This is a genomic window from Streptomyces sp. NPDC005805, from assembly GCF_040630445.1.
GTDB lineage: Bacteria > Actinomycetota > Actinomycetes > Streptomycetales > Streptomycetaceae > Streptomyces.
This window is the reverse complement of the sequence record NZ_JBEXXN010000003.1, coordinates 1-57,291: the sequence shown is the minus strand read 5'-3', so window position 1 is coordinate 57,291 and position 57,291 is coordinate 1. Positions and strand designations below refer to the sequence as shown.

The following is a 57,291-nucleotide window of genomic DNA, read 5'->3' as shown; positions in this document are numbered from 1 at the left end:
GTAGAAGCCGGGGTCCGCGCCGATGGAGGCGAGGAGTTCGCGCAGCAGCCGTCCGGCGACCGAGGAGAGCCGGTCGATCCAGGCGAGGGCGGCGGTGCGCAGCTCGGGCAGGGCGGCGGGCCACTGGTTGGGGCCCAGGAGCCACCAGTACCCGGGCTCGCCCGGCCCGGGGACGCGGGCCGGGCGCTCGGCGCCGATGTCGAGCTGGTCGCGCCAGTCCTGGCTGCCGCCGGTGCGTTCGTCGCCGACGCGGGTGTAGCCGCGGAAGTGGGGCGAGTGGACGTTGTCGAGGGCGAGCCGGTCGGCCCCGGGCAGGGCGAAGAAGGCGCGCATCGCCCGGTCCAGGGCGGCGGTCTCGGCCTCGGTGACGCCGTGGCCGACGAGCTGGAAGAAGCCGACGTCGTGGGCGGCGGCGTGGAGCTGCGCCCGCAGCAGGTCCCGCTCGCGTCCGCCGCGGTCGGCGGCCGAGAGGTCGATCACGGGCAGCTGCCGGTGGTCCGGGTGCGACACGGGGTAGGACGCGGCGGAACGGGCGGGCGTCTCGGGGTACGACGGGGTGCTGTGCGACATGGTGGGCATCCGCTGGGTGTACAGGGCCCCGGGGCCGCCTGTGGGTGGGGCGGGGCCGGGGGTCGCCGGGACGGCGGGGACCGCCCGGAGAGCGGGCGGAGGAGAAGGGACCGCGGAGGGTCAGGCCGAACGGCGACAGCCCATGCTCGTGACGCGGACGAAGTCCACGTGGCGACGGCGTACGAGCAGAACCATGTGCACAGGATACTGCGCACGCCCCGTTTCCCAGGTGAAACGGGTCACACACCCTGGAATCACAGGACGGGCGCGCCCCGGCGGCCCCGGCGGGCGGGGTCAGCCCAGCCCGTGTTCCACCAGGGCCGCCCACTGGGCGACCACCCGGCGCCGGCGGGCCGCGTCGTCGGTGAGGACGTTGGCGAGGCCGAGGCCGCGCGCCATGTCGAGGAGGCCCTGCACGGTCTCCCGGACCCCCGGCGCCGACTCGTCCGCGCCGAGCAGCCCGACCGCGATGCGATGGGTCTCCCGGCCCACCCGTGCCTCCAGCTCGGTCACCCGGGGCCGGAGCTGCTCCTCGTTGGAGGCGGCCACCCACAGCTGGAGGGCGGCCCGGAACAGCGGGCCGGTGTAGAGGTCGACGAGGGCGGCGACCACCTCGGGACGGCTGCGGGGCGCGAGTTCCCGCAGGGCCTGGCTCCGTTCCTCGGCGACGTACTCCACGGCGGCGGTGAACAGGTCCTCGCGGGTCGGGAAGTGGTGCTGGGCCGCGCCCCGGGAGACGCCCGCCCGTTCGGCGACCACCGAGACCGTGGAGCCCGCCCAGCCGACCTCGGCCAGACAGGCCACGGCCGCCTCCAGCAGCCGCTGCCGGGTCGCGCGGCTGCGGTCCTGCTTGGGGCCGGTGGCGCCCGGCGCGCCTCCCGGGCCGGACGAGGGGGCCGGGGAGGAGGTCACAGCACCCATGCGGGATCCCGTCGTTCGAGGAAGGCCGTCATCCCTTCGCGGGCCTCCGCCGAGGCGAACAGCTTCGCCGACCGCTGCACCAGGTCCTCGGCGTCCCGTTCGAAGGTTTCCAGCACCCTAGCCGCGACCAGCCGCTTCGATGCCGCCAGCCCCTGCGGGGAGCCCTTGCGCAGCCCGTCGAGGACCGGCGCGAGGGCCGCGTCCACGTCCTCGGCGGCGAGGGTGAGCAGCCCGCAGCGCGCCGCCTCGGCCGCGTCGAAGCGCTCCCCGGTGAGGTAGTAGCGCTCGGCGGCCCGGGGGTCCATCCGGGGCAGCAGGGGCAGCGAGATGACCGCCGGGGCGACGCCGATCCGCACCTCGGTGAAGGCGAAGTCGGAGGCGCTGGTCGCCGCCGCGACGTCGCACGCGCCCACCAGCCCCAGCCCCCCGGCCCGTACGTGCCCGGCGACCCGGGCGACCACCGGCTTCGGCAGGGTGACGATCTGCCGCAGCAGGGCGACGAAGGCGTACGGGCTGGGCGGCGCCTTGAGGTCCGCGCCCGCGCTGAACGTCCCCCCGGTGTGTGTGAGGACGACCGCCCGCACCGAGGGGTCCCCGGCGCACTCGGTCAGCGCCCCGGCGAGGTCGCCCACCAGGGCGGCGGAGAGCGCGTTGCGGTTGGCCGGGTTGTCGAGCACGAGGGTGGCGACACCCCGGTCGGTGGTGGCGCGGACGGTCATCTGCGGTTCCTCCTCCTTGTCGGCCTGCGGTGGCCGGGACGCGTCCTACTCCTTGGCGGCCTGTGGCGGCACGGCCGCGCGCTCGCTCGCGCGCAGCTCCCGCCGGAGGATCTTCCCCGAGGCGGCCCGGGGGATGCCCGCGGTGAACTCGACCCGGCGGACCTTCTTGTAGGGGGCGACCCGCTCGGCGACGTACGCGGTGACGGACTCGGCGGTCAGGCCCTCGGCCCCGGGCTGCTTGACCACATACGCCTTGGGGACCTCGTTGCCGTCGTCGTCCGTGACCCCGATGACGGCCGCGTCGGCGATCGCGTCATGGGTGAGCAGCAGGGCCTCCAGTTCGGCCGGGGCGACCTGGTAACCCTTGTACTTGATCAGCTCCTTGACCCGGTCGACGACGAAGAGCCAGCCGTCCGCGTCCACCCGGCCGATGTCGCCGGTGTGCACCCAGCCGTCCGCGTCGATCATCGCGGCGGTGGCGTCGGGGCGGCCGAGGTAGCCCTTCATCACCTGCGGCCCGCGAATGGCGATCTCGCCCTCCTCGCCCTCGGGAACGTCCTCCCCGGAGCCGTCGAGCGCGAGGATGCGCATCTCGGTGCCGGGCAGCAACTGGCCGACCGCGCCGGGCGGCGGGTTCTCGGCGGAGAGCGGCACCACATGGGTGCCGGGCGAGAGTTCGGTCATCCCGTACGCCTGCCGGACCGGCGGCAGGCCGAGCCGCCGGGAGCACGCCTCGCCGAGCCGGGCGTCCAGCGGGGCGGCGGCGGAGACGATGTACTCCAGCGAGGAGAGGTCGTAGCCGTCGACCGCCGGGTGCTTGGCGAGGGCGAGCACGATCGGCGGGGCGACGTACAGGCCGTTGATGCGGTGCTCCTGGATCGCGCCGAGGAAGGTGTCCAGGTCGAAGCGGGGCAGCACCACGACGGTGGCGCCCTGCCGCAGCGGCGCGTTCATCAGCGCCGTGAGGCCGTAGATGTGGAAGAACGGCAGCACGGCGAGAATCCGGTCGCCGGGGCCCATCGGGATGAAGGGCTCCAACTGGCCCAGGTTGGTGGCGATGGAGCGGTGGGTGAGCATCACGCCCTTGGGCACACCGGTGGTCCCGGAGGAGTACGGCAGGGCCGCCACGTCCTCGGTCGGGTCGATCGCCACCTCCGCGTCGGGCGCGGTGGAGGTGAACATGTCCGTGACGCTGACATGCCCCTCCGCCCGGTCGCAGACGAAGATCTCCTCGATGCCGCCCACCAGTTCGGCGGCGCGGCGCGCGGTCTCCAGCAGCGGGGAGACGGTCACGATCCAGCGGGCGGAGGAGTCCCGGAGCTGCTTGGCGAACTCGTCCGGGGTGGCCAGCGGGTGCACGGTGGTGACCGAGGCGCCGGCCCGGGTGGCGCCGTAGAAGACGGGCGGATAGGCGACGGTGTTGGGGCTGTGCAGGGCCAGCACATCGCCCTTGCGCAGCCCGGCGGCGACCAGGGCGGCGGCGATCCGGCGGTGGAACAGGTCGAGCTGGCGGTAGGTGACGGTGGTGCCGGCCACGCCGTCGATCAGGGCGACCGTGTCGCCGTGGTCGGCGGCGCGGCCCAGCACGGCCTCGTGGATGGGTTCGACGACGGCCGGGACGTCGGCGTATGCGCTGCGGAACACCATGACAGCCCTCCCTGCGGTGGTGGACTGCCCGCGGTCGCGGGCGGCCGGGGAGGCGCCGCGCCCCGGGCGGGCCGGGAGCGGCGCCTGTGGTAGACCATGCCGTCTGTCAGTAGGACTTGGGGAGACCCAGGGACTGGTGGGACACGTAGTTCAGGATCATTTCCCGGCTGACGGGCGCGATCCGGGCCACCCGGGAGGCGGTCACCAGCCGGGCGAGGCCGTACTCGCGGGTGAGGCCGTTGCCGCCGAGGGTGTGCACGGCCTGGTCGACGGCCCGGACGCATGCCTCCCCGGCCGCGTACTTGGCCATGTTGGCGGCCTCCCCGGCGCCGAGGTCGTCGCCCGCGTCGTAGAGGGCAGCGGCCTTCTGCATCATCAGGCGGGCGAGTTCGAGTTCGATGTGGGCCTGGGCGAGCGGGTGGGCGATGGCCTGGTGCGCGCCGATCGGGTCCTTCCACACCTGCCGGGTCTTCGCGTACTCGACGGCCTTGGCCAGGGCGTGGCGGCCCATGCCGATCGCGAAGGCGGCCGTCATGATGCGTTCCGGGTTGAGCCCGGCGAACAGCTGGAGCAGGCCCGCGTCCTCGTCCCCGACCAGTGCCCCGGCGGGCAGCCGCACCTCGTCGAGGACCAGCTCGAACTGGCGCTCCTGGGCCTGGAGTTCCATGTCGATCGGGGTCCGGCCGAAGCCCTCGGCGTCGCGCGGGACGATGAACAGACAGGGCTTGAGCTTCCCGGTGCGGGCGTCCTCGGTGCGGCCGACGATCAGGGTGGCGTCGGCGATGTCCACACCGGAGACGAAGACCTTGCGGCCGGTGAGCACCCAGCCGTCGCCGTCCCGGCGGGCGGTGGTGGTGATCCGGTGGGAGTTGGAGCCCGCGTCGGGCTCGGTGATGCCGAAGGCCATGGTCAGGCTGCCGTCGGCGAGGCCGGGCAGCCAGGTGGTCTTCTGCTCGTCGGTGCCGAAGCGGGCGATCACGGTGGCGCAGATCGCGGGCGAGACGATCATCATCAGCAGCGGGCAGCCGGCCGCGCCGGACTCCTCCAGGACGAGGGAGAGTTCGCTGATGCCGCCGCCCCCGCCGCCGTACTCCTCGGGCAGGTTCACCCCGAGGTAGCCGAGCTTCCCGGCCTCCTCCCAGAGGGTGGCCCGGTCGTAGCCGGGGCCGTGGCGGCGGGCGAGGGCGGCGACGGCGGCGCGCAGGTCCTTGCGCTCCTGGCTCTCGACGGCGCTCATGGCCGGGCCGGCGGGGGCGGTCGCGGGGCCGGCGGGAGTGGCGGGGGCGTGGGTGCTGGTGCTCGTGGCGGGGCTCATGGTGCGGGTGCCTCCTGTGCTTCGTGGGAGTCGTGCACGACGGCGAGCAGGGCGCCGACCTCGACCTGGCGGCCGGGGGCGGCGTGCAGGGCGGTGAGGGTGCCCGAGGCCGGGGAGACGATCCGGTGCTCCATCTTCATGGCCTCCAGCCAGATCAGCGGCTGGCCCTCGGTGACGGCCGCGCCCGTCTCGACGCCCTCGCCGAGGCGGACCACCGTCCCGGGCATGGGCGCGAGCAGCGAGCCGGGGACGGCCCGGTCGGCGGGATCGGTGAAACGGGGGCGACGGGTCAGGGTGTGGTGCCCGAGGGGGCTCTCGACATGGACCGGGCCGTCCTCGCCGCCGTACGCGCGGACCGTGAAGTCCCGGGCCACGCCGTCGACTTCGAGGACCACCCGGCCCGGGGCGGCGGACAGCACGCGCAGGCCGGGGGCGTCCTCGACGGTGAAACCACCGTCGCGGGCGGGCCGGTAGCGCACCTCGTGCTCGCCGTAGACCGCGGTCTGCGGCTGGGAGGGGAGGTTGCGCCAGGCGCCGCCGAAGCGGCCGGTCCGGCCGGCGGCCCCGGCGAGGGCGGCGGCGACAGCCGCGTACGCCTCACCCGCCACGGGGGTGGTCAGCGCGGCGAGATGCCGGTGGTAGAAGCCGGTGCCGAGGCGGGCCCCGGCGAAGTCCGGGTGCCGCAGGGAGCGCACCAGCAGGTCCCGGTTGGTGGCCGGGCCGTGCAGCCGGGCCCGTTCCAGGGCGCGGGCGAGGAGCCGGACGGCCGCCGCGCGGGTGGGGGCGTACGCGACAACCTTGGCGAGCATCGCGTCGTAGTGCACTCCGACGGTGTCCCCGGCCGCGTACCCCGCGTCGACCCGGATGCCGGAAGCCGTGCGGTCCCGCCAGGGCCCGCCCGGGACGTCGAAGGCGTGCAGCACACCGGTCTGGGGCGCCCATCCGGCCGCCGGGTCCTCCGCGTAGAGCCGGGCCTCCACCGCGTGGCCGTGCGGGGCGGGCGGCTCGGGCGGCAGGGCCTCCCCCTCCGCGACCGCGAACTGGAGGGCGACCAGGTCCACCCCGAACACGGCCTCGGTGACGGGGTGTTCGACCTGGAGGCGGGTGTTCATCTCCAGGAAGTGGGCCCGCCCGTCCGGCCCGACCAGGAACTCGACCGTCCCCGCGCCCCGGTACTCCACCGCGCGCGCGGCGGCGACCGCCGACTCGTGCAGATGCGCGGCGAGTTCGGACGGCAGACCGGGCGCGGGGCACTCCTCGATCACCTTCTGGTGGCGGCGCTGGAGGGAGCAGTCCCGGGTGCCCAGCGCCCACACCGTGCCGTGCGCGTCGGCGAGGATCTGCACCTCCACATGGCGGCCGTCCTCCACATACGGCTCGGTGAACACCTCCCCGTCGCCGAACGCGCCGGCCGCCTCGGCGCTCGCGGCGGCCAGCGCGCCGGGCAGTTCGGCCAGGGTGCGCACCACCCGCATCCCGCGCCCGCCGCCACCCGCCGCGGCCTTCACCAGGACCGGCAGATCGGCCTCGGTGACGGCGGCCGGGTCCCTGAGCGGGGTGACGCCCATCAGTTCCTTGGCCCGGGTCTTGGACGCCATGGCCTCGATCGCGGCGGGCGGCGGCCCGATCCACACCAGCCCGGCGTCCGCGACGGCCCGGGCGAACTCCGCGTTCTCGGAGAGGAATCCATACCCGGGGTGGACGGCGTCGGCCCCGGCGGCGAGGGCCGCCTTCACGATCAGGTCGCCGCGCAGATAGGTCTCGGCGGGGGTGGCGCCGGGCAGCCGGACCGCCGCGTCCGCCTCCCGGACGTGCAGCGCGCCGGCGTCCGGGTCGGAGTGCACGGCGACGGTCGCGATGCCCAGCTCCCGGCAGGTGCGGAAGACCCGGCAGGCGATCTCGCCCCGGTTGGCGACCAGGACGGTGGAGATCGGCGCGACGGACGGTGCGGGGGCCTGCGTGGTGGACGGCGTGGCGCTGGGCGTGGAGTTGGGTGCGGTGGTCATGAGGGGCCTCACATCCGGAAGACGCCGAAGCCGCCGCGGGCGCCCTCGACCGGTGCGGTGTGGATCGCGGACAGGCAGAGCCCGAGGACGGTCCGGGTGTCCCGGGGGTCGATGACCCCGTCGTCGTACAGCCGCCCGGAGAGGAAGGCGGGCAGGGACTCGGACTCGATCTGGGCCTCCACCATGGCGCGCAGCCCGGCGTCCGCCTCGTCGTCGTAGGGCTGCCCCTTGGCGGCGGCCGAGGCGCGGGCGACGATCGACAGGACGCCCGCGAGCTGCTGCGGGCCCATCACGGCGGACTTGGCGCTGGGCCAGGCGAACAGGAAGCGCGGGTCGTAGGCCCGGCCGCACATGCCGTAGTGCCCGGCGCCGTAGGAGGCGCCCATCAGGACGGAGAGATGCGGCACGGTCGAGTTGGAGACCGCGTTGATCATCATGGCGCCGTGCTTGATGATGCCGCCCTGCTCGTACTCCCTGCCGACCATGTAGCCGGTGGTGTTGTGCAGGAAGAGCAGGGGGATGTCCCGCTGGTTGGCGAGCTGGATGAACTGGGCCGCCTTCTGCGACTCGGCGGAGAACAGCACTCCCTGCGCGTTCGCCAGCACCCCCACCGGGTAGCCGTGCAGCCGCGCCCAGCCGGTGACCAGGCTCGTCCCGTACAGCGGCTTGAACTCGTCGAAGTCCGAGCCGTCCACCAGCCGGGCGATCACCTCGCGCGGGTCGAACGGCGTCTTCAGGTCCTCCGGGACGATCCCGAGCAGTTCCTCGGCCGGGTACTTCGGGGGCTCGGCGAGCGGCGGATCGGCGTGCGCCTTGCGGTGGTTGAGCCGGGCGACGATCCGGCGGGCCTGGCGCAGGGCGTCCGGCTCGTCGACGGCGAAGTGGTCGGCGAGCCCGGAGACGCGGGCGTGCATCTCGGCGCCGCCCAGGGACTCGTCGTCGCTCTCCTCGCCGGTGGCCATCTTCACCAGCGGCGGCCCGCCGAGGAACACCTTGGAGCGCTCCGCGATCATCACGGTGTGGTCGGACATGCCGGGGACGTACGCCCCGCCGGCCGTGGAGTTGCCGAACACCACGGCGACGGTGGGGATTCCGGCGGCGGAGAGCCGGGTGAGATCGCGGAAGAGGGCCCCGCCCGGGATGAAGATCTCCTTCTGGGAGGGCAGGTCCGCGCCGCCGGACTCCACGAGGGAGATCACCGGGAGGCGGTTGGCGAAGGCGATCTCGTTGGCGCGCAGCGCCTTCTTCAGGGTCCAGGGGTTGGACGCGCCGCCGCGCACGGTCGGGTCGTTGGCGGTGATCAGGCACTCGACGCCCTCGACCGTGCCGATCCCGGTGACCAGGGACGCGCCCACGGGGTAGTCGCTGCCCCAGCCGGCCAGCGGGGACAGCTCCAGGAAGGGGCTGTCGGGGTCGATCAGCAGCTCGATCCGCTCCCGGGCGAGGAGCTTGCCCCGGCCGTGGTGCCGGGCGGTGTACTTCTCGCCGCCCCCGGCCAGCGCCTTGGCGTGCTCGGCGTCCAGGGCGGTCAGCTTCTCCAGCATCGCGGCCCGGTGGGCGGCGTGTTCGGGGCTCGCCGGGTCGACGGCGGACGCGAGGACGGTCACGGGGTCACCTCCGGTGCGGGGTGGGGGTTGGCCGGGGCGGGGGCGGGGTCGGCCGGTGGACGGCCGGGGTCGGGCCCGGCGGGAACGGGGTCGGAGCCCGGTCCGGGGTCGGAGTCGCCCGGTCCGGGTCCGGCGGGAACGGGGTCTGCCGGGCCGGGCCGGGCGCGTTCGGCCGAGCGGCCCGGTCCGGAACCGGGGTCGGGACCCGGCTGGACGCGTTCGCGGGACGGCGTCACAGCAGCGCCTCCGGGACGTCCACGCGGCGCGCCCGCAGCCACTCCCCCAGCGCCTTCCCCTGCGGGTCGAACCGGGCCTGCGCGGCGACCCCCTCGCCGAGAATCCCGGTGACCGTGAAGTTCAGCGCCCGCAGATTCGGCAGCACATGCCGCACGACCGGCAGCCCCGCCGTCTCCGGCAGCAGCTCCCGCAGCCGCTCCGCGGTCAGTTCGTGCGCGAGCCAGCGCCAGGCGTCCTCGCCCCGCGCCCAGACGCCGATGTTCGCGTCCCCGCCCTTGTCACCGCTGCGCGCGCCCATGACCCGGCCGAGCACGGTCCGCCGGACCGGGAGGCCGGGCGGCAGCGGCTCGGGCAGCGCGGGCGCCGGCACCTCGCCGAGCGCCCGGGTCCGGGCGGCGGGCGGGACGGGCACCCGGGTGCCGTCCGGCAGGACGGCGGTGTGCGGGACCCCGGCCGCGTCGGTGTACTCGGCCTCGAACACCCCGTAGGGCGCGCCCTTTCCGGGCGGGGCCGTGACATGGAAGCCGGGGTAGCTGGCGAGGGCCGCCTCGATCGCGGCGCCGCTCACCGCGCGGCCGACCTTCTCCGGGTCCGGGTCGCGCACCACGAGCCGCAGATAGGCGCTGGCGCGTTCCTCGGTGTCGGCGTCGGCGTGCTCGGTGCGGGCCAGCTCCCAGCGGGTCTCGGCGGGCGGCTGCTTGCCGAGGGCCTCGGTGAGCTGTTCGCGCACCAGCCGGGCCTTGGCCTCGATGTCGAGCCCAGTCAGCACGAACACGACCTCGTTGCGCCAGCCGCCGAGCCGGTTGAGGCCGACCTTGAGCGCGGGCGGCGGGGCCTCGCCGCGCACCCCGGAGACCAGGACGCGGTCCGGGCCGTCCGCCGCCAGGGTGACCGTGTCCAGGCGAGCGGTCACGTCCGGGCCCGCGTACCGGGCCCCGCCCGTCTCGTACAGCAGCTGCGCGGTGACGGTGCCGACGTCCACGAAGCCGCCGGTGCCCGGGTGCTTGGTGATCACGCTGGAGCCGTCGCGGCGGATCTCGGCGACGGGGAAGCCGGGGCGGCGCAGGTCCCGGCCGGACTCGGCGAAGAAGGCGTAGTTGCCGCCGGTGGCCTGGGTGCCGCATTCGAGGACGTGTCCGGCGACGACCGCGCCGGCCAGTTCGTCGTACGCCTCGGGGCCCCAGCCGAACCACCAGGCGGCGGGGCCGGTGACCAGGGCCGCGTCGGTGACCCGGCCGGTGACGACGACCTCCGCGCCGGCCGCCAGACAGGCGGTGATCCCGGCGCTGCCGAGGTAGGCGTTGGCAGTGAGGGCGCCGGGGTGGCGTTCGGTGAGGTCGTCGCCCTCGACATGCGCGACGGCGGTGGGCACGCCGATCCGCTCGGCCAGCTCCCTGATCGCGGCGGCGAGCCCGGCGGGGTTGAGGCCGCCCGCGTTGGTGACGATCCGGACGCCGCGTTCGCGGGCGAGTCCGAGGGTGTCCTCCAGCTGGCGCAGGAAGGTTCTGGCGTAGCCGAGGCGGGGGTCCTTCAGCCGGTCCCGGCCGAGGATGAGCATGGTCAGCTCGGCGAGGTAGTCGCCGGTGAGGACGTCGAGGGGGCCGCCGGTGAGCATCTCGCGCACGGCGTCGAACCGGTCGCCGTAGAAGCCGGAGGCGTTGCCGACGCGGAGGGGGCGGGGGCTGGGGGCGTGTGCGTTCATCGGCGTTCCTCCCCGGCGGGGCCGCCCGGTGGGCGGTCTCCCGGCTCGCGCCCCTTGCCCGGCAGGCCGGCGAACGCCTGGGCGATGCCCAGCCAGCGGTCCGCGTCCGGGCCCTCCGCGCGCAGCGCCAGGTCGTCTCGGTGGGCGCGCTGGGTGACGAGGAGGGCGAAGTCGAGGGCCGGGCCGGTGACGCGCTGGGCCGCGTCCTCGGGGCCGTACGCCCACGACTCGCCCGCCGGGCCGGTGAGTTCGACCCGGAACGGCTCGGCCGGCGGGGTCAGCCCGTGCACGCCGTACGCGAAGTCCCGGGTGCGCACCCCGATCCGGGCGATCTGGGCGAGCCGGGCGGTGGGGGTGCGGGTGACGCCGAGGGCGTCGGCGACGTCCTGGCCGTGCGCCCAGGTCTCCATGAGCCGCGCGGTGGCCATCGAGGCGGCGCTCATCGGCGGCCCGTACCAGGGGAACCGCGCACCGGGCGGGGCCTGGCGCAGAGCCTGGAGGAGGCGTTCACGGCCGAGACGCCAGCGGGCGAGGAGTTCGGCGGGCGGCAGGGCGGCACCCTCGGCGGCCCCCTCGTCCACGAAGGTGTCGGGCGCGGCGAGGGCCTTCGCCACGTCGTCGGCGAAGGCGGCGGAATCGGTGACGGCGAGGTGCGCGGCCCGGTCGGTCCACGCGAGATGCGCGATCTGGTGGGCGACGGTCCACCCCGCGGCGGGCGTCGCGAGCGCCCACCGCCCGGGCGGCAACGGCGCGACCAGTCTGTCGAGTTCGTCGCTCTCGTTGCGCAGGTCGTCGAGTACGGCGGCCGGTTCGGACACGATGCGCTCCCTCGGGGGCACGGCGGCTCTCACGTCGGTGTGCCCAGGAGCATGGCAGCGCGGCGCAAATCAAGCAAGCATGCTTGCTTGATTTTTGGAGCCGAAGTGCGACAGCCCCCGCGGCCGGACCGGCGGAGCCGGCCGCGGGGGCTGTCGCGGACTGTCAGCTGAAGCCGCCGGTGAAGTCGCTGTTGAGCTGCGCGGAGCAGATGTTGTAGCCGCCCTGCGCCTGACCCGTCTTCGTCTTGCCGTCGATCGTGATCGAGCAGTGGATGTCGCCGCCGCCCTGCAGTTGGGCGGTGACCTGGTAGTAGAGCGCGTCGTCCTTGACGGTCAGCGTCTTCTCCATGGGCAGGCGGGTGCCCTGAAGGTTGGTGCCGTCGTTGCCGTAGGTGATGTCGACGCCGGCGGGCGCCGACCCCCAGACCTTGAACACGGCCTTGCCTTCGGGGGCGGACTCCTCCTCGGTCGGCTTCTCCGCCGCCTTCTTCGCCTTGGACGGCGCGGCGGTCACGGTCTTGGTGACCGCGGGGGCGGGCTCCGCCTCGGCTTCGGCGGTCGCGGTGGCGGTGACCGTGACGGTGGGGGCGGGACGCGCGCTGTCCGACGCTGTGGCGACGGACTCCTCGCCGCCGGCCGAGCCGATGCCCACGCCGACGAAGAACAGCAGCGCGACGGCGGGTATCAGGATTCGCTTCCGGGTCCACTTCGGCTGCCCGGCCGCCGGCGGCGGCCCAACCGGAGGGTGGGGCGGCCCGGCGGGCGGTTGCGGCGGAACGTGGCTCATGAGGCCCCCTTGTGACGAGCGCGCTGGCGCTGGGCGTCGAACGTAGCCCTGCGTAAGGGAGTTGAGCCCCTGAGTGAGACAGAGGTGTCCGAACTGTGACCTTGATGTGAAGGAAGAATGTATTCCGCCCGGAACGGGCGACGGCGGCCGTCAGTCCGTGGTCGTCCCGGCCCGGCGGCGGGTGGCCCGGGGTCGGTCCCGCCCCGCACGGCGGGCGGTCTGGGTGCGGACCGCGCCCATGCTCGCCGCGACGACGAGGGCGATGGCCGCCGCGTCCGCCACCGAGAGCGCCTGCTGGAGGACGAGGAAGCCCGCCGCCGCCGCGACCGCCGGCTCCAGGCTCATCAGGACCGCGAAGGTGGCCGACGGCAGCCGGCGCAGGGCCAGCAGTTCCAGGGTGTACGGGAGGACGGACGACATCAGGGCCACCGCCAGGCCGAGCCCGATCGTGGCGGGCTCCAGGAGCCTGGTGCCGGACTCCCAGACGCCCAGCGGCAGGCTGATCAGCGCGGCGACCACCATCGCGAGCGCGAGCCCGTCCGCCTGAGGGAAGCGGCGCCCGGTGCGGGCGCTGAAGACTATATATGCGGCCCACATACCGCCCGCCGCGAGGGCGTAGAGCGCGCCCACGGGATCGAGCCGGTCGAAGCCGCCGCCGCTCAGCAGGAACACACCGCCCAGCGCGAGCCCGGCCCAGACGAGGTTCACCAGCCGGCGGGAGACGATCACGGAGAGGGCCAGCGGGCCGAGGACCTCCAGGGTGACGGCCGGGCCCAGCGGGATCCGGTCGACGGCCTGGTAGAAGAGGATGTTCATGCCGCCCATCGCCGCGCCGAAGGCGAGGACCGTCCCCCAGTCGGCGCGCGAGTGCCCGCGCAGCCGGGGCCGGCAGACGACGAGGAGCACCAGCGCGGCGAGCACCAGCCGCAGGGTGACGACACCGAGGGCGCCGGTCCGGGGCATCACGGAGACGGCGATGGCCGCGCCGAACTGCACGGAGAGGGCGCCGGTGACGACGAGGGCGACGGGACCGAGCAGGACGCCGCCCCGGCGCGCCGGGGCGGAGCCGGTGGCCGCGCCGGTCGCCGGACCGGCGGCCTCGGGCAGCGCGACGGCGGCCGCCGCGGCCTCCGGCACGGCCGCGTCCCGGCGCGGCGCCGCCGTCCTGCCGCCCGTGCCCTGCGACTCCTCCACCACTGCCCCTGCCTCCGATCGCCCCGCGCCGTGCGCGCCCGGCGCGCGCCACGCGCCCCTCCCACGCTACGGACCCGGGCGCCGCTCGTGAAATGCCCGTCTCGCTGCGCTTATGCTCCGGACGTATGAGCATCGAGCTGCGCCACCTCCGCTGCTTCCTGGCCATCGCCGAGGAGTCGAGCGTCACGGGGGCCGCGGCCAGGCTGAACCTCAGCCAGCCGAGCGTGTCCCGGTCCCTGGCCGCTCTGGAGCGCCACCTCGGCACCCGGCTGGTGGACCGCTCCACCCACCATCTGGCGCTCACCCGGGAGGGTCACGCCTTCCGCGAGAAGGCCGCGGCGGCCCTGACCGCGTTCGACGAGGCCCTCGACGCGGGCCGCCTGCTGCGTCCCCCGCTGCGGCTCGGGCACGCCTGGTCGGCCCTCGGCACGTACACCACGCCGCTGCTGCGCCGCTGGGCGCAGGAGCACCCGGACACCCCGATCGAGCTGCTGCGCATCGACGACCGCACGGCCGGGCTCACCCAGGGCCGGGTGGACGCGGCGGTACTGCGGGGCGCCGTGGACACCCCGGGCCTGGCGACCGCGCCGCTGTTCACGGAGGCACGGGTCGCGGCGGTGACGGCGGACGGACCCCTCGCGGAACGCGCCGCGCTCTCCCTCGCGGACCTGAGCGCGGAGCCGGTCGTCCTCAATACCGTCTCCGGCCTGACCACCCTCGACCTCTGGCCCGCCGCCTCACGCCCGACCCGCACCCTGACCGTCCGCAACACCGACGACTGGCTGACGGCCATCGCGACGGGCAACGCGGTCGGCGTCTCGGCGGCCGCCACCGCCGCGATGCACCCCAACCCGGGCGTCGTCTACCGCCCCCTCACCGACGCCCCCGCAACCCCCGTCCACCTCGCCTGGCGCCCCACGGCCCCCCACCCGGCGATCCCGGCCCTGATCACCCTGATCCGCGAGGTGGCCGGGGGCTGACGCATGCCCGCCGCGCAGCGGTTCGGCCGACTCCCGCCCCCGCTGCCCCGGTTGCCCCCTACTATGACGCTCCGTCACACAACTGCCCTCGGGGGGAACCATGTTCGAGAACAGCCGGCCGACCGGAAGCGGAGCCGAAGGGGCGGGTGCCGGGGGCGGCGCGGGGCTGGAGACGCTGCCTTTCCTCGTGTCAATCGAGGAGCCGGACGAGGCGGAGGCGGACGGGCTCGCCGGGGACAAGGGCATCTTCGGGCGGCGAGGGAGCAACGACGGCGAGGGCTCCGGCGCCGCCTCCGTGCGCAACGTCCCGGTCGCGGTACTGCGCGAGAACCTCCAGCGCGCGGTCGACGGCCTCCAGCAGGTGATCGGGACGATCACCGTCCCCGAGGGCGGCATGGCGCTGCGCGAGGCGCAGATCTCCTTCGAGGTCACCGCGAGCGGCGGGATCGCCCTCGTCGGCACCTCGGCCCAGGTGGGCGCGAAGGGCGCGATCACGCTCACCTTCGGCCACTGAGCCGGGGCCGGGCGACCATGGGCGAGGCGTCGTACAAGGCGCTCCTGATCGGGGTGCCGTCGTACAAGGACGACATGATCACGGACCTGCCGTTCATCGTGGACGACATGGCGGAACTCGACGCGGCGCTCACGGGCGTCGGCTACGAGGTCCAACGCCTGGAGGCCGATCAGACCGGCGGCGACGACATCGAGTCCGCCGTCGAGATCTTCTTCCAGGAGGCGGCGCCCGGCGAGACGCTGCTGCTGTTCCTCAGCGGCCACGGCATCCACCACAACGACACCGACTACCTGGTGCCGCGCGGGGCGCTCACCCGGGTGCACGACTTCCCCGGCAAGTGCGTTCCGATCGACTTCGGGCAGTACGCGGAACGCAGCGCGGCGGGCGACATCGTGGTGTTCGTGGACGCCTGCCGGGAGGGCATCGACCTGCGGGAGAAGGGCGTCGGCAACGTCCTGCGCTGGTCGGACGTCCGGGTACGCCGGGTCGGGGAACGGCACTACTGCCATGTCTACGCCTGCTCCAAGGGGGAGTTCGCCCGGTACACCACCGCGGGGCAGAGCACCTTCAGCTTCTTCTCCCGCGCCCTGAGCACACTGATCGCGGACGACGCCGGCCCCGGCACACTCGGCGAACTCCAGGAGCGTCTGCAGACGACCCTGGACCAGCTCACCTCCGAGCACGAGTCCCGGCGCCAGCAGATCAGGGTCCGCTCCGAGTCGGACATCGACGCCTTCGCCCTCTTCCCCCGCCCCGAGCGCGGTGTCCCCCTCGCCCCGGGTGAATCACCCTGGGCCGGCCTCGTCCGGGAGCACCCCGCCTGGCAGCAGGTCGCGAGCGGTGCCGGCGCGGACGTCCTCCAGGAGGCCACCGCCCGGCTGGCCGAGCACCTCCACGCCCGGACGGTGGTGGACAGCACCCACCTCAAGGACGACCCCTGGTCCGCGCCGGGCTTCGCCGAGCGGGTGACCGAGCGCATGGGCTGGCTGCTCTCCAAGGTGCTGAACCCCAAGAAGCTCCAGCTCTCCCCCGCGGAGGCGGCCCTTCTGGTCGTCGTCCCGCTGCTGTACACCGCCTACTGGAAACGCACGGCCGTACGGTCCCTGGACGTCCGGCCGATGCGTCTGGACCGGATGCCGGACCCGTCCGCCGCCCGCACCAGCTACGAACACCATGTCGACGGCCACGCCCGCCTGGTCCGCCGCGCGGCACGCTCCACCGCGACCGGTGTCCCCGGGGCGACGGACATCGCCTGGTGGCTCTTCCACCGCTGGCTGCTCCGCAGGCCGATCGCAGGCAACGACGAGACGCTGTCCGAACTGGTCCCGGTGCTCGCGCCCCTGACCGCCTGCGACACCCCGGCCGACAAGCGACTCGTGACCGAGGTCCTCCACCCCGATCTGCTCCTCTCCCTGCTCCGCCCTCTGCACTCGTCCCCCGACCTGGCGGCCGACCGGCCGGAACGCCAGGTGGCGGGTACGTCGGGGCACGAGCAGCGGGTACGGGAGCAGTTGATCGTCGCCCTGCTGACGGTCGCCCACCGGCTGGCCGTCGACCCCCGCCTGCTCGGCGAGGTGGTGGTGGACCATGTCGGCATCAGCTACGAGGTGGATCTCGCCGGTCTGCACGAGACCCTGGAGAAGGCGCGCTGGGACCCGCGCGGCCGCACCCGTGTCCTCCACGCCGTCTGCGGGCACCCGGCGGTGGGCCTGGCCCTGCAACAGCACGCGGCGGCCCTGGACGGCGTGCTGAGCGCCCTCGACGTGCTCGCCGGCAGCGAGCCCCAGCTCGCCCCGCTGGAGGACCTGCCGGCCCACGCCACCGCCGACCAGGTGACCGCCGCGCTGACCCCGGAGGGAAAGCGGGCCTACGAGTCCACCGACCTGCGCTTCCGGCTGGCGGACGACCGCATCCAGGAACTGCTGATGGGCGAGGAGCTGTACGGCGATCCCGCCCTTGCCGTCCGGGAGTTGTACCAGAACGCGCTCGACGCCTGCCGCTACCGCAGCGCCCGTGCCGCCTACCTGGCCCGCACGACCGGGCACCGCACGGACTGGTCCGGCACCGTCGACTTCGTCCAGGGCCACGAGAACGGGCGCCCGTACATCGAGTGCACGGACAACGGCATCGGCATGGGCGAACGCGAACTGCGCGAGGTGTTCTCCCACGCGGGCAAGCGTTTCGCGGACCTGCCGGAGTACGGCGAGGAGCACGCCCGCTGGCGCGCCGCGGGCATCGAACTGCACCCCAACAGCCGTTTCGGCATCGGGGTACTGAGCTACTTCATGATCGCCGACGACATCCAGGTGACCACCTGCCGCCTCGACCAGGAGGGGCACCCGGGCCAGCGGCTGCGGGTGGACATCGCGGGTCCTGGCGCGCTGTTCCGCATCCGGAGCCTGGGACGCGGCCACGCGGCGGGGACGACCGTTCGCCTCTATCTGCGCGAGTCCCACGGCGAGTTGTCCGCCAAGGACCTGCTGCGCCGGCTGCTGTGGGTCTCCGAGTGCACGGTGACCGCCCGGGACGACACCCGGGGCCCGGACACCGCCCCGCTGCGGTGGGAGCCGGGCCGCCTGTCCGAGGTGGCCCCGCTGGGCACGAAGGACGCGCACGGGGACCCGTCCGCGACACGGAGCCCCGACGCCGAGGTGGTGGAGACGGAGAGCGGCGCGGTCTGGTGGTGCGGCACCGAGGGGGCCGTCCTGGCCGACGGCCTCTGGTGCGGGGCGCCGCTCTTCGGCGGGATCGTCAACCTTACGGGCGAGGGGGCGCCCGCGCTGACGGTGGACCGCAAGCGGTGCATCGAACTCGACCCGCGCTGTGTATGGGATGCGCTGACGCGGCAGGTTCCGGCGCTGCTCGCCGCGGGCGGAACCGTGCTGTCGCCCCAGTGGCTGACAGCCCTCGCCATGCGAGGCAGTCCGGAATTGGCCGACACGGTCCTGGAGGCGATGATCGCGACAGATCATCAGCCTTGGGGCATGGATCAGTTCACCGCGCCTGTGGCATCGATCGGCTGCTTCCCCGCCGACGAGAAGGTCTTCGAGCCCGAAGGGACTCACTCGTGGCCGGTCCCCAGTGAGTCAGCCCCCAGCGATGTGGCGGAGTGGCGTGTCAGGGCCTGGGCCAAGGGCGGCGCCTTTCCCGGTGTGGGCATCTCCGATCCCGGGACAGTGATGTCCGCGCACCCCCTGGACAGCACCCTGCTCTGTTCATTCGCCTCGGAACCGCCTCTGTTCCTCGCACACCTCTGGCAGCCCCTCGATGAGCTGTCGACGATGCGCAGCGCGATATCAGTGGCACTGGACCATGGAATGCCCACGCACCGGGCCGTACGTCGGCTTGAGCGGCTGGGGCGTCGGCTCAGCACTCATATGAGTGTTCCGGACGAGCCCACCGATGAGGACCTCGCCCTCGTCGTCCGCGACATCTTCCGTCCGAGTACACCGGGCGCACCCGTCACCGCGCCCCATCTGGCCGAGGTGGCCGACAATCTGGCGGTGTCACCGCAGGAGGTGGTTCGCCGCTTCTCGGCCCTGGGCTTCCGGCTTCCGGACTGGCTGATCGTTCCCGAGCATCTGAGCACAGGCGACGCCCACCTTCTGATGAACGTCAACGACGAAGGCGTCCTGGGCTGGGGGTACCTCATCGATGTCGCGCTCAGCCGGGGGCTGCTGCCGAGTGAGCTGGCTGACCGCCTCCGGTCTCTGGGCGTTCGCTTCCCGGAAGTCACTGCCGACGTCGACCGCCTGAACCACGACGACCTCCGCCTGCTCAGTCGCGACCTGGACGGCCTGGCACCCTGGCTCCCCGTCCAGGACCCTGTTCCCCGGGGTCACGTCCTCGCGGCGGCGGAGCGTTTCCGCCGCCGCCCTTCGGAGCTGGTCGAGCAACTGTCCGCACTCGGGCATCCCGCCGAGTCGACGAGGGCCGACTCCGATCTCGTTCCCTCGGTGGAAGACCTGGTACTCCTCAGCCACAACAGCAACGGCAAGGACCCCTGGATCACCCGGGACCAGGTGACAGCCACGCAGAGCGCGGTGACCGCTCTGCGCGTCAACCGGACCCCGGCCGAAGTGATCCGCAGATGGCGGGAGCTGGGGCTGCACGTGCCGGACGGCCTTGAGGCTCCACCGGCCCCGGAACCGGACGATGTCCTCATCCTCAGCAGGGACCTCGATCGCCAGGCACCATGGCTCGACGCGCGGCACCCCCTGCTCCTGTCACACGTCCTCGCCGCCGCCGCGATCACGGAACGGCCACCTGCCGAGATCGAGGGCCGGCTGAGGATCTTCGGATTCCATCTGCCGGAGGGGACGGCGCTGCCGGCGGCACTCGACCCCGGCGACGCCGCGCTCGTGGCGATGCCGGGCCACGGCCGGACACGAAGCTGGCTCAGGTCCGACAAGCCCGTGCCGCTGGCGCACATCGTGCGGGTGGCGGCCAGGTCCAAACGCCTGCCCGCCGAGGTCGCCGCCCGGCTCGCCGGGCTGGGTTACACGCTGCCGCCCGGTGTCACGTTCACCCCACCCCCTCCCGTCTCCCGCTGATCCACCCCCTCCCCCAGCGCGTCCGCCAGCACCTCCGCCAGATGCCGCGCCCGAAAGCCCCCCAGTTCCGCCAGCTGGGTCCGGCAGGAGAAGCCGTCCGCCAGGAGGGCCGTGTTCGGGGGTGCGGAGCGGACCGCCGGGAGGAGTTGGTCCTCGGCGCAGGCGACGGAGACCTCCCAGTGGCCCCGTTCGAAGCCGAAGTTGCCCGCGAGGCCGCAGCAGCCGCCGCTCAGTTCGCCGGTCAGGCCGGCGCGCTCGCGCAGGCGGCGTTCGGCCGCGTCGCCGAGGACCGCGTGCTGGTGGCAGTGGGTCTGGCCGGCGGCCGGGCGGTCCACCCGCGGGGGCCGCCAGTCCGGGGCGCACTGCTCCAGCGTCGCCGCGAAGGTCCGCACCCGGTCCGCGAGGAGCGCCGCGCGCGGGTCGTCGCCCAGGAGTTCCGGCAGGTCCGTACGGAGGGTCGCGGCGCAGCTCGGTTCCAGGACGGTGACGGGGACGCCCAGGTCGAGGAGGGGCTCGACGGTGTCCAGGGTGCGGCGCATCACCGCCCGGGCCCGGTCGAGCTGGCCGGTCGAGACATAGGTGAGCCCGCAGCAGACCCGGCCCTGCGGCAGGACGACGCCGATGCCCGCGTCCGCCAGGACGCGCAGCGCGGCCGTGCCGACGGACGGCGTGAGGCGGTCGGTGAAGGTGTCCGGCCACAGGGCGGTGAGCCGGCCGGTGGCGAGCACCTCGGTCCGGCCGCGCAGCCGCTCCCGCGCGAGGGAGGTGAACGTCCGCCGCGCCAGGCGCGGAAGGGCGCGCTCCGGGGCGACGCCCGCCAGGCGCTTGGCGAGGGCGGCGAGCGGGCGCACCCCCGCCAGCGGGTTGAGCAGCGGCGCGAGGGGCGTGGCGAGGCGCAGCCACTGCGGCAGGCGGCCCATCGTGTAGTGGGACGCCGGCCGGCGCCGGCCCGCCCAGTGGTGGTGCAGGAACTCCGCCTTGTACGCGGCCATGTCGACGCCCACCGGGCAGTCGCTGCGGCAGCCCTTGCAGGACAGGCACAGGTCGAGCGCGTCCCGGACCTCCTCGGAGCGCCAGCCGCCGGTGACGATCTCGCCCGCGAGCATCTCGTGCAGCAGCCGGGCCCGGCCGCGCGTGGAGTGCCGTTCCTCGCCCGTCGCCCGGAACGAGGGGCACATCACCCCCGGACCGGAACTCGGGCCCTCGACACGGCACTTGGCGACGCCCACGCACCGCCGGACCGCGCGCGGGAACTCGCCCGCGTCGTGCGGGTAGCCGAAGGCGGTCGGGACGGGCCCGGACGGCAGCACCTCGAAGCGCAGATCGCGGTCGAGCGGGGCCGGGCGGGCGAGGACGCCCGGGTTGAGGCCGCCCGCCGGGTCCCACAGGTCCTTGAACCGCCCGAAGAGCCCCACCAGTTCGTCCCCGTACATCCGGGGCAGCAGCTCCGCGCGGGCCAGCCCGTCGCCGTGCTCGCCGGAGAGGGAGCCGCCGTGCGCGACGACCAGACCGGCCAGGTCCTCGGAGAAGGCCCGGAAGCGGCGGACCCCCGCGACCCCGATCAGGTCGAAGTCGATCCGGACGTGGATGCAGCCGTCGCCGAAGTGCCCGTACGGCGTGCCGCGCAGCCCGTGCTGGGCGAGCAGGGCCCGGAAGTCGCGCAGATAGGCGCCGAGCCGGGCGGGCGGCACCGCGCAGTCCTCCCAGCCGGGCCACGCCTCCGCCCCGTCGAGCATCCGGGTCGCCGTCCCGGCCGCGTCCTCCCGGATACGCCACAGGGCGCGCTGCCCGGCCGGGTCGGACACCACGGCCGCGTCCAGGGCGTCCGAGGCGGCGGCCAGGGCCCCGGCCGCCGCCTCCGCCTCGGCCGGGCTCGCGCCCCCGGCCTCGGCGAACAGCCAGGCCCCACCGCGCGGCAGGCCCGCCCGGGCGGCCGGGTCGCGGACCAGGTCCTCCGCCATGCCCTCCACCGTCAGCGGGCCGAGCGGCAGCAGCCCGGGGGCCGCGTCGGCCGCCGCGCTCTCGTCCGGGTAGCCGAGGACGGCCAGCGCGCGGTGGGCGGGCGCCGGGACCAGGCGGACGGTCGCGGCGGTCAGCACGGCGAGGGTGCCCTCGCTGCCGCAGTGGGCGCGGGCGGTGTCCGCGCCGTTCTCGGGCAGCAGGGCGTCCAGCGCGTAGCCGGAGATCCGGCGGGGCAGACCGGGCGGGTACGCGGTGCGCAGCGCGGCCAGGTGCGCGCCGACCAGCTCGCGCAGCCCGGCCGGGGCGCCCGCCCAGCCGGGGCCGAGGCGCAGCCGGTCGCCGCCGTAGGTGACGACGTCCAGCGCACGGACGTTGTCGGCGGTGGTGCCCCAGGCGACCGAGTGCGAGCCGCAGGCGTTGTTGCCGATCATGCCGCCGAGGGTGCAGCGGCTGTGCGTGGACGGGTCCGGCCCGAAGGTGAGCCCGTGCGGGGCGGCCGCGTCCCGCAGCCGGTCCAGGACGACGCCCGGCTGGACGAGTGCCGTACGCGCCGCCGGGTCCAGGCTCAGGATGCCGCGCATATGGCGTGTGAAGTCGAACACCACCCCGGTCCCGGTGGCCTGCCCGGCGATGGAGGTGCCCGCGCCGCGCGCCACGACGGGGACGCCCGCCTCCCGGCACACCGCCAGCGCCGCGGCCACGTCGTCCGCGTCGCGCGGGGCGACCGTGCCGACGGGGACGCGCCGGTAGTTGGAGGCGTCCATGGTCGTCAACGCGCGGGCGGCGGCGGTGAAGTCGACCTCGCCGCGGACCGCGCGACTGAGCGCGCGGGCCAGTTCGCCCGTATCTCCACGGGACCCGCCGGAACGCTTCGTCTCTCCACGGGACCCGCCGGAACGGTTCGTTCGCTGCGCCATGCCTCCAGCATGGCCCCGCCCGCGCCGGTTCGCCGGGACGAGGGGCGGCGCAAGGCGGGACGGGGGCCGCGCGGGGGCGGAAACCGGGTCGGTTGCGGACGTTGCGCACCGGCGGCGAAGCCGGGACCGCAGGACCCTTGCCCAACTGATCGTCAGCTCTCCTATAGTGACCACGGATTGATCGGACTCGTGATCAGACTCCAGATCAGAATGCAGACGCCGGATCAGAAGCCGGCGGCTCACAACGCGCCCACCGCACCCCCGGAAGGCACCGCTCGATGACCGGCACCCCCGAGAAACACTCCCCCCGGACACCATGACCCGCGCCGGGACGCCCCTCAGTGCGACGAGAGCCGCCGCGACGAAGACCGCCGCGACGAAGATCGCCGTGGTCGGCGGATACGGGACCGGCCGGACGACGATGGTGCGCTCGGTCAGCGAGATCCGGCCGCTCCACACCGAGGAGGCGATCAGCGACGCCGGCGACGTCACCGCCGGCGCGGTGCTCACCCCGGCGAAGACCGCGACCACGGTGGCCCTGGACTTCGGGCGGATCACCCTCGACGACGGGTCCGTCCTCTGCCTCTTCGGCACACCCGGCCAGGAGCGCTTCCGCTTCCTGTGGGACCGGCTGCTGGACGGCACCTACGGGGCGGTGGTGCTGGTGGACACGCGGGCGGTCCAGGCCGCGCGGTTCGCCGTCGACCGGCTGGTGCACCACGGCACGCCGTTCATCGTGGCCGTCAACGACTTCGGCGGGCCGTTCCGTTCGGAGGACGAGATCCGGGGCGAGCTCGGGCTGCCCGCCGGGGTGCCGCTGGTCGAGTTCGACGCCCGGGACCACTCGTCCAGCAAGTTCGTGCTGATCGCCCTCATGGAGCACCTGAGCACCGCGCGGGCGTGACCCACGGGCGCGCGGACGCGGAGCGGGAGCCGGGGGCGTGACCCACGGGCGCGCGGACGCGGAGCGGGAGCCGGGGGCGTGACCCACGGGCGCGCGGCAGGCACCGGGCGCGCGGGCGTGAGCCACGGGCCGGGCACGGGGGGCGCGGACTCCCGTGACACGCGCCCCGCGTCACCCCGCGCACCCTCCCTCCCCCGCGGTCTCATCGTCCGGACCGGGGCCGCGCGGGGCCCGCCGAGCAGATACGCTCCGGCTCGTGGCTGATATCCAGATTCCCGCTGACATCAAGCCCGCCGACGGCCGTTTCGGCGCGGGCCCCTCCAAGGTGCGTACGGAGGCGCTGGACGCCCTGGCCGCCACCGGCACCTCCCTCCTCGGCACCTCCCACCGCCAGGCCCCGGTCAAGAACCTGGTCGGCGAGGTCCGCGAGGGTGTGCGCGCCCTGTTCTCCCTGCCCGAGGGATACGAGGTGATCCTGGGCAACGGCGGCTCCACCGCCTTCTGGGACGTCGCGACCCACGGGCTGATCGAGAACAAGTCGCAGCACCTGTCGTTCGGCGAGTTCTCCTCCAAGTTCGCCAAGGCCGCGAAGCTGGCCCCGTGGCTGGCCGAGCCGACCGTGATCTCCTCCGACCCGGGCACCCACCCCGAGGCGCGCGCCGAGGCCGGCGTCGACGTCTACGGCCTCACCCACAACGAGACCTCCACCGGCGTGGCCGCCCCGATCAAGCGGGTCGCGGGCGCCGACGAGGGCGCGCTCGTCCTGGTGGACGCCACCTCCGGCGCGGGCGGCCTGCCCGTCGACATCGCCGAGACCGACGTCTACTACTTCGCCCCGCAGAAGTCCTTCGCCTCCGACGGCGGCCTGTGGATCGGCGTGTTCTCCCCGGCCGCGATCGAGCGCGCCGAGCGGGTGCACGCCTCCGGCCGCCATGTCCCGGAGTTCTTCAGCCTGCCGACGGCGATCGACAACTCCCGCAAGAACCAGACCTACAACACCCCGGCGCTGGCGACCCTCTTCCTGCTGAACGAGCAGCTGAAGTGGATCAACGGGCAGGGCGGCCTGGACTGGTCGACGGGCCGCACCGCCGCCTCCGCGCGCGCCCTGTACGGCTGGGCCGAGGCGTCCAAGTACGCCTCCCCGTTCGTGGTCGACCCGGCGAAGCGCTCGCAGGTCATCGGCACCATCGACTTCGCGGACGAGATCGACGCGGCCGCCGTCGCCAAGGCGCTGCGCGCCAACGGCATCGTGGACACCGAGCCGTACCGCAAGCTGGGCCGCAACCAGCTCCGGGTGGCGATGTTCCCGGCGATCGACCCGGCGGACGTCGAGGCGCTCACCGCCTGCGTGGACTACGTGATCGAGAAGCTGTAACGGCGAAGAGCCGCAGCGCGGCGCGGTCGGGCCCGGGGCCCGGCCGCGCCGCGGTCGTCAGCGGCTGAGGCGCTGGAACCGCCGCACCGCCAGCGGCAGGAAGACCGCCGTGATGACCAGCGGCCAGACCACCGCCATCAGCAGCGCGTTCTCCTGGATCCAGCTCCCGTCGCTCGCGACCGGGTTGCCGAACAGCTCACGGGTGGCGGCGGCGGTCGAGGAGATCGGGTTCCACGCGGCGATGGCGCCCAGCCAGTCCGGCATCGTGGACGGCGGCACGAAGACGCTGGAGATCATCGTCAGCGGGAACGCGACCGCGTAGAGGCTGCCCCCGGCCTCGGGCGTCGGCACGACCAGGCCGAGCAGGACGCCGACCCAGATCAGGCAGAACCGCAGGAGCAGCAGCAGCCCGAACGCGCCCGCGGTGGCGAGGATTCCGCCGTCCGAGCGCCAGCCCATCGCGAACGCGGTCGCGGCGAGGATGGCGAGTTCGGCGCAGGCCACGATGAGGTCGTTGACGCCCCGGCCGGTGACGACGGCCGAGGGGGCCATCGGCATCGAGCGGAACCGGTCGATCACGCCCTTGGAGGCGTCGGTGACGACCGCGATCGCGGTGTTCATGAAGCCGAAGGCCATGGTCATGGCGAACATGCCGGGCATCAGGAAGTCCCGCACGCTGCCGCCGTCCGGCGACTTCATCGCGCCGCCGAAGACATAGCCGTAGAGCAGCACGGACACGATCGGGAAGCCGAGCTGCCAGGCGATCAGCACGGGCTGGCGCTGGTAGTACGTCAGCCCCCGGCGCACCACGTTCCAGCAGTCGGAGACCGCCCAGTAGGCGCGGGAGTGCGTCTCCCGCACAGTCAGGTCCACGGGTGCGGGGCGGGCCGCGCCCGCGGTCGTGTCCCCGGCGCGGGCCCTGGTGTCGGTGCCGAGCGCGCTCATGCGACGGTCTCCTTCGCCCTCGTGGTGTCCTTCGATCCCCCGGCCGCCGCCGGGCCCAGGCCCGGCACCGCGTCCGCCGCCGCCCCGTGGCCGGTCAGGCGCAGGAAGACGTCGTCCAGGCTGGGCCGGCGCAGGCCGATGTCCTCCACCCGGACGCCCTCGTCCTGGAGGGTGCGGGCCACCTCCGTCAGGGCGGCGACCCGGTCGCTGACCGGTGCGTGGACGCGCCGCTCGACCGCGTCCACGGCCGGTTCGGTGTCCGCGACCCGGGCGACGGTCCGGGCGACCGCGTCCAGGTCCCCCGCCTCGCTCGCCACGACCTCGACCCGGTCGCCGCCGACGCGGTTCTTCAGCCCGTCGGGGGTGTCGTCGGCGATGGACCGGCCCTGGTCGATCACGGTGATCCGGGAGGCGAGCCGGTCGGCCTCCTCCAGGTACTGGGTGGTGAGCAGGACGGTGGTCCCCTCGGCAACCAGCCGCCGCACCGCCTCCCACACCTCGCCCCGGGAGCGCGGGTCGAGCCCGGTGGTGGGCTCGTCCAGGAAGAGCACCCGCGGCGCGAGGATCATGGACGAGGCGAGGTCCAGCCGGCGGCGCATCCCGCCGCTGTACTTGCCGACGCCCTTGCCCGCCGCGTCCACCAGGTCGAACTGCTCCAGCAGTTCGGTGGCGCGCAGCCGGGCCCGGCGGCCGCCGAGGTGGAACAGCCGGCCGAACAGCTCCAGGTTCTGACGCCCGGTCAGGGTCTCGTCCACCGCCGCGTACTGGCCGGCCAGGCCGATCCGGGCACGCACCCCGCGCGGGTCGCGCCGCACATCGATCCCGGCGACCTCGGCCCGGCCGGCGTCGAAGCGCAGCAGGGTCGCGAGGGTGCGGACGGCGGTGGTCTTTCCGGCGCCGTTCGGCCCGAGCAGGCCGTGCACGGTGCCTTGGTGGACGACCAGATCGAGGCCGTCGAGTGCGTGCTTGTCGCCGTAGCGCTTCCTGACGCCCTCGGCGACGACTGCGTGTTCTGCCACTGCTCCTCCACCCGTTGCGCGCGGGATCCGAATGCGCCGGATCCGAACTGGGTACACCGTACCCTATTGAGAGTACGGTGTACCCAGTTTCTGTTCCGGGGCTTAGGGTGAGGCCATGACGACGAGGGACACGACCGGCGCAGGCGATGTCGCGCGCAGCCTGGAACTGCTGTGGGGCACCGGCGAACGCCCCTCGCGCGGCCCCAGGCCCGGCCTGACCCTGGACCGGATCGTGACGACCGCCGTCGGGATCGCCGACGCGGAGGGGCTGGGCGCGGTCTCCATGCGCCGGCTCTCCACCGAGCTGGGCACCGGCACCATGTCCCTCTACCGGTACGTCCCCGGCAAGGCCGAGCTGCTGGACCTGATGCTCGACCGCGTCACCGGCGAGCCCCTGCCGGACGCGCCCCCGGCCGGGACCGCGCCCTGGCAGGACGCCGTCCGCGACATGGCCCGCGCGCATCTGACCCTCTACCGCACGCACCCCTGGCTGCTGAAGGTCAACCTCTCCCGCACGGTCCTCGGCCCCAGCGCCCTGCGCGGCCTGGAGTACGCCCTCCACGCGCTGCGCGCGATGCGGCTGGGCGACACCGAGCTGATCTCGGTGATCATCACCGTGCAGAGCTATGTCTCGGGCATCGCGCGCACCGAACTGGAGGCGGTGGAGGCAGCGCAGCAGACGGGCCAGAGCGAGGAGGACTTCTGGAACAGCCAGGAGCCCTTCCTGAGCAAGGCGATGCTCAGCGGCGAGTACCCGCTGATGGCGGCCCTCGCCGAGGACACCTTCACCTCGGACTTCGACCACTTCTCCTTCGGCCTGGAACGCCTGGTCGCGGGCCTGGAGGCGCTGGTCCGCAGCCGGGAGACGGCGGACACGGACGCGAACACGGCCCCGGACCCGGACAAGGACGCAACCCCGGAGGCGGACACGGAGGCGGACACGGACACTGCCCCGGGCCCGGACGCGGCGGACAGCGCCTCGTAGGAGAGACGCCGCCGTCCCGGGCCCGGCCCGGAGGGTCAGACGGTGGTGGGCGCGGCGGACAACCGGTCCAGGACGCCGCGCAGGGCGGCTGCGCGCCGCGCGGCGCGCAGGACGGCGTAGCCGAGGAGGCCGCCCAGGGTGTTGGCGATCAGGTCGTTGATGTCGACGGCGCGTCCGTTGCCGAGGGCGATGTACTGCAGCAGCTGCGTGAGCTCGATCCCGAGGCTGGCGAGGGCGCAGACCGCGACGGTGCGCCCACGGGTGAAGCGGTCGGAGAACAGGGGCAGGAGGAAGCCGAGCGGGAGGAACATGATGACGTTCGGGAGCATGGAGACATCCGCCGTGAGCAGCGGGATCGGCTGGATCTGGTTGGTCCAGGGCATCGCGTTGCGGTACTCGCCGCCGTACACCCACAGCGGGAAGATCGTGATGGCGACGGCCGCCGCCGCGTAGAGCGCGGTGAGGACCCGGAGCACCAGCGGACCGCCGCGCCACCCGGGGGCGCCGCCCCGCCGGCGTGCGAGGGCGAGGAGAGCGAAGACCGCGAGTGCCGGGCCGAGGACGGCGGCGGTGGGGATCTGGGTCTGGAAGTTCACGTCTTGCTCCTGCGGCGGGCTCGTACGGATCGTTGAAGCGATCGTGTCCGTGCGGGGTGCCGCCGGGGATCTGCCGGAGGACGGAAACCGGGCGGGCGCCCTACGACTTTCGGCAGAGGGCCGGGGAATACAGGGTCCGTAGGCTGCGGGTATGCGTTCCGTGCTCTCCGGCCGCCGCACCTCCTGGGTGCGCGGCACACTGCTCTGCCTCGGCGTCGCCGCCGTGGGGAGCGTCCTGCTCCTGGCGATCGCCGCCGACTACCGGAGCGGCGTCTACGAATCCGCTCTCGCGCCGCAGGCACGCCTCTCGGCCGCGGCGCCGCTCCTGGTGGTGCCTGCCTGGGGGCTGCGCCGGTCGCGACGGGGGCCGTGGGTACTGGCGGTGGCCGGCGGGATCGCGGGCGCCGTGTCCCTGGGGGCCAGCGCGTGGATGCATCTCGCGGCGGGACAGCGGGGGTCGGCGGCGGCGCGTGCCGACGCCTACACCCTGTTCGAGATCAGCGCGCTCATCGTGGTGCTGGTCCTCACGGTCCGGCACGGTGCCGCCCGGCCGGCCTCCGTGGCGGCCGTCCTGCTGTGCACGGCGGTGGTCGTGCGGCCGGTGGCCGTGGAGGTGAGCGAGAACAGCCTCATCGTGGCGCTGTTCTGCACCTTCGCCGTGTGCGTCGCGCTGGTCGGGGCGCTGGTGGCCCGGCTGGTGGCCGTCGAGCGCCGGCGCTACGCCGAGCAGGTGCGTCTTGAGCAGCGGCTCGCCTTCGCCCGGGACCTGCACGACTTCGTGGCCCACCATGTGACGGGCATCGTCGTCCAGGCGCAGGGGGCCCAGGTGGTCGCGGCGTCCAGACCGGAGCTGACCGCGTCGGCGCTGGGGCAGATCGAGGGGGCCGCCGCGGAAGCGCTGCGGGCTCTGCGGCACATGGTCAGCGGGCTGCGTACGGAGACCGGGCCCGTACAGGCCGGAGACGTGGATCAACTGCGTGATCTCGTCGCGGATTTCGCCCTGCCCGGAGGCGAGCGGGCCCGTCTTGTGCAGGAGGGGCCCGTGGGCGGCCTGCCCGCGGCGACCGTGCTGGTCGTGCACCGGGTCGTCATGGAGTCGCTGACCAATGTGCGCAAGCACGCACCGGATTCCCGGAAGGTGTCCGTATCGCTCCGTGCCCTTTCGGGGACCGCCGAGGTCGACGTCGTCAACGACCGGCCCGGTCCGGGCGGGGGCCCGGCGGGGTACGGTCTCGTCGGGCTCGAAGAACGTGTCACGGCCGAGGGCGGCACCTTTGAGGCGGGCCCCGAGGCGGGGCCCGGCAACCAGGGACAGTGGCGGGTGAGCGCCCGGATTCCCTTCGGCAGCGTGTGGAAGGACCTTCCGTGATCCGGGTACTGCTCGCCGACGACCAGGAGATCGTCCGCACCGGCATGGCCATGATCCTCTCCGCCGAGGACGACATCGAGGTCGTCGCCCACGCCCGGGACGGCCTCCACGCCCTGGAGATGACCGCGCTGCACCGCCCGGACGTCGTCCTGATGGACATCCGGATGCCGCGCCTCGACGGCCTGGACGCCCTGCGTCAGCTCACCCGGCCCTACACCGCGCACCGGCCGCAGGTCGTCATGGTGACCACCTTCGACGACGAGGAGTACCTGACCCGTGCGGTGGAGGCGGGCGCCTGCGGCTTCATCCTCAAGGACTCCGGGCCCCGCCTGCTCGCCGAAGCCGTCCGCGCGGCCGCGGCCGGCGACGCCATGGTCAGCCCGTCGATCACCGTGCGGCTGCTGAAAGGGCTCCGTACCTCCTCCGCCCGGCGGGAGCCCGCCACCCGGCTGTCCCCGCGGGAGGAGGAGGTCGTCATGCTGCTGGCCGAAGGAATGACCAACGGCGAGATCGCCGCCGCCCTGTCCATCACCGTCGGCACGGTCAAGACCCACCTCACCAACGTCCAGGCCAAGCTCACCGCCAGGAACCGCGTGGAGATCGCGGCCTGGGCCTGGCGCACCGGACTCGCGGGGCGCGGCGCCTGAATCCGCCGCGCCACCACCACCGGGGTACGACTACGACGACCTGTCGCCCCGCCGGCGCAGCGCGAAGACCAGCAGCGCGCCGCCCGCGAGGAGCAGCACCCCGTACGTCGTCGCGCTGTCCCCCTCGCCCGCCGCGCCACCGCCGTCGTCGGGCTCACCGGCACCGGACCCGCCGGAACCGCCCGTCCCGGAGCCGCCCGTTCCGCCGCCCTCGCGGGACGGCGCCTCCACCCGCTCGACCGGGCTCCGCCCGCCCTCGGTGCCGAACATCAGGGCCGTGCCGTCCAGGGTGTACGTCACCGACTCGGCCTGCCGCTGGATCGGCGCCCGGACCCGCTCGTCCGCCCCGAGCCGGCCGTCCTTCCACACATACCGGCGCGCGCTGAAGTAGGAGCGCAGCACCAGCTCCTTCCCGTCCGGGGAGAACGCGCCGTCGGTCACCCAGGGCACCTCGCCGATGCGCCGGAACACGTTCGTCCCGCCGGTGCTCAGCCGCTCGGGGCCCTCGTACAGGCCGCCGCCGTCCTCGTTCTTGGAGGCGATGTAGACGCGTCCGGTCACCGGATGGACCATCATCGCCTCGGCGTTGCGCGGCCCGTCGGCGTACTTCACGTCGAACTGGGTGGCCGTCACGGTGCGGTCGCCGAGCTGCTTCGGCTCGGGGAAGCGGTAGATCCAGACGTGGTCCCAGCTGCCGTCGAGGTTGTCGCCGATGTCGCCGACGTAGACGTTGCCGTCCGCGCCGACGGAGATCGCCTCCATGTCCCGGGGGGTGCCGACCCCGCGCAGGGTGACGGTCGCGACCGTCTTCCCGGTCGCGGAGTCCACGGCGAAGACCCGGGGCTCGTCCTGGTCGTTGTGCGTCCAGTAGACGCCCGGGTGGGCGCGGCTCGCGGCCAGTCCGCTGGACTCGGTGATCCTCGGGTCCTCGATGGTGAACCCGGGGTCCCCGTCGGCGGCGGCGGGAGCGGCGGCGGCCGTCACGAGCAGGGCGGCAGCGGCGAGAAGGGCAGGCGGGCGCATCCCCCCAGCCTGCCACCTCGCCCGCGGCCGCACGCCGCCGACCGGAGCCCCCGCCCCGCTCACGCGCGGAGCCGCTCCCCGCCGTGGCCGGTCCCACACAGGCGCCGTGGCCGGTCTCACACCGGCGATCACTGCCCGGTTACCGGCCGGTTCCGCGATGATGACCGCCATGCGCTTCATGTTCGTCGGCGATTCCATGACCATCGGGCGCGCCGGGGACTTCAGCTGGCGCTACCGGATGTGGCAGCACCTGTCCGCCCTCGGCGAGCCGTTCGCCATCGTCGGCCCGCGCCACGAGCTGTACGACACCGAGGCCGACGCCCCCGTCTCCACCCGCTACGCCGACCCGGACTTCCCGCCCGAGGCCCGTCGCCACCTGGCCGGCTGGGGCGAGGGCTGGCTCCATATGGCCCCGGTCGTCGAGGACGCCGTACGCGCGCACCGGCCGGACGTGCTGCTGGTCTCCCTCGGCCTGATAGACCTCGGTTTCTACACCGACGCCGAGCAGACGGCCCTGAACGTAAGGGAGTTCGTGGCCCGGGCCCGCGCGGCGAACCCGTCCGTCCGGATGGTCCTGCTGCCCGTCATCCCCAACGTCCGCGCCGAGACCGACGCGCCCTTCGCGGCCGAGTGCGCGCGCTTCAACGTCCTGCTCGCCAAGGCCGTCGCCGACCTGGACGCCCCCGGCTCCCCCCTCCTGATGGCCTCCCGCCCGGCCGGCTACGACCTGCGCACCGACACCTACGACGGCACCCACCCCGGCCCCACGGGCGAGACCAAGCTCGCGGGGGCGTTCGCCGACGCGATGCACCAGGCGTGGGGGGTGGGCCGGGCGTACGGCGTCGCGGCCTGACACCCCGGCAGCCGTCCGGCACCGGCACCCTCCCGTCGCGCCCGCACCCGCCGTACCCGCAGTCGCCCCCGCGCCCGAAAGGACCGCCCGATGAACGCCGCCCTGCGCCGCGTCGCGCTCTACGTGGCCCTGCCCCTCGCCGTACTGACCGCCGTGGGCTACGGCTGGTACCGCTGGAGCGACACCGGGAAGGGCTGGCGCTTCGAGGACCGTCTCGCGGCGTACTGCGGCGGGCTGCTGCCCTACGAGGAGGCGGCCCAGGCGACCGGCCTGGACGCCGGCAACGGCCTGCCGCTCGACCGGTTCTCGCCGGCGGAGGAACCGCCGTACCACTTCTGCAAGGTCGCGGAGACCTACCTCGTGATCGCGGAGGTGCCGGGCGGCGCCACCGGGCACGACCGCGCGGGCGATCTCTTCGACCACCTGGACGAGAGCGCCGGGGACGCGCTGCCCAGGGAACTCGGCGGCGGCTGGACCGGCTACGCGGACGCCTCGGCCACCGCCGTCGTGCTGCCGTGCGCCGGCAAGGACACCTCGGTCCTCGTCTCGGCGGGCGCCTCCGGCGGGAACCGCCCCTTCGCCCGGCTGGTGACCGCCACCGCCGCCCGCGCCGCCGCCCACCACGACTGCGACACCCGCCTCGGCGGCACCCTCCCCGGCCTCCCGGACCCCGAGGAGGACGAGACGTACGGCCTCCTGGAGGAGGACCCGTCCCTCGCCGACGGCACCTGCGCCGGTATCCCACTCGACGGCGACGAGGAGGTCCGCGCGGTCCGGGAGACGAAGACGACCGGCGCCTCCCCGCTGGAACGCTGCGTCCTCGGCGCGACCCCGGGCGACGGCCGGGACCTCTACCGCCTCACCGCCTCCTTCGGCCCGTTCGCCCAGCGCCTGCGCACCGATCCCCCGCGGCCCGGCTCCCTGAACGCGGACAGCGGCCGCACCGGCGACGTCGCCTGGGCCACCGCCGCCTGCCCGGGCACCTCCGTCCGCGCGGTCTTCAGCATCGACCCCCAGCAGTCCGCCGCCCCCGCCCCCGGCTTCCTCCGCTCCGCCCTGAAGGGCTTCGCGGAACGCGCGGCGAAGGCCCGCGGCTGCACGGACCTGAGGCTGCCGCGCTGACCGTTCGCGGGGGGGTTCTCCTCGGTCCCGATTGGAACGGCGCCCACCGGGCACCCGGCGTACCGTCGAAACAACGGGGCCGATACGCGAGAGGGGTTGACCCATGGCCCACGAGTTGCGAGCCAAGGACATCATGACGAGCGGTGCGACCTGTGTGGGAGCGCACCAGTCACTGCGGGACGCGGCGATGATGATGCGGGATCTCGGCGTCGGCGCGCTGCCCATCTGCGGGGACAACAACCGCCTGACGGGCATGATCACCGACCGGGACATCGTGGTCAGCTGCTGCGCCGAGGGAGTCGACCCGGCGACCGTCCAGGCCGGGACCCTCGCCGGCGAACTCCACTGGGTGGACGCCGAGGCGAGCGCCGCCGAGGTCCTGGAGGCGATGGAGAACCACCACGTCAAACGCCTCCCGGTGATCGACGTGAACGGCGGCCACCGCCTGGTCGGCATGATCACCGAGGCGAACGTGGCCAAGAACCTCAGCGACGAACAGATCGCGGCCTTCGCGACGGCGGTCTACGCGCAGTCCTGACCCACCCGCGACCACTCCCCGGAGCCGGGCCCTTCCCCGAGGGCCCGGCCTCGCGCGCTGCCCACCCGTCCCGAACCGGCCCCCGCCGCGCGCCCGTACGGCCGGACGTGACCCGGTCACCGTGCGTATCGTTGTACCGCACGGCCGGGCACCGTACGGGTGGCGGCCGGGGGCCGCTGGAGCCACCAGGACGTCGCCTTCGTCGCCGAGGTGATCTCCCGGGGCACGGGCCACAACGACTACGGGCCCAAGAAGCGCGCGTACGCCGAGGCGGAGGTCGCGGTGCTGCTCATCGCCGACCCCTACCAGGGCAAGGTCCATGTCTAAACCGACGCCAAGGACGGGGACTACGCGACGGAGACGACCGTCGCCTTCGGCACCGACGTGGACGTGACGAAGACCGCCGTCGGACTGGTCCTCAGCACCGCCGAGTTCCCGCGCGAGTAGCGCACCGCGCCCCGGGCCGGTCCGGGCGAGAGCCGAACCGCCCCGGGGCGCGGGTGTGTTCACGCGGGTGTGTTCACGCGGGTGCGTTCAGGTGGGTGTGTTCACCAGGCGAAGGCTTCGGGGGACGGGCCCGGGCCCGGGAAGATCTCGTCGAGGGAGGCGAGAACGTCGTCGGTGAGGTCCAGCTCGACCGCGCGCAGGGCGGAGGCGAGCTGGTCCGGGGTGCGGGGGCCGACGATGGGGCCGGTGACACCGGGGCGGGTCAGCAGCCAGGCGAGGGCGGTCTCGCCGGGCGCCAGGCCGTGCTTGTCGAGCAGGTCCTCGTACGCCTGCACCTGCTCGCGGACCGAGGTGTTCGCCAGCGCGTCGGCGCTGCGCCCGCTCGCGCGGCGGCCGCCCTCGGACTCCTTCTTGAGGACCCCGCCGAGCAGTCCGCCGTGCAGCGGCGACCAGGGGATGACCCCGAGGCCGTACTCCCGAGCGGCCGGAATGACCTCCATCTCGGCCCGGCGCTCGGCCAGGTTGTAGAGGCACTGCTCGCTGACCAGTCCGTACGAACCGAGGCGGGTGGCCGTCTCGTTGGCCTGGGCGATCTTCCAGCCGGGGAAGTTGGAGGAGCCCACGTAGAGGATCTTGCCCTGCTGGACGAGGACGTCGACCGCCTGCCAGATCTCCTCGACCGGGGTGCGCCGGTCGATGTGGTGGAACTGGTAGAGGTCGATGTGGTCCGTCCGCAGGCGCTTCAGTGAAGCGTCCACCGCGCGGCGGATGTTGAGGGCGGAGAGGCGGTCGTGGTTGGGCCACGCCTCGCCGTCCGCGCCCATGTTGCCGTACACCTTGGTGGCGAGGACCACCTTGTCGCGGCGGTCGCCGCCCTTGGCGAACCAGGTGCCGATGATCTCCTCGGTGCGGCCCTTGTTCTCGCCCCATCCGTAGACGTTGGCGGTGTCGAAGAAATTCAGACCCGCGTCGAGCGCGGCGTCCATGATCGTGTGGCTGGTGGCCTCGTCGGTCTGAGGCCCGAAGTTCATGGTCCCGAGGACGAGTCGGCTGACCTTGAGACCGGTGCGTCCGAGCTGCGTGTACTTCATGGTGTCAGCCAACGCCTTCGAGTCCGCTCGAAGCAAGGGGCGCGGAACGTCGCCGAAGGTTCTTTCGCAAGTTTCCGCAAAGTCTTTCATCCACGGGTCGTGACGCTCTACGCTCGCTCCGTAAGGACGACTTCGAGAAGTGAAGGCTGGAAGCCCCATGCGATCCGTCGTGCGTTCAACAGTTCTTCTCGCGATACCCGCGGCCGTGGCCCTCCTGGCGGGCGGGGGCACGAGCCTCGCCACCGCGGCCGCCCCGGCCACCTCGGCCGCCCCGGCTCAGGTCACGGCACCCGTTCCGGCCCCCGGGTGCGTCACCCACTCCGCGAGCTGGCGCTACACCTTCGTCACCAACGGCTGCGAGGGCGCGCAGCACCTCACGGTCAGGTACCTGGACGGCGGCGAGGTCCCCTGCCGGACGGTCGCGCCGGGTGCGACGGCGACCTTCCCGGGCTATGGGACGCAGGGCAACCAGGTGGTCGCGGTCGACCTCTGCCCCCAGGACGACTGAGCCCGAGGCCGGCCCGAGGCCGCACCCCGTCGGCCCGCCGGGAAGAAGCCCTGGCCGAACGGCGACCGCGCGGGTCAGCCCAGCGCGCCGGCCACCGCGACGATCGCGAACAGCAGCACGAGCACGGCGGCCATGATCTGGTTGCGGGTCTTCGTCTTCACCCGTCGAGGTTAACCCGCTCCCTCCAGCGGCCAGGAGTCGGCCACCTCGTAGCGCGGCCGCTCCCCCGGCACCCCGCCGGCCGGCGGGTGGCTGCGGACGAGAGCCATCCGGTCCACCTGCCAGGGCGTGCCCTCGAAGCCGGCGAGGGCCTCGGCGTACGGCCGCAGATCCAGGTCCGCGCGGGCGCGGGCGAGCGTGAGGTGGGCCGTGAACCGCTCGGGCCCGCCCATGTCCACACCCGCGCGCCGGGCCGCCGCCCCGGCCCGTTCGGCCAGCCGCCGCAACTCGTCGACGCCCCCGGCCGCGCCGGTCCACAGCGCCCGCCGCCCGAACCGCCCGCCCCGGTGCAGCCGGAGCGGGAACGGGGGCGTGCGGTGGGCGGCGCGGCCGAGGCGTTCGGCCAGCTCGGGCAGGAGCGCGTCCTCGACCTCCCCCAGGAACGCCAGCGTGAGGTGCCACCCGGCCCGCTCCGTCCAGCGCAGCCCGTCCGCGCCGGGCAGCGCGTGGAGCGGGACGAGCGCCTCGGCCAGCTCGTCGGCGACGGCCGGGGGCGGCAGCACGGCGGCGAAGAGTCTCATGCCGCCCAGTATCGGACCCGGCCCACCCCTCGGGCCCGGCCCCGACCGGACCGGGTCCGAGGCCGGGTCCGAGGCCGGGTCCGAGGCCGGGCCCGAGGGCGGGTCCGAGGGCGGGTCCGGACCCCGAGGTCCGGCGCGGCCGGCTACGCCGCCGTCGCCAGCCGCTCGCGTCGCGGTACGAAGCGGACCCGCGGGTGGCCGTGGTGCCAGCCGACCGAGAGCCGCAGACCGCCCGCGCGGGCCAGGGCGACGCCGACCGCGACGGCCGCGAGCATGGCGACCGCGCCGCCCGCCGCGAAGCCGATCCGGGGGCCGTAGACGTCGGTGACCCAGCCCACCAGCGGCGCGCCCAGCGGGGTGCCGCCCGTGAAGACCATCATGAACAGGCTCATCACCCGGCCCCGCATCAGCGGGTCCGTCGCCATCTGGACGCTGGAGTTCGCGGTCACGTTGACGGTCAGGCCGAACATGCCGACCGGGACCATCAGCGCCGCGAACACCCAGAACGTCGGCGCGAAGGCGGTGACGATCTCCAGGAAGCCGAACAGGATCGCCGCCCCGACCAGGATCCGCAGCCGGGAGCTGCCCCGCCGGGCCGCGAGCAGCGCCCCCGCGAGGGAGCCGATGGCCATCAGGGTGTTCAGCAGCCCGTAGGTGCCGGCGTCCGCGTGGAAGACCTCGTCGACGAAGGCGGCGAGCCAGATCGGGAAGTTGAAGCCGAAGGTGCCGATGAAGCCCACGAGGACGATCGGCCAGATCAGCTCGGGCCGCCCGGCGACATAGCGCAGCCCTTCACGGAGCTGCCCCTTGCCGCGCGGGGCGCGTTCGACCTTGTGCAGTTCGGCGGGGCGCATCAGCAGCAGACCGGCGATCGGCGCGAGGAAGGACAGCCCGTTGAAGAGGAAGGCGTATCCGCTGCCGACGGCCGTGATCAGCACACCGGCGACGGCGGGGCCGACCAGCCGGGCGGACTGGAAGTTGGCCGAGTTCAGCGAGACGGCGTTGCGGAGCTGCTCGGGGCCGACCATCTCGGAGACGAAGGACTGCCGCGCCGGGTTGTCGACCACGGTCACCAGGCCGAGCAGGAACGCGGTCAGATAGACGTGCCAGACCTGGACGTGTCCGCCGAGGGTCAGCACGGCCAGGGCGAGCCCGGTCAGACCCATGGCCCCCTGGGTGGCGAGGAGCAGCTGCCGCTTGGGCAGCTGGTCCGCGAGCACACCGCCGTAGAGGCCGAAGAGCAGCATGGGGAGGAACTGCAGCGCGATGGTGATGCCGACGGCGGAGGCCGATCCGGTCAGGGTGAGGACCAGCCAGTCCTGGGCGATGCGCTGCATCCAGGTGCCGGTGTTGGAGACCACCTGCCCGAGCGCGAAGAGCCGGTAGTTCCGGATCCTCAGCGAGCTGAACATCGTCTGCTTGGGGGCGGTGGCGCCGGTGGTGGGGGTGTCGTTGTTGTCGTCGGGGTGCGGTGCGGGGGCGGAGTCTGCTCCGGGTCCCGTACTCAAAGGGGTCGCCTCCTCGGCTCGGCGGTTGTGCTGTGGTCGGCGGTCGTGCTGTGGTCCGTTCGCTCGTTCGTTCGTTCGCTCGTTGGTCGTTCTCTGGTGATGGTGCGGGCGGGCCCCGGAGATGGCATCCGCAGCCGGTCGCGGCCCGCGGGAGGTGTCCTAGAGCTGCGCGAGCTTCTCCAGCACGGGAGCGGCCTCGCGCAGCTTGGCCCACTCCTCCTCGTCCAGACCCTCGGCGAGGCCGGTCAGCCAGGCGTTCCGCTTGCGGCGGCTCTCTTCGAGCATGGCCTCGGCCCGCTCGGTCTGGCTGACGACCTTCTGCCGGCGGTCGTCGGGGTGGGGCTCCAGCCTGACCAGCCCCTTCGACTCCAGCAGTGCGACGATCCGGGTCATCGACGGCGGCTGTACGTGCTCCTTGCGCGCCAGCTCGCCGGGGGTCGCGGAGCCGCAGCGGGCGAGGGTGCCGAGGACGGACATCTCCGTCGGGCTCAGCGACTCGTCGACGCGCTGGTGCTTCAGACGGCGGCCCAGCCGCATGACGGCGGACCGCAGGGCGTTCACGGCGGCGACGTCCGCGTCGGTGCCGTGCGACAGATCAGGCATGTTTCTTAGCGTAACTCATTACCCTGACTAAAGACCACCCGGTATGCACCCGCGATTCGGTCACGGTCCGCGCCGATGACTCACCCGAATGAGTGAGATTCGGCCGGAAAGCGACGCACGGACGACCGGCCCCCGGTGACCCTGGCACGCATGGGATCGACAGTGCTCAGCCTGCGGATAGACAGTGAGCTGCTCGACCGGCTCAAACTCCATGCGGCACGACGGCAGATGAGCGTCCAGGACTACGTGGTCCGGACCCTCGTCCGGGACGACTTCGACGAACGCTTCAAGGCGGCCGTCGACGAGACCGAGAAGTTCTACGGGCGGACGCCGACGGCCCCCGACCGGGAGCGGACCGGGACCGGGGGCCGTACGACGGAGCCGGCGGCGGCCGGCGAAGGGGATCAGGTCAGGCCGAGCGCCGGCATCGCGTAGTAGAAGACGAACACCGCCGACACCACGTACATCGCGGCGGGCACCTCGCGCCCGCGTCCGGCGGCCAGGCGCAGCACGGCGAAGGCGATGAAGCCGATGCCGATGCCGTTGGTGATCGAGTAGGTGAACGGCATCATCACCATCGCCAGGAAGGCGGGCACGGCGACCGTCCAGTCCGCCCAGTCGATGTCCCGGACCGACCCGGCGAGGATCAGGAAGCCGACCGCGAGCAGCGCGGGCGTGGCCGCCTGCGAGGGCACCATCGTCGCGAGCGGTGTGAGGAACAGCGCCACCGAGAACAGCAGACCCGTGACGACCGAGGCCAGACCGGTGCGCGCGCCCTCGCCGACACCCGCCGTGGACTCCACGAAGCAGGTGTTGGCGGAGGCGGAACTGGCCCCGCCGGCCGCGACCGCGACGCCGTCGACGATCAGCACCTTGTTGATGCCCGGGAAGTTGCCCTTCTTGTCCATGAGCTTGGCCTCGTCGCCGACGCCGAGGATGGTGCCCATCGCGTCGAAGAAGCAGGACAGCAGCACGGTGAAGACGAAGAGGCAGCCGGTCAGCAGGCCGACCTCCTCGAAGCCGCCGAAGAGGCTGAACTCCAGGAACAGCCCGAAGTCGGGCGAGGCGACGGGGTTGCCGGGCCACTCGGGCGTGGTCAGGCCCCAGCTCGGGACCTCGGCGACCGCGTTGATCACCATGGCGACCACCGTCATCACGACGATGGAGATCAGGATCGCGCCGGGCACCTTGCGGATCAGCAGCGCGAGGGTGAGCAGGGTGCCGAGCGCGAAGACGAGGACCGGCCAGCCGGTGAGGTGGCCCGCGGTGCCGAGCTGGAGGGGGACGGTGGTGTGCGCGGCGTCCGGGATGCGGGAGACGAAGCCCGAGTCCACCAGGCCGATCAGCATGATGAAGAGGCCGATACCGATCGCGATGCCCTTGCGCAGGCTGAGCGGCACCGCGTTCATCACGCGTTCCCGCAGGCCCGTGGCGACCAGCAGCATGACCACGAAACCGGCCAGCACGACCATGCCCATGGCGTCGGCCCAGGACATCCGGGGCGCGAGCTGGAGGGCGACCACCGTGTTCACGCCGAGGCCCGCGGCGAGCGCGATCGGGACGTTGCCGATGACGCCCATCAGGAGGGTGGAGAACGCGGCGGTGAGCACGGTGGCGGTGACGAGCTGCCCGCCGTCCAGCTGGTGCCCGTACATGTCCTTGGCGCTGCCGAGGATGATCGGGTTCAGCACCAGGATGTAGGCCATCGCGAAGAAGGTGGCGAAGCCTCCGCGCACTTCGCGGGCGAGGCTGGAGCCGCGCTCGCTGACGCTGAAGAAACGGTCCAGTCCGCCGGCGGGCTGGACCGGGGGCGGCGGCAGGTCGGGCTGGTCGACCTTGGCGGTGGCCGAGGGGGACATGCGGAACCTCAGTCGTGCGAGGGGACGGGGATGGCACAAAAAAGCGGCTGATCTTGGAGGTTCCCACGACAGGAATCAGTCAGCCGTAATCGGTTTCAGTATGAACATATGAAGGGAAGATCGCTATCTCCGCGCGTAGAGCCTTGTGGCGCAAGGGCACGGGCGGCCCGCGCCGACGGTCGGGGCGGGTCGGCGACCTGCCCCGGAGGCCCCCGGCACCCCCGCCCCACCCCGCCCTACACTGGTCCGCATGGCGAAGTGGACCCCCCGGCACGAGGCACCCGAACCCCTTGAGGGTCCGATCGTCGCCACCATCACCGGCGGCACGATCCTGTGGTTCGTGATGTTCCTCGTCCAGGTCCCCTTCTACGGCTGGTTCGACGACCGCGGCCTGACCTGGTGGGTGTGGACCTGCCTGGCGGGCGGCGGCCTCGGCCTCATCGGCATCTGGTACGTCCGCGGCCGGGACGCGGCGATCAAGCGCGCCCAGGCGGCGCAGGCTTCCGGAGCGGCGTCCTCCGGGCCCGCGGACGCCGGGACCGCCGAGGCCCCCCGCGGCTGACCACCCGCCCCCTCCCCCGGGCCGCCCCGGCGGCCCCTCCCGTCGTCCTCCGGGACGATCCACGTACGACCCCGGTCGGATCCCGCGCCCCCTCGGGGGGTGAGGCGGCCCCGGCCCCCGTACCGTCTGAACCATGACTCAGCGGGCGGACATCGGCACCGACGGACCCGAGCCGGACGGGCACACACCGGTCATCGACGCGGGGGCCGAACTCGACCCCGTGCACCCCCGGGAACCACCGCCCAGCCGCCGCCCGGCCGCGTCCGCGACGGGCCTCACCTCCGCCGAGGTCGCCGAACGGGTCGCCCGCGGCGAGGTCAACGACGTCCCCGTGCGCAGCTCGCGCTCCGCCGTGGACATCGTCCGCGCCAACGTCTTCACCCGCTTCAACGCCATCATCGGCGTCCTCTGGGTGATCATGCTCTTCGTCGCCCCGATCCAGGACAGCCTCTTCGGCTTCGTGATCGTCGCCAACACCGGCATCGGCATCATCCAGGAGCTGCGGGCCAAGAAGACCCTCGACTCCCTCGCCGTCATCGGCGAGGCGAAACCGCGCGTACGGCGGGACGGCGCGGCCCTGTCCGTGTCCACCTCGGAGATCGTCCTCGGCGACGTGGTCGAACTCGGCCCCGGCGACAAGGTCGTCGTCGACGGCGAGATCGTCGAGGCGGACAACCTGGAGATCGACGAGTCCCTGCTGACCGGCGAGGCCGACCCCGTCCTCAAGCGGCCCGGGGACCAGGTGATGTCCGGCTCCTTCGTCGTCGCGGGCGGCGGCGCGTTCACCGCCACCAAGGTCGGCCGGGAGGCGTACGCGGCCCAGCTCGCCGAGGAGGCGTCCCGCTTCACCCTCGTCCACTCCGAGCTGCGCTCCGGCATCTCCACGATCCTCAAGTACGTGACCTGGATGATGGTCCCGACCGCGATCGGGCTCATCATCAGCCAGCTCGTGGTCAAGGACACCGACTTCAAGAACTCCATCGCCCGGACCGTCGGCGGCATCGTCCCGATGATCCCCGAGGGCCTGGTCCTGCTCACCTCCGTCGCCTTCGCGATCGGCGTGATCCGCCTCGGCCGCAAGCAGTGCCTGGTCCAGGAACTCCCCGCGATCGAGGGCCTGGCCCGCGTCGACGTCGTCTGCCTCGACAAGACGGGCACCCTGACCGAGGGCGGCATGGACGTCACCGAGCTGCGCCCCCTCAACGGCACCGACGAGGCGTACGCCCGCCGGGTCCTGGGCGCGCTGGGCGCCTCCGACCCCCGGCCCAACGCCTCCCTCCAGGCGATCGTGGACGCCTACCCGGACGGCGGCGAGTGGCGCGCCACCGCAGCCCTGCCGTTCTCCTCGGCCCGCAAGTACAGCGGCGCGACCCTCGCCGAGGGCCCGGCCGACCGGGACGGACCGGCCACGACCTGGCTGCTCGGCGCACCCGATGTGCTGCTGCCCACCGACGACCCGTCCCTGGCCGAGGTCGACGCCCTCAACCGCGAGGGCCTGCGGGTGCTGCTCCTCGCGCGGGCCGCCCGCCCGCTGGACGCCCCCTCCCCGGCCCAGGGCGCGAAGCCCGCCGCGCTCGTCGTCCTCGAACAGCGGCTGCGCCCCGACGCCTCGGAGACCCTGCGCTACTTCGAGGACCAGAACGTCGCGGCCAAGGTCATCTCCGGTGACAACGCGGTCGCCGTCGGCGCGGTCGCCGCCAAGCTGGGCCTGCCGGGCGCCTCCGCCACCGTCGACGCGCGAAAGCTTCCGGCGGAACGGGAGGCCATGGGCGAGGAGATCGACGCGAACGCGGTCTTCGGCCGGGTCAGCCCGCAGCAGAAGCGCGACATGGTCGGCGCGCTCCAGTCCCGGGGCCACACCGTCGCCATGACGGGCGACGGCGTCAACGACGTCCTCGCGCTGAAGGACGCCGACATCGGCGTCTCCATGGGCTCCGGCTCGGAGGCGACCAAGGCCGTCGCGCAGATCGTCCTCCTCAACAACAGCTTCGCCACCCTCCCCTCGGTGGTGGCGGAGGGCCGCCGGGTGATCGGCAACATCACCCGGGTCGCCACGCTGTTCCTGACCAAGACGGTCTACTCGGTGCTGCTGGCGATCCTGGTGGTCTGCTCACAGGTCGAGTACCCGTTCCTCCCCCGGCACCTGACCCTGCTCTCCACGCTCACCATCGGCGTCCCCGCCTTCTTCCTGGCCCTCGCCCCGAACAAGGAGCGCGCCAAGCCGCACTTCGTCCGCCGCGTGATGCGGTACGCGGTCCCGGCGGGCGTGATCGCGGCGGCGGCGACCTTCGCCACGTACCTGCTCGCCCGCTCGCACTACAGCGGCACGGGCGCGCTGGACGCGGAGACCAGCGCGGCGACGCTCTGCCTGTTCCTGGTCTCCCTGTGGGTCCTGGCGATCGTCGCCCGCCCGTACACCTGGTGGCGGATCGGCCTCGTCGCCACGATGGCCGGCGCGTTCCTGCTGGTCCTCGTCGTGCCGTGGCTCCAGGAGTTCTTCGCGCTGAAGCTCGTCGGCACGGTGATGCCCTGGGCGGCGGTCGCCATCGCCGCGACGGCGGCGGCGGTCCTGGAGATCGCCTGGCGGTGGGTGGGGCGGCGCTTCCCGGCCTGACCTGCGCCACCACGACACCGAGGGCCCCGCCGCACCGGAGTGCGACGGGGCCCTTGGCTGTGGGGCGGGTGGCCTCAGCGGGTGTAGTAGCCGGAGACGTCCGCGATCAGGTCCAGGGACCCGGCGTTGTTGTAGAACGTCACCTTCCCGTCCTTGACGGGGACGACCACCAGGTTGGGGACGGTGACCCCGGCGGCGACGTTCAGGTTGGAGGCGCTGGTGCGCTGCGTACCGGCCGGGTAGACGGACACATAGCTCGACGCGGACGCCTTCGTGGCGGTCACGTTCAACACCACCGCGGTGACGCCGGACGCCGGCACCCCGCCCTTACCGGCCACCTGGAGGGTCACCGTCTTCTGCGCACCGACCTGGGCCTTCGGCACACCCAGACCGCTGCGGGTGTCCATCAGCCGCGTCGGCTGCACCGTCCGGTAGGTGGAGCCCGTGCGCGCCTCGGTGTAGTAGCCGGAGACGTCCGCGATCAGGTCCAGCGACCCGGCGTTGTTGTAGAACGTCACCTTCCCGTCCTTGACGGGGACGACCACCAGGTTGGGCCGGGTCTTGCCCGCCGCCACGTTCAGGTTCGACGCGCTGGTGCGCTGCGTACCGGCCGGGTAGACGGACACATAGCTCGACGCGGACGCCTTCGTGGCGGTCACGTTCAACACCACCGCCGTCACCCCGGACGCCGGCACCCCGCCCTTACCGGCCACCTGGAGGGTCACCGTCTTCTGGGCACCCACCTGCGCCTTCGGCGCACCCAGACCGCTGCGGGTGTCCATCAGCCGGGTCGGCTGCACCGGCTCGAACGTCGAACCACCACTGCCGGAGGTGTAGTAGCCGGAGACGTCCGCGATCAGGTCCAGCGACCCGGCGTTGTTGTAGAACGTCACCTTCCCGTCCTTCACCGGAACCACGACCAGGTTGGGGACCGTGACCCCGGCCGCCACGTTCAGGTTCGACGCGCTGGTGCGCTGCGTGCCCGCCGGATAGACGGACACATACGACGACGCGGACGCCTTCGTCGCCGTCACGTTCAACACCACCGCCGTCACACCCGACGCAGGCACCCCGCCCTTACCGGCGACCTGCAACGTCACGGTCTTCTGCGGACCGACCTGCGCCTTCGGCACGCCAAGACCCGACCGGGTGTCCATCAGCCGCGTCGGCTGCACCGGCTCGAACGTGCCGGTGAGCTGCGGCAGCGGGGCGGTGACTTCAAGCGAGCCAGGGTGCATCTCAATGCCCCGGTGCGAGATCACGCTGACCGTGTAGGTTCCCGGCTGCACGCCCGTCAGGTTCAAGGACGCCTTGAGGGTCCGCCAGTCCGACGACACCGAGGTGACGGTGGCCGCGTGCCTCTTGCCGCCCACCAGGATGTTCACCTCGTCGTTCTTGTGCAGCGCGGTTCCCCGCACGGTGAGTTCGACCGTCGAACCGGAAGGGGCCGACCCCGGGGTCACCGACTCCGCGCGGAAGCGCTCGCCGCCGCACGGCGTACCGCAGACCGCCTCGGCCCGGAAGGGCAGTTCGGAGACCTTGTCCGGCAGGGAGACGACCAGGACACCGGGGTTCGCCGTGCCCGTCGCCGGGCGCGGCACGTTGCACGAGTGAGGCCCGCCGGTCCCCGTCCCACAGCTGTTCTGCGCGGTGCCGACGTAGTACGACACGCCCGCGGGAACGTCGCCGCCCGAGGTGTCCTCGGCCGTCACGTCGAACCAGTCGTGGGCAACCGTGGGCAGCACGGCGCAGACCGCCGTCCGCTCCTCGGTCAGCTTCCCGGTCACGGGCCCGTAGCCGTACGCCACCGAGGCGGCGCGGGGGCATTCCTTCGCGGGGCCGTCGGCGGTGGCGATGCGCCATGCGTCGACCCGGTAGGTGCCCGGCGACTTCAGGCCGGCCGGGACCTGGGTCAGCAGCTGGTAGCTGGTGGAACCCGTGGCCACGCACGACCGGTTGCGGAAGGAGCAGCCGACCGCCTCCCCGTCCGCGCCGAGCGGAAGGAGGTTCACCGTGCCTAGCGCGTCCCGGACGTCGAGGTGCAGCCGGTCCGTGGCGGCGGCCGTGGTCACCCGGTGGCAGCTCAGGTCGCCTGCGGCACCGACGGTGCCCGGCTGCGAGGGCCCGCCCACGGTGGTGGCCGCACTCTGTGTGCACCCCTTGGCCGTCGCGGTGACGTCCCGCCGGGTCAGGGTGTATGTGGCGGGGAGGTCCTGCCCCCGGAAGTCGACGGTGTGGGCCTTGCCCGGCGTGAGCGGGCAGACGGACCAGCCGTCCTTCACCGAGTTGCGCTCGCACTTCAGGTCGCCGGCGGAGTCGGTGACCGCGAAGTTGGCGAAGGTGTTCCCGGAGGTGTTCCGGATCTGGAAGACCTCACCGGCGGAATGGGCGTCCGCCGGAATGGCGAGGCAGTGCGTGAACACACCGTCGCCGGTCGTCAGACGGGTGGCCTTGGACTCGTCGCCGAAGGCGCTCTGCGGCATCACGGCGCAGTGCGCGGGCGGCGGACCGTCCGTGCGCCGCAGGGTGAGGGCGTACGGCCCCGGCTCCTCGCCCTCGTCAGCCGAGAGGAGGACACGGTACGGAGGCGTGCCCGTGAGACGGCAGTCGGACGTGCCCAGCACGTCCGCCCCGCACTGGTAGGCGCCGTTGGCGTCGACGACCTCCGCCGAGACCAGCGGACCGTTGCCCCGCCGGATCTGGAGGGAGTAGCGCGACTCCTCGGTGGTGGGCAGTTCGAGGCAGTCCCACTGCCCCGAGGCGTCCAGCCGTCCGTCGTACCGACCCTCGGGAACCTTCACGCATCCCTCGGTTCCGGTCCGGTCGAGGTAGGCCGTCGCGTACTCGGAGTCGTTCACGCGGTTCGGGTCGCCCACGACCAGCAGGTACGAGCCGGCGGCGGGGAAGGTGCACCAGCCACCGCGGCAGACCTCGTTGGAATCCTTGTCGTAGACGAAGGTCCAGTGCTCTCCGTTGCGGTCGTCGACCGGCTGAACCTGGTAGCGGCCCTCGGCCGGCACCTTCAGGATCCGGCAGCGGACTCCGGCCGAGGGAAAGGCGGGCGGCGCGCCGTAACGGCCGACGGAGACCTCGGGGCACCCCTGCGGGTCGTTCAGGCGGGCGATCTGGAGCCCGTAGCGCACGGGCGTCTCGTCGCTGGAGGCGAAGGACAGCACCCGGTAGGGGCCGTCGCCGGGCAGCGCGCAGCCGGGCCGGTCGAAGTCCCGCGGGCAGATCTGTGCGCCGGTCTCATCGGTGATCCAGTCGGTGACATCGCCGTAGACCTTGGTGCTGGCGTAAGTGACGACGCGTTCGCCGGGCTTCGCGTCGAACCACTGGCAGTCGACCTGGAAGTGCTTCGCGGTGGTGCGTTCCTGCACCGGCTGGTCCCAGGAGGTGCCGATCGGGTCGGCACAGCGCTCGGTCTGGGTCAGCGGGACGACGAAGAAGCGGAAGTCGCTCGTGTCCACGCCGTCGTTGCGGACACGGACGGTGTACTCGCCCGCGGCCGGGACGGCGCAGCGCCCGGCTTGGCTGCTGCTGGCGTAGCAGTCGAGCGGTCCGTCCGGGCCCTCGATCTTGCCCATGACCTCGTTACGGTTGTCCCGCAGCAGGAACAGGTGCTCGCCCGCTTCGGCGCGCATCGTGTAGCACTTCTGCGTGCCGCCGGTGAGCGTGCCGCTCTCGACGGTGTCGCCCGGGTCGCCGAACGGCGCGAGCGTCAGTTCGGCGCACTCCTCGGCGGCAGGTGGTTTCTCGTCGGCGGTGGCCGCCGTGACCGGCAGCAACAGCGAGACGAGCACCGCCAGCAAGGCCGTCAGGGCAGCGGCGACGGTCGTGGTGGCGGATCTTCGGGAACGTGGACGCGTGGTTGCCGGACTCGGCATGGCCCCCCCATGGGCTCTGACAAAATTCACGAGATCATCGCACAGGCGACCGACAGCCCACACACGGGATACCGGCGCGGGATCGCGTGCCGATCCGGGGGCAGTGACATCGGCTCGCCCCCTGCTGCCGAACCCTGGCGCCCAATCCGCTTGCGGCACCCGCCCGCCCCCGACGACGATGCCCGTCATGACGTCATCGATCCGCAGGATCAATCCCGACACCCTCCACGAGACCCCCGGCTACCACCACATCACCATCGTGGAGGCGGGCCGGACGGCCTATCTGGCCGGCCAGTGCCCCCTGGACGTGACCGGGGACCTCATCGGCGAGGGGGACGTGCCCGCGCAGGTCGGCCAGGTGGCCGCCAACGCCCTGACCGCGCTCGCCGAGCTGGGCGCCGGGCCGGAGCATGTCGTGCGGTCCGTGATCTACGTGGTCAGCGACCGGGGCAGCGTCCTCGCCAACGCCTGGCGCATCTTCCGGCAGTCGCCCCTGGCACCCGCGTTCACCACGGCGAGCACGCTGCTGGGCGTGGCCCAACTCGGCTACCCGGGCCAGCTCGTGGAGCTGGACCTCACCGTCGCGCTCCCCGACTGAGGTCCGACCGGCGGCGCCTCCCTCTCCCCCGCACGGCGGAGAGGGTCCGCCGCGTACGACGACGCGGGGGCGGGTGTGGCGCGGCCAGCATGGCCGCATGACGACGACACCGGTCCCGCCCCGTGCCGTGCCCCGCCTCCTGCCCGCCCCCGTATGGGCCCGTCGCGCCGCGCACGCCGTCGCGTGGTGCGCGGTCCCGTCCGGGCTGTGGCGGATCGCGATGGCGGCCGGCGTGCCCGTGGGCTACAGCGACCAGGTGCTGCGCGAGGTCTACGGCATCCCGGGCTGGGGCATCGCGTACGTCGTCGGACTCTCCGTCCTCGCCGAACTCGCCGCGCTGTTCCCGCTGTTGCTGGTGAGCGAACGATGGCGTCCGCTGCGACCCCGCGCCCTGGCCGCAGTGGCCTGGTGCGCCTCGGGGGCGGCGCTGCTGATCGCGGTGTGGCAGCTCGTCGTGCTCCTCACCGTGGAGAGCGACAGCTACCTGTCGGGCACGGCGGCGCACACGGTCTGGGCCCTGGCCTTCGCGCCGCTGTTCACCGTTCCGCCGCTGCTGACGGCGGTGACGTGGTCGTACAGCCGCCGGCACGGGGCCGCGCGCCGGGTGGCGTGCCGTTAGCGTGCGATTCCCCCGCCCCCCGTCCCGACCTCCGCCCAGACGGTCTTGCCCACCGGGTCCCGCTTCTCCGCGCCCCAGCGGTCCGCCAGCGCGTCGATCAGGAGCAGGCCCCGGCCGGACACCTCGTCGTCGGCCGGTGTCGTGGCGGTGACCGGGGGCAGCTCGTCGGACGCGTCCGAGACCTCGACGCGCACCCGTCCGCACCGGCCGTCCGCGCGCACCCGGAGCAGGAAGTCCCTTCCGGACACGTGCCCGTGGCGCACGGCGTTGCCGGCCAGCTCCGCCACCAGCAGGGCGACGGTCGAGGAGAGGTCGGAGTCGGCGGGGTGCCCCCAGTCGGCCAGATGCCGGACGGCGACCCGGCGGGCGAGCCGCGCGCCCCGACGCGTCGAGCCGAACAGCGCGGTGAACTCGGCGACTTGGCTGCCGCCGCCCTGTTCCCGCACGCCCGCCTCCGTGGGCGTCCCCGTGGCCGCCGCCGTGCCCGTCGTGGTCTTCAGCACCGTTCCGCCCGTCCCGTTCTGTTCGGTCTCTCACTCCCGGACACCACCCGCAGGTGTGCGGATGGTGACGTTCCGTGTTCAAGAGTGGTCCGGCGGCCCTACGCTCGGAAGGGCGGACTGCCTTACATCGCGAGCGGTAAGGAACGGAAGTGAGCCCATGGCCAAAGCAATTGAGCCCGAGGAGTCCATGGCGGCCCTCTTCGGCGCGCAGGTCCGCCGCCTGCGCATGGCGGCCGGGCTGACCCAGGCGGAACTGGGCGTGCTGGTCCACGTGGTCAGCACCCGCATCACCCAGATCGAGCGCGCGTCCGGCGCGAAGCCGACGCTGGAGCTGGCCCGCGCCCTGGACGCGGCGCTGGGCGCGGACGGCCTCCTGATCGACCTCTGGCCGCATGTCCACCGGGAGTCCTTCCCGGACTGGTCGCGGACGTTCATGGCGCACGCCGCCAAGGCGACGGCGATTCGGGAATACACCGCCCACGTCGTGCCCGGCCTCCTCCAGACCGAGGAGTACGCGCACACCCTGCTGGGGGTGGACCCCGCACTCAAGGACGAAGTCCAATTGCGGGAACGCTTGACCGCCCGACTGGAGCGCCAAGAGCGGCTTTCCGCCCCGGATCGGCCAGAGCTTCTGGTGATCCTCGACGAGTCGGTGCTGCGGCGGCCAATCGGCGAGCCGGAGGTGATGCGAGCGCAGCTGACCCGTCTGCTGCGCGAAGCCGCCGAACCGCACATCACGGTCCTGGTTCTCCCCTTCGACCACGGCGCGCACGGCATGCTCGGCGGGTCGCTGACCCTCCTGACGTTACCGAACGGCTCTGAAGTCGCCTACACGGAAGGCGCGTACGAAGGTCAGCTTTTCGAGGAAAACGAAGACGTCAAACGCTTCGCACTGACCTACGATCGGCTCCGGGAGGCCGCTCTGCCACCACGCAGGTCCCTCAGCCTGATCCAAACCGCCTTGGAGGACGATTACCGTGACCTCGCTCTCCCTTCCCGGTCCGCGCGACGCCTCCTGGCGAAAGAGTAGTTACAGCAACCAGGCGGGCGGCAACTGCGTCGAGGTCGCGGACGGCATCCCCGGCCACGTCCCGGTCCGTGACAGCAAGAACCCGCACGGCCCGGCCCTCACCTTCGCCGACACCGCGTGGGCGGACTTCGTCACCACCCTCAAGCCCCCGCACCGGGGCTGACCCGGCCGGGGCCCGGCGGCCACGGGGCCGGTTGGCCGGTGGGCGTCATGGCCCCTCCGGGGCCGGTTCGCCAGGGGGCGGTGGGGCACGGGATTCCCCAAAGGACCCGAGCCTGCACGGGCACACATACGCCCTCGACGCGATCGTGACCGCCACGGCCCTCGCCTCGCCCCCGCCGGTGACCGTCCTCACCTCGGACACCGAGGATCTGACGCTACTGAGCGAGGGCCGCGTCCGCGTGATCGCGGTCTGAGACCGCTCCATGGGTGCGCTTGCCGCCCCCCGACCCGATGGTTACAGTTATTTCAGACAGCTGGTGATCGAACGGCTGCTGCTGACCGGCGAACGGAGGCGGACCATGACCCGGACGAGCGTCCTTGCCCAGGCCGAGAAGGTCGAACCGGACCCCTCGCACAACCCCGCCCTCGCCGCTGCCGCCCGGTTGGCGGCGGAAGCTCCGGAACAGGTCGAGCTGCTGGTCCGCGCACCGGACGGCCGTGAGCAGGCCCTGCCGTGGGAGCTGGTGCGCGTACTCCTCGCGTCGGCCGGTCAACTCGCTCAGGGGCATGCGGTAACGGTTCTGGCGTCCGAGGCACTGCTCTCACCGGCCGAGGCCGCTCAACTTCTGGGACTGTCCCGCCCGTTCGTCGTCCGGCTGCTGGACGCCGGAGACATCGCCTCGGAGCACCTGCCCGGCAGCAGTCACCGCGTCGTACGGCTGGCGGACGTGCTGGCTTTCCAGGAGCAGCGGGAGCGTCGCAGGGAGGGCAGGCGGCGGATCGCCGACCTCTTGGACGAGCCCGAACCCACTGATTGACCAAGTCCGTTCGGGCTGCCCCGAGCGCAGGGAGGGAAAAACGTGGCGGCGCGTGTCTTAGTCGACACCAATGTGCTGTTCCCGTTCTCCGTCATGGATGTCGTGCTGGCCCTCACGGAGGACTCCGTCCACGAGATCGTGTGGTCCGAACGGCTCCTCGACGAGTGGGAGCGGGTCATCGTCCGGGAGGGCAGACGGTCGGCGGAGTCGGCTGCTTCCGTCACACGGGCCGTCCGGTGCTTCTTCGCCGACTGCGAGATCACGACGTCCGCCTACGCACACCTGGTGGACAGCATGCCGGGCGCCGATCCCGACGACCGGCACCACGCCGCCGCTGCCGTGGCCGCCGGGGCGCATGCGCTGGTCACCTGGAACCTCAGCGACTTCCCCGCGCAGGAGTTGGCCGCGCACGGTGTCCGCGTGCTCGACCCGGATGCGTATCTGTGCGAGCTCTACGGCGAGTTCCCGGACGAAGTGGCGGGCACGGTGGTCCGGCTCGCCGCTGAGAAGCGCCGTCCGCCGACCAGCCTCACGGATGCCCTCGCGAGGCTCGCGAAGGCCGGAGTTCCCCGCTTCGCCGACCTGGTGATCCGGCACATCGAGCACATCGAATACCGGCCCCGGTGACGGTTCCCGTCAACTACCTTCCCTCTGGCGCGTCTCGCCCGCACCGCCACCCCCGCCCCGCCCCGCCCCGCGGAGGAATCATCGACGTCCAGAGCCAGGAGCGCCCCGCGCGCCCCGCGCCCTCCGTGCCCGTGGGAGCGGCGGGGCCTGACACGGCGTCGGCGGGGTGGTGGCGGGTCGGGGCCGTGGTGGGGCCCGTGGGGGTGGCGGTCGGGCTCGGGTGGTGGGGGCTGGGGCGGCAGGGGGCGATGTGGCGGGACGAGTCCGTCACGTATCAGGTGGCGCACCGGAGTCTGCCGGAGATCGTGGAGCTGCTGAAGCACGCGGACGCCGTGCACGGGCTCCACTACCTGCTGATGCACGCGCTGTTCGGCGTCTGGGAGGGCGGGCTGATCGCCCTGCGGCTGCCCTCGGTGGTCGCGACCGCCGTCGCCGCCGGGCTCGTCGCGGCGATCGCGCTGCGGCTGACCTCGCGGCCCGCCGCCGGGCTGGCGAGCGGGGTCGTGTTCGCGGTGCTCCCCGAGGTGCAGATGTACGCCCAGGAAGGGCGTTCGTACGCGATGGTGTGCGCGCTCGTCGCCCTCGCCAGCTACGTCTTCGTGCGCATCCGGCTCGACGGCCCCACGGCCCGGCGCTGGGTGCTCTACGGGCTCGCCGTCGCCGCCGCGTCGCTGCTGCACGAGTTCGCGGTGCTGGTGCTCCTCGCGCACGGGATCACCTGGTACCGCGCCCCGGGCCCCGGGCGGCGGCCGCGCGGCTTCGGCCTCGTCGCGGTGGCGGTCGTGGTCGTGCTGCTGCCGCTGGTGGTGCTGAGCGCCCGGCAGTCGGCGCAGGTGTCGTGGATCAGCGGTCCGGCGCTCCGCGAGTGGGCCGAGATCGCCGGGGTCGCCGTCCTGGTGGCGGTCTGCGGCCGGTACCTGTCCCGGCCGCCGGAGCGACGCGAGGCGGACGTCCCCCGGCTGGCCCTGCCGCTCGCCCTCGCGCCGACCGCCGCCCTGCTCGCCGCCGCCGTCCACGAGCCCCTGTATGTGGACCGGTACGTCCTCTACACGAACATCGGCGTGGCGCTGCTGACGGGGACCGCCGCCGTCCGGCTCCTCGGCCGCCGCCCACGGGGCGTCCGGGCGGCCGTCGCGGGCGGCGCGGCGGTGGTCGCGGTCCTCGCGCTGCTGCCCGTCAGCGTGCAGATGCGGACGCCGGACAGCCGCAAGGACGACGTCACCGCCCTCGCGCACGAGGTCGGGCGGCTGGCCCGGCCCGGTGACGCGGTGCTGTTCGCGCCCGCGCGCCGCCGCGAGTGGCTGCTCTCGTACCCGGCCGAGTACGCCGGGCTGCACGACCTCGCCCTCCGGGAGTCGCCGCGCGCCTCCGGCACCCTCCAGGGCACGGAACGCCCCGCCGCCGAGATCGCGCGCCTGCTGGCGGGGGCGGACCGGGTCGTCGTCCTCAGCGACCCGCCGGGCCAGCCCCTGGACGACACCCCGGGCGAGATCGCCAAGAGGCATGTGCTGGAACGGGAGTTCACCGTCTGCGGGCGGACCGACGCGAAGGGCGGCCGGGTCACCCTGTACGCCCGCGCGGAGTGCCCCGGCACCGCGTCCGGAGCGCCCGCTCCCTGAGCCGCCGGACACCTCCTGGGCAGGTCCCGGCCGCCGGTCACGTGTCGAACCAGCGGTCCCGTTCCAGTTCGGCCGTGCGGGAGGCGTCCTCCAGGAGGGCGGCGACCTCGAAGCGGCGGGGCCACTGGCCGGCGGCCCAGGCGAGGCCGGCGGCGACGCCCTCGAAGGTGGCGGCGTGGATGGTGCCGTCCGGGGTGCGGCGCCAGTCCAACTCGACCCCGTCCGCGAGCAGTTCGTCGTGTTCGACGTAGGTCGCGGGGGTGGCCGGGCCCAGCAGGGTGCGGACCGAGGCCGGGACCTCGTGCTCCTCGCCCTCGGTGGTCACCTCCGCCGTGACCGCCTCGCTCAGGCGCCGGACCTGGAACAGCTCCGCCAGGTCCGCCGCGCGGGACGGGGCGACCGGGAGGAGGGGCAGGCCGGTGGCGAGGGGCAGCAGGTCGGGGGTGTCGGCCACCACCGCGTCGGCCGCGTCGACCACGACCGGTTCGCCGTCGACGACCGCGCGCAGCTCGTCGGGGAGGGTCACCTGCTCCGGGTCCAGCTCGGCCAGGGCCGTGTAGAGGGCGTGGAGCTGGGCGGCGCGGACCGGGCGGTCCGGGTCGGCCAGCCGGGAGAGGAGTTCCGCCGCGCCGCCGGGCTCGTCCAGCAGGGCCGCGGCCGAGGTGCGCACCCCGAGGGCGTGCAGGACCTGGGCGTCCTCGAAGCCGGTGGTGTCGGCCGCCTCGTACAGTCCCTCCAGCAGCGGGTCCGCGCCCGCCGCGCGCAGACCGGCCGGGCGGCGGCCGTCCAGGACGGGGTGGTCGCGCAGCCACCAGGCGGTGTACGGGCGGACGGTCTCGGTGGTGCCGTCCGGGAGGAGGACGCGCACGGGCTGGGTCAGCGCGTCCCGCAGCGGCGGCCGGGACAGCAGGGCGAGGGCCTGCGGCCAGCGGTCGTCGTCCACGAGGTCCAGGTCGCGGACGGCGACGATCTCGGTGGCGACCGGCGGGAGCGGGCTCTCGGGCAGCCGGTCGAGCACGTCCTCGCACCAGACGTCGACGGCGTCCAGCAGCCCGGCGTCGTCCGGTTCGGCGAAGTCGCCCTCACGGGGCTCCAGTTCGTCCGGGTCGAGGACCACGTCGGTGGCGCGGACGAGGGCGAAGCCGGCGAGCACCCCGCAGGCGGCGAGGGGCTGTTCGCCCCAGCGCTCGGCCAGTTCGGCGTCGCAGAGGGCGAGTTCGTCCTCCCGCATCACGGCGGCGAACGCGCTGCCGGGCAGCACCAGTTCACCGGCCGGGGCGAGTTCGCCGTCCTCGTCGGGGAGGGCGAGGGCGCCGAGCCAGGGCTCGTCGCCGGGCTCCAGCTCCGCGTCCCGGACGAGCGCGAGGACCGTCTCCGCCAGCTCCTCCGCGTCCAGGGTGTCCGCGTCCTCGTCCCAGATCTCGCCCTCGTCCAGCGACGCGGCGACGGCGGCCCGGACCTGGGGGGTCGTCAGGACGGCGCGGGGCGTGGCGGGGAGGGCGCCGAGCTTCTCCAGGAGGGGGTGGGCGGCGTCGGGGTGGACGACCTTCAGGCCGAGACGGGCCAGGTCGGCCGGGGTGTCGGCGAGGGGCAGCAGGGTCTGGCGCGGGCCGATGGTGGTGCGGCCGTCGGCGAGCGGGACGGGCAGACCGGTCAGGCGGTCCGGGTCGGTGCCCGCGAGGCTGTCGTACAGCCTGCGCCACCAGTCGGGGGCGCGCTCAAGACCGGCGAGCCGGTCGATCGCCTCCGTCAGCGGGACGCGGGCCACGCCGAGGGTGCGCAGCTCGACGCGGCGCTCCAGACCGGCGGGCAGCAGGCTCGGCAGCACCTCGGCGAGCACCCGCACGGTCTCGGCGCCCGCGCCCTCCAGGACCTCCGCCTCGATGGGGCGCAGCGCGGGCGGGGCGTCACGGCCGGGGAGACCGGCGGTGTCCGGGTCGGGGTCGGCCGGCGGGGTCGCGGGGAGGGCGGGCTCCAGGAACGCGGTGCGCGGGAGCCGGTCCAGGATCGCGGCGCGCAGCGCGCCGTCGAGCGCGCCCTTGCCGAGCGGGCCGGGCACCAGGTCGATCGTGCCGGTCGTCACCGGCCGCCAGCCGGCGAGGAGTTCGGTGTACGCGTCGGCCGCGCGCGCCACGAGGAAGTCGGTCAGCGGACCGGGCGCGGGGTGCCTGCGGGTCGGGTCCAGCGGCAGGCTGGCGATCAACAGGGCGGGCACGCCCAGGGGTTCGTCGGTGGGCGTGGGCGCGTGGACGACGGGCGCGGTGTCGGGACGGGCGGGCGCGCCGTCCGCGTCGACGGGCACGGCCCAGGTGACGGACCAGTGCGGACGCAGGCGTTCCTCGACGGGCCGGTCCGCGAGGAGGGCGGGCTCGACGGGCCCGCCGCGGTGGACGACGCGCCAGCGGCGGGCGTCGGCGCGGGCGCTGTCCTCGATACGGACGTACGGACCGCCGTGGTCCCCGTCCGGGGTGCGCCGGTCGTCGGGGACGCGGCGGATCTCGCGGACGCCGTCGGGGGTCTCGACGACGACCTCGGCGAGACCGGGGAGGGTGAGCAGCAGCGCGTCGTCGATCCCGGCGAGCAGGCGCTCGACGAGGTCGACGGCGGCGCCGTCGCGCAGCGGCAGCACCACGACGGTGTCGTAGCCCTCGGGCGCGGAGCCCTCGGCGGGCAGCGGGAGGCGCAGCAGGGGGACGTGACCGTCGCGGCGGCGCAGTTCGTCGCCGAGGCCGGGGCTGGCCCGGGCCGTCTGCCAGGCCAGTTCCCGGGCCTCGGGCAGCGACCAGCGGACACCGCCGTGGCGGCCGACGAGGGCGGGTTCGTCGCTGACGGCGAGGACGGCGGCGAAGCCGACGCCGAAGCGGCCGACGGCGGTCGTGGCGTCGGCGGCCTCGCGTTTGGCGCTGGCGCGCAGGGTGCTGAGGGATTCGACGCCGGTGGCGTCGAGGGGCGCGCCGGTGTTGGCGGCGGCGAGGACGGTGGGGTCGTCGCCGCTGCCGGGGCGGAGGGTGAGGCGGAGGCGGCCGGGGACGCGGGCGCGGGCGGCGGCGTCGGCGGCGTTCTGGGCGAGTTCGACGACGAGGCGGTCGCGGTAGCCGCCGAGGGCGAGGTCCTCCTCGGCGTTGGCGTCCTCGCGGAAGCGGGCGGGGCTCGCGCCCCAGGAGTCGAGCACCCCGCGCCGCAGCCGCGCCGTTCCGAACGGGTCGGCCCCTTCGGTGGTGTGGACGCTCACGCTGCGACTCCGCTCTGCTGTGCGTTTCGGCTGGGCCGGGTGGGGCGGGGTGTGCCTGTGGCGAAGGTACCGCGTCCTGGTGACGCCGCGCCCCGCCGCCCACCCTTTCCGCCCCGCGGGCCCGGGCCCGCGCCTCGGCCCCGGCCAAGCCGGGCTACCCGGCTTCCCGGACCGGGCCAAGGCCGACTGCTCAGCCCCGCCGGCGATTGAGGCGGGAACCGGGCCTGCGGGCCGGTGGACGCGGCACGGCCTACGGCCGTGTCCTCAAACGCCGGACGGGCTGAAAAGCACGTGCTCGACCGCAGCCCGCACGCACGGAAAACCCACCCCCCCCCCCCCCCCCCCCCCCCCCCCCTTTAGGGGGGGACCCGCAACGGGGTAATCACCCCCCCCACCCCCCCCCCCCGGGCACCCCCCGCCCCGGCCGGCGGGGGCGCGC

The 57,291-nt window shown here is 73.7% G+C and carries 45 protein-coding genes and 3 pseudogenes (1 of these 48 only partly in view); 24 read left to right on the top strand and 24 right to left on the bottom strand.

What is annotated here, in order from left to right:
• From ABZ457_RS02885 to ABZ457_RS02835, 11 genes and pseudogenes are all read right to left on the bottom strand, one after another.
• A protein-coding gene (locus ABZ457_RS02885) for a 2-oxoglutarate and iron-dependent oxygenase domain-containing protein (protein WP_359153454.1) crosses the window boundary here: on the bottom strand, positions 1-570 show its 5' portion. It extends 555 nt beyond the left edge of the window; 570 of the gene's 1,125 nt are visible here — the first part of the coding sequence; the start codon lies at positions 568-570; its stop codon lies off the left edge, out of view.
• Between the two features lie 294 nt (positions 571-864).
• Positions 865-1,491, bottom strand: coding sequence for a TetR/AcrR family transcriptional regulator (locus ABZ457_RS02880; protein ID WP_359153181.1), 627 nt, complete (start codon positions 1,489-1,491; stop codon positions 865-867).
• On the bottom strand, positions 1,479-2,210 hold the full coding sequence (locus ABZ457_RS02875) for an enoyl-CoA hydratase family protein (RefSeq protein ID WP_359153179.1): 732 nt from the start codon (positions 2,208-2,210) through the stop codon (positions 1,479-1,481). Before ABZ457_RS02875 ends, ABZ457_RS02880 begins: the two co-directional genes overlap by 13 nt.
• Before the next feature lie 45 nt (positions 2,211-2,255).
• Positions 2,256-3,857, bottom strand: a complete 1,602-nt coding sequence (locus tag ABZ457_RS02870; protein WP_359153177.1) for a 4-coumarate--CoA ligase family protein — start codon at positions 3,855-3,857, stop codon at positions 2,256-2,258.
• A 106-nt stretch (positions 3,858-3,963) separates the two neighbouring features.
• Entirely contained in the window at positions 3,964-5,094 is a 1,131-nt protein-coding gene (locus tag ABZ457_RS02865; RefSeq protein WP_359153452.1) for an acyl-CoA dehydrogenase family protein, read from the bottom strand.
• Positions 5,095-5,168: 74 nt separating this feature from the next.
• On the bottom strand, positions 5,169-7,178 hold the full coding sequence (locus ABZ457_RS02860) for a biotin carboxylase N-terminal domain-containing protein (protein WP_359153175.1): 2,010 nt from the start codon (positions 7,176-7,178) through the stop codon (positions 5,169-5,171).
• 8 nt (positions 7,179-7,186) lie between these two features.
• Positions 7,187-8,785 (bottom strand): annotated as a pseudogene (locus ABZ457_RS02855) (carboxyl transferase domain-containing protein); the annotation flags it as partial.
• A gap of 232 nt (positions 8,786-9,017) precedes the next feature.
• Positions 9,018-10,724 (bottom strand): acyclic terpene utilization AtuA family protein, encoded by a 1,707-nt coding sequence (locus ABZ457_RS02850; RefSeq protein WP_359153173.1) that lies wholly within the window; start codon positions 10,722-10,724, stop codon positions 9,018-9,020.
• Positions 10,721-11,542 carry a TIGR03084 family metal-binding protein gene (locus ABZ457_RS02845; RefSeq protein ID WP_359153171.1) on the bottom strand — a complete coding sequence of 274 codons (822 nt, stop codon included), beginning with the start codon at positions 11,540-11,542 and terminating at the stop codon, positions 10,721-10,723. Before ABZ457_RS02845 ends, ABZ457_RS02850 begins: the two co-directional genes overlap by 4 nt.
• A 163-nt stretch (positions 11,543-11,705) precedes the next feature.
• Positions 11,706-12,329, bottom strand: coding sequence for a hypothetical protein (locus ABZ457_RS02840; RefSeq protein WP_359153169.1), 624 nt, complete (start codon positions 12,327-12,329; stop codon positions 11,706-11,708).
• A 150-nt stretch (positions 12,330-12,479) separates the two neighbouring features.
• Complete coding sequence (locus ABZ457_RS02835; RefSeq protein ID WP_359153450.1) at positions 12,480-13,466, bottom strand: EamA family transporter; 987 nt, start codon at positions 13,464-13,466, stop codon at positions 12,480-12,482.
• A 182-nt stretch (positions 13,467-13,648) separates the two neighbouring features.
• Here ABZ457_RS02835 and ABZ457_RS02830 point away from each other — a divergent pair, with 182 nt between their 5' ends.
• From ABZ457_RS02830 to ABZ457_RS02820, 3 genes are all read left to right on the top strand, one after another.
• Positions 13,649-14,503: a LysR family transcriptional regulator gene (locus ABZ457_RS02830; protein WP_359153167.1), complete on the top strand. Its 855-nt coding sequence runs from the start codon at positions 13,649-13,651 to the stop codon at positions 14,501-14,503.
• Positions 14,504-14,603: 100 nt separating this feature from the next.
• Complete coding sequence (locus tag ABZ457_RS02825; protein WP_359153165.1) at positions 14,604-15,017, top strand: hypothetical protein; 414 nt, start codon at positions 14,604-14,606, stop codon at positions 15,015-15,017.
• 17 nt (positions 15,018-15,034) lie between these two features.
• Complete coding sequence (locus ABZ457_RS02820) at positions 15,035-19,570, top strand: caspase family protein (RefSeq protein ID WP_359153163.1); 4,536 nt, start codon at positions 15,035-15,037, stop codon at positions 19,568-19,570.
• Here the strand turns inward: ABZ457_RS02820 and ABZ457_RS02815 are convergent.
• Complete coding sequence (locus ABZ457_RS02815; protein WP_359153161.1) at positions 19,516-22,449, bottom strand: FAD-binding and (Fe-S)-binding domain-containing protein; 2,934 nt, start codon at positions 22,447-22,449, stop codon at positions 19,516-19,518. The two genes, ABZ457_RS02820 and ABZ457_RS02815, sit on opposite strands and share 55 nt — an antisense overlap.
• Before the next feature lie 316 nt (positions 22,450-22,765).
• On the opposite strand from ABZ457_RS02815, the gene ABZ457_RS02810 reads away from it, so the two are divergent.
• Positions 22,766-23,353 carry an ATP/GTP-binding protein gene (locus ABZ457_RS02810; RefSeq protein WP_359153159.1) on the top strand — a complete coding sequence of 196 codons (588 nt, stop codon included), beginning with the start codon at positions 22,766-22,768 and terminating at the stop codon, positions 23,351-23,353.
• A 256-nt stretch (positions 23,354-23,609) separates the two neighbouring features.
• Positions 23,610-24,728 (top strand): phosphoserine transaminase, encoded by a 1,119-nt coding sequence (serC, locus tag ABZ457_RS02805; RefSeq protein ID WP_359153157.1) that lies wholly within the window; start codon positions 23,610-23,612, stop codon positions 24,726-24,728.
• 57 nt (positions 24,729-24,785) lie between these two features.
• On the opposite strand, the gene ABZ457_RS02800 is transcribed toward serC, so the two are convergent.
• Together ABZ457_RS02800 and ABZ457_RS02795 are read right to left on the bottom strand one after the other, a co-directional pair.
• Complete coding sequence (locus ABZ457_RS02800; protein WP_359153155.1) at positions 24,786-25,673, bottom strand: ABC transporter permease; 888 nt, start codon at positions 25,671-25,673, stop codon at positions 24,786-24,788.
• Positions 25,670-26,692 carry an ATP-binding cassette domain-containing protein gene (locus tag ABZ457_RS02795; protein ID WP_359153153.1) on the bottom strand — a complete coding sequence of 341 codons (1,023 nt, stop codon included), beginning with the start codon at positions 26,690-26,692 and terminating at the stop codon, positions 25,670-25,672. The genes ABZ457_RS02800 and ABZ457_RS02795 overlap by 4 nt, the downstream gene beginning before the upstream one ends.
• A 115-nt stretch (positions 26,693-26,807) precedes the next feature.
• Here ABZ457_RS02795 and ABZ457_RS02790 point away from each other — a divergent pair, with 115 nt between their 5' ends.
• Positions 26,808-27,677, top strand: a complete 870-nt coding sequence (locus ABZ457_RS02790) for a TetR/AcrR family transcriptional regulator C-terminal domain-containing protein (protein WP_359153151.1) — start codon at positions 26,808-26,810, stop codon at positions 27,675-27,677.
• A gap of 35 nt (positions 27,678-27,712) precedes the next feature.
• Here ABZ457_RS02790 and ABZ457_RS02785 read toward each other — a convergent pair whose 3' ends face one another.
• Positions 27,713-28,273: a VanZ family protein gene (locus tag ABZ457_RS02785; RefSeq protein ID WP_359153149.1), complete on the bottom strand. Its 561-nt coding sequence runs from the start codon at positions 28,271-28,273 to the stop codon at positions 27,713-27,715.
• A 151-nt stretch (positions 28,274-28,424) separates the two neighbouring features.
• On the opposite strand from ABZ457_RS02785, the gene ABZ457_RS02780 reads away from it, so the two are divergent.
• Both ABZ457_RS02780 and ABZ457_RS02775 read left to right on the top strand, forming a co-directional pair.
• A complete protein-coding gene (locus ABZ457_RS02780; protein WP_359153147.1) occupies positions 28,425-29,642 on the top strand; it encodes a histidine kinase in 1,218 nt (405 codons plus the stop codon).
• Positions 29,624-30,289, top strand: a complete 666-nt coding sequence (locus tag ABZ457_RS02775; protein WP_359153145.1) for a response regulator transcription factor — start codon at positions 29,624-29,626, stop codon at positions 30,287-30,289. Before ABZ457_RS02780 ends, ABZ457_RS02775 begins: the two co-directional genes overlap by 19 nt.
• A gap of 30 nt (positions 30,290-30,319) precedes the next feature.
• On the opposite strand, the gene ABZ457_RS02770 is transcribed toward ABZ457_RS02775, so the two are convergent.
• Positions 30,320-31,312, bottom strand: a complete 993-nt coding sequence (locus tag ABZ457_RS02770; RefSeq protein ID WP_359153143.1) for a WD40 repeat domain-containing protein — start codon at positions 31,310-31,312, stop codon at positions 30,320-30,322.
• Positions 31,313-31,481: 169 nt separating this feature from the next.
• Between ABZ457_RS02770 and ABZ457_RS02765 the strand changes: the two genes are divergently transcribed.
• From ABZ457_RS02765 to ABZ457_RS02750, 4 genes and pseudogenes are all read left to right on the top strand, one after another.
• Positions 31,482-32,165, top strand: coding sequence for a GDSL-type esterase/lipase family protein (locus tag ABZ457_RS02765; protein ID WP_359153141.1), 684 nt, complete (start codon positions 31,482-31,484; stop codon positions 32,163-32,165).
• A gap of 90 nt (positions 32,166-32,255) precedes the next feature.
• Positions 32,256-33,287, top strand: a complete 1,032-nt coding sequence (locus ABZ457_RS02760) for a hypothetical protein (protein WP_359153139.1) — start codon at positions 32,256-32,258, stop codon at positions 33,285-33,287.
• A 103-nt stretch (positions 33,288-33,390) separates the two neighbouring features.
• A complete protein-coding gene (locus ABZ457_RS02755) occupies positions 33,391-33,825 on the top strand; it encodes a CBS domain-containing protein (RefSeq protein WP_359153137.1) in 435 nt (144 codons plus the stop codon).
• A 171-nt stretch (positions 33,826-33,996) separates the two neighbouring features.
• A pseudogene (locus ABZ457_RS02750) lies at positions 33,997-34,272 on the top strand (Uma2 family endonuclease); the annotation flags it as partial.
• 101 nt (positions 34,273-34,373) lie between these two features.
• Here ABZ457_RS02750 and ABZ457_RS02745 read toward each other — a convergent pair.
• On the bottom strand, positions 34,374-35,363 hold the full coding sequence (locus ABZ457_RS02745; RefSeq protein ID WP_359153135.1) for an aldo/keto reductase: 990 nt from the start codon (positions 35,361-35,363) through the stop codon (positions 34,374-34,376).
• 157 nt (positions 35,364-35,520) lie between these two features.
• Here ABZ457_RS02745 and ABZ457_RS02740 point away from each other — a divergent pair, with 157 nt between their 5' ends.
• The gene (locus ABZ457_RS02740) at positions 35,521-35,871 is read left to right on the top strand and encodes an alpha-amylase (protein ID WP_359153133.1); all 351 of its coding nucleotides are present in this window, start codon (positions 35,521-35,523) and stop codon (positions 35,869-35,871) included.
• Between the two features lie 170 nt (positions 35,872-36,041).
• Here ABZ457_RS02740 and thpR read toward each other — a convergent pair whose 3' ends face one another.
• The 3 genes from thpR to ABZ457_RS02725 all read right to left on the bottom strand — a co-directional run bounded on the left by thpR (position 36,042) and on the right by ABZ457_RS02725 (position 38,722).
• Positions 36,042-36,611: an RNA 2',3'-cyclic phosphodiesterase gene (thpR, locus tag ABZ457_RS02735; RefSeq protein WP_359153131.1), complete on the bottom strand. Its 570-nt coding sequence runs from the start codon at positions 36,609-36,611 to the stop codon at positions 36,042-36,044.
• 143 nt (positions 36,612-36,754) lie between these two features.
• A complete protein-coding gene (locus tag ABZ457_RS02730; RefSeq protein WP_359153129.1) occupies positions 36,755-38,119 on the bottom strand; it encodes an MFS transporter in 1,365 nt (454 codons plus the stop codon).
• Positions 38,120-38,278: 159 nt separating this feature from the next.
• The gene (locus ABZ457_RS02725; protein WP_359153127.1) at positions 38,279-38,722 is read right to left on the bottom strand and encodes a MarR family transcriptional regulator; all 444 of its coding nucleotides are present in this window, start codon (positions 38,720-38,722) and stop codon (positions 38,279-38,281) included.
• 150 nt (positions 38,723-38,872) lie between these two features.
• On the opposite strand from ABZ457_RS02725, the gene ABZ457_RS02720 reads away from it, so the two are divergent.
• On the top strand, positions 38,873-39,157 hold the full coding sequence (locus ABZ457_RS02720) for a hypothetical protein (RefSeq protein ID WP_359153126.1): 285 nt from the start codon (positions 38,873-38,875) through the stop codon (positions 39,155-39,157).
• On the opposite strand, the gene ABZ457_RS02715 is transcribed toward ABZ457_RS02720, so the two are convergent.
• Entirely contained in the window at positions 39,127-40,581 is a 1,455-nt protein-coding gene (locus ABZ457_RS02715; protein ID WP_359153124.1) for an NCS2 family permease, read from the bottom strand. The genes ABZ457_RS02720 and ABZ457_RS02715 overlap by 31 nt on opposite strands.
• A 250-nt stretch (positions 40,582-40,831) precedes the next feature.
• Here ABZ457_RS02715 and ABZ457_RS02710 point away from each other — a divergent pair, with 250 nt between their 5' ends.
• On the top strand, positions 40,832-41,143 hold the full coding sequence (locus tag ABZ457_RS02710; protein WP_359153122.1) for a DUF2530 domain-containing protein: 312 nt from the start codon (positions 40,832-40,834) through the stop codon (positions 41,141-41,143).
• Between the two features lie 133 nt (positions 41,144-41,276).
• Complete coding sequence (locus ABZ457_RS02705; protein ID WP_359153120.1) at positions 41,277-43,757, top strand: HAD-IC family P-type ATPase; 2,481 nt, start codon at positions 41,277-41,279, stop codon at positions 43,755-43,757.
• A gap of 74 nt (positions 43,758-43,831) precedes the next feature.
• Here the strand turns inward: ABZ457_RS02705 and ABZ457_RS02700 are convergent, their stop codons facing one another.
• Positions 43,832-47,569 carry a Tat pathway signal protein gene (locus ABZ457_RS02700; protein WP_359153118.1) on the bottom strand — a complete coding sequence of 1,246 codons (3,738 nt, stop codon included), beginning with the start codon at positions 47,567-47,569 and terminating at the stop codon, positions 43,832-43,834.
• A gap of 262 nt (positions 47,570-47,831) precedes the next feature.
• Between ABZ457_RS02700 and ABZ457_RS02695 the strand changes: the two genes are divergently transcribed.
• Complete coding sequence (locus tag ABZ457_RS02695) at positions 47,832-48,242, top strand: RidA family protein (RefSeq protein ID WP_359153116.1); 411 nt, start codon at positions 47,832-47,834, stop codon at positions 48,240-48,242.
• Positions 48,243-48,339: 97 nt separating this feature from the next.
• A complete protein-coding gene (locus tag ABZ457_RS02690) occupies positions 48,340-48,861 on the top strand; it encodes a hypothetical protein (RefSeq protein WP_359153114.1) in 522 nt (173 codons plus the stop codon).
• Here the strand turns inward: ABZ457_RS02690 and ABZ457_RS02685 are convergent.
• Positions 48,858-49,364, bottom strand: coding sequence for an ATP-binding protein (locus ABZ457_RS02685; RefSeq protein ID WP_359153112.1), 507 nt, complete (start codon positions 49,362-49,364; stop codon positions 48,858-48,860). The genes ABZ457_RS02690 and ABZ457_RS02685 overlap by 4 nt on opposite strands.
• Before the next feature lie 157 nt (positions 49,365-49,521).
• Between ABZ457_RS02685 and ABZ457_RS02680 the strand changes: the two genes are divergently transcribed.
• The 6 genes and pseudogenes from ABZ457_RS02680 to ABZ457_RS02655 all read left to right on the top strand — a co-directional run bounded on the left by ABZ457_RS02680 (position 49,522) and on the right by ABZ457_RS02655 (position 53,620).
• On the top strand, positions 49,522-50,394 hold the full coding sequence (locus ABZ457_RS02680) for a helix-turn-helix transcriptional regulator (protein ID WP_359153110.1): 873 nt from the start codon (positions 49,522-49,524) through the stop codon (positions 50,392-50,394).
• Positions 50,342-50,557: a DUF397 domain-containing protein gene (locus tag ABZ457_RS02675; RefSeq protein WP_359153108.1), complete on the top strand. Its 216-nt coding sequence runs from the start codon at positions 50,342-50,344 to the stop codon at positions 50,555-50,557. The genes ABZ457_RS02680 and ABZ457_RS02675 overlap by 53 nt, the downstream gene beginning before the upstream one ends.
• A 112-nt stretch (positions 50,558-50,669) precedes the next feature.
• A pseudogene (locus ABZ457_RS02670) lies at positions 50,670-50,810 on the top strand (DNA-binding protein); the annotation flags it as partial.
• Positions 50,811-50,915: 105 nt separating this feature from the next.
• Positions 50,916-51,374 carry a helix-turn-helix domain-containing protein gene (locus ABZ457_RS02665; RefSeq protein WP_359153106.1) on the top strand — a complete coding sequence of 153 codons (459 nt, stop codon included), beginning with the start codon at positions 50,916-50,918 and terminating at the stop codon, positions 51,372-51,374.
• Between the two features lie 42 nt (positions 51,375-51,416).
• Entirely contained in the window at positions 51,417-52,001 is a 585-nt protein-coding gene (locus ABZ457_RS02660; RefSeq protein ID WP_359153104.1) for a PIN domain-containing protein, read from the top strand.
• Between the two features lie 197 nt (positions 52,002-52,198).
• A complete protein-coding gene (locus ABZ457_RS02655) occupies positions 52,199-53,620 on the top strand; it encodes a glycosyltransferase family 39 protein (RefSeq protein WP_359153102.1) in 1,422 nt (473 codons plus the stop codon).
• Between the two features lie 37 nt (positions 53,621-53,657).
• On the opposite strand, the gene ABZ457_RS02650 is transcribed toward ABZ457_RS02655, so the two are convergent.
• Entirely contained in the window at positions 53,658-56,852 is a 3,195-nt protein-coding gene (locus tag ABZ457_RS02650; RefSeq protein ID WP_359153100.1) for a molecular chaperone Hsp90, read from the bottom strand.
• Positions 56,853-57,291 lie beyond the last annotated feature (439 nt).

What these genes read in the sequence shown, in the direction of transcription:
- ABZ457_RS02815 (WP_359153161.1), bottom strand. Translation starts at nt 22,449, where the DNA reads ATGGCGCAGCGAACGAACCGTTCCGGCGGGTCCCGTGGAGAGACGAAG.
- ABZ457_RS02810 (WP_359153159.1), top strand. Translation starts at nt 22,766, where the DNA reads ATGACCCGCGCCGGGACGCCCCTCAGTGCGACGAGAGCCGCCGCGACG.
- ABZ457_RS02710 (WP_359153122.1), top strand. Translation starts at nt 40,832, where the DNA reads ATGGCGAAGTGGACCCCCCGGCACGAGGCACCCGAACCCCTTGAGGGT.
- ABZ457_RS02865 (WP_359153452.1), bottom strand. Translation starts at nt 5,094, where the DNA reads ATGAGCGCCGTCGAGAGCCAGGAGCGCAAGGACCTGCGCGCCGCCGTC.
- ABZ457_RS02705 (WP_359153120.1), top strand. Translation starts at nt 41,277, where the DNA reads ATGACTCAGCGGGCGGACATCGGCACCGACGGACCCGAGCCGGACGGG.
- ABZ457_RS02860 (WP_359153175.1), bottom strand. Translation starts at nt 7,178, where the DNA reads ATGACCACCGCACCCAACTCCACGCCCAGCGCCACGCCGTCCACCACG.
- ABZ457_RS02740 (WP_359153133.1), top strand. Translation starts at nt 35,521, where the DNA reads ATGCGATCCGTCGTGCGTTCAACAGTTCTTCTCGCGATACCCGCGGCC.
- ABZ457_RS02760 (WP_359153139.1), top strand. Translation starts at nt 32,256, where the DNA reads ATGAACGCCGCCCTGCGCCGCGTCGCGCTCTACGTGGCCCTGCCCCTC.
- ABZ457_RS02665 (WP_359153106.1), top strand. Translation starts at nt 50,916, where the DNA reads ATGACCCGGACGAGCGTCCTTGCCCAGGCCGAGAAGGTCGAACCGGAC.
- ABZ457_RS02690 (WP_359153114.1), top strand. Translation starts at nt 48,340, where the DNA reads ATGACGACGACACCGGTCCCGCCCCGTGCCGTGCCCCGCCTCCTGCCC.
- ABZ457_RS02850 (WP_359153173.1), bottom strand. Translation starts at nt 10,724, where the DNA reads ATGAACGCACACGCCCCCAGCCCCCGCCCCCTCCGCGTCGGCAACGCC.
- ABZ457_RS02720 (WP_359153126.1), top strand. Translation starts at nt 38,873, where the DNA reads ATGGGATCGACAGTGCTCAGCCTGCGGATAGACAGTGAGCTGCTCGAC.
- ABZ457_RS02725 (WP_359153127.1), bottom strand. Translation starts at nt 38,722, where the DNA reads ATGCCTGATCTGTCGCACGGCACCGACGCGGACGTCGCCGCCGTGAAC.
- ABZ457_RS02715 (WP_359153124.1), bottom strand. Translation starts at nt 40,581, where the DNA reads ATGTCCCCCTCGGCCACCGCCAAGGTCGACCAGCCCGACCTGCCGCCG.
- ABZ457_RS02880 (WP_359153181.1), bottom strand. Translation starts at nt 1,491, where the DNA reads ATGGGTGCTGTGACCTCCTCCCCGGCCCCCTCGTCCGGCCCGGGAGGC.
- ABZ457_RS02755 (WP_359153137.1), top strand. Translation starts at nt 33,391, where the DNA reads ATGGCCCACGAGTTGCGAGCCAAGGACATCATGACGAGCGGTGCGACC.
- ABZ457_RS02790 (WP_359153151.1), top strand. Translation starts at nt 26,808, where the DNA reads ATGACGACGAGGGACACGACCGGCGCAGGCGATGTCGCGCGCAGCCTG.
- ABZ457_RS02800 (WP_359153155.1), bottom strand. Translation starts at nt 25,673, where the DNA reads ATGAGCGCGCTCGGCACCGACACCAGGGCCCGCGCCGGGGACACGACC.
- ABZ457_RS02875 (WP_359153179.1), bottom strand. Translation starts at nt 2,210, where the DNA reads ATGACCGTCCGCGCCACCACCGACCGGGGTGTCGCCACCCTCGTGCTC.
- ABZ457_RS02830 (WP_359153167.1), top strand. Translation starts at nt 13,649, where the DNA reads ATGAGCATCGAGCTGCGCCACCTCCGCTGCTTCCTGGCCATCGCCGAG.
- ABZ457_RS02765 (WP_359153141.1), top strand. Translation starts at nt 31,482, where the DNA reads ATGCGCTTCATGTTCGTCGGCGATTCCATGACCATCGGGCGCGCCGGG.
- thpR (WP_359153131.1), bottom strand. Translation starts at nt 36,611, where the DNA reads ATGAGACTCTTCGCCGCCGTGCTGCCGCCCCCGGCCGTCGCCGACGAG.
- ABZ457_RS02820 (WP_359153163.1), top strand. Translation starts at nt 15,035, where the DNA reads ATGGGCGAGGCGTCGTACAAGGCGCTCCTGATCGGGGTGCCGTCGTAC.
- ABZ457_RS02770 (WP_359153143.1), bottom strand. Translation starts at nt 31,312, where the DNA reads ATGCGCCCGCCTGCCCTTCTCGCCGCTGCCGCCCTGCTCGTGACGGCC.
- ABZ457_RS02780 (WP_359153147.1), top strand. Translation starts at nt 28,425, where the DNA reads ATGCGTTCCGTGCTCTCCGGCCGCCGCACCTCCTGGGTGCGCGGCACA.
- ABZ457_RS02680 (WP_359153110.1), top strand. Translation starts at nt 49,522, where the DNA reads ATGGCCAAAGCAATTGAGCCCGAGGAGTCCATGGCGGCCCTCTTCGGC.
- ABZ457_RS02745 (WP_359153135.1), bottom strand. Translation starts at nt 35,363, where the DNA reads ATGAAGTACACGCAGCTCGGACGCACCGGTCTCAAGGTCAGCCGACTC.
- ABZ457_RS02695 (WP_359153116.1), top strand. Translation starts at nt 47,832, where the DNA reads ATGACGTCATCGATCCGCAGGATCAATCCCGACACCCTCCACGAGACC.
- ABZ457_RS02870 (WP_359153177.1), bottom strand. Translation starts at nt 3,857, where the DNA reads ATGGTGTTCCGCAGCGCATACGCCGACGTCCCGGCCGTCGTCGAACCC.
- ABZ457_RS02840 (WP_359153169.1), bottom strand. Translation starts at nt 12,329, where the DNA reads ATGAGCCACGTTCCGCCGCAACCGCCCGCCGGGCCGCCCCACCCTCCG.
- ABZ457_RS02825 (WP_359153165.1), top strand. Translation starts at nt 14,604, where the DNA reads ATGTTCGAGAACAGCCGGCCGACCGGAAGCGGAGCCGAAGGGGCGGGT.